53 protein-coding genes and 1 tRNA gene (1 of these 54 running past the window's edge) are annotated in these 57,671 nt (G+C 53.3%); 30 read left to right on the top strand and 24 right to left on the bottom strand.

Going from position 1 to position 57,671, the window contains the following annotated elements; genetic code table 11:
* From SPV1_RS11610 to SPV1_RS11590, 5 genes are all read right to left on the bottom strand, one after another.
* A protein-coding gene (locus SPV1_RS11610) for a YybH family protein (RefSeq protein WP_009851407.1) crosses the window boundary here: on the bottom strand, positions 1-30 show its start. Its footprint begins 375 nt before the window's first position; the window shows 30 of its 405 coding nt (coding positions 1-30); its start codon is at positions 28-30; its stop codon lies off the left edge, out of view.
* A 117-nt stretch (positions 31-147) separates the two neighbouring features.
* Positions 148-1,782, bottom strand: coding sequence for a sensor domain-containing diguanylate cyclase (locus SPV1_RS11605; RefSeq protein WP_009851406.1), 1,635 nt, complete (start codon positions 1,780-1,782; stop codon positions 148-150).
* Between the two features lie 84 nt (positions 1,783-1,866).
* On the bottom strand, positions 1,867-2,340 hold the full coding sequence (tadA, locus tag SPV1_RS11600) for a tRNA adenosine(34) deaminase TadA (protein WP_009851405.1): 474 nt from the start codon (positions 2,338-2,340) through the stop codon (positions 1,867-1,869).
* 6 nt (positions 2,341-2,346) lie between these two features.
* A complete protein-coding gene (locus SPV1_RS11595; RefSeq protein ID WP_036196762.1) occupies positions 2,347-3,162 on the bottom strand; it encodes an ABC transporter permease in 816 nt (271 codons plus the stop codon).
* Between the two features lie 38 nt (positions 3,163-3,200).
* Positions 3,201-4,184, bottom strand: a complete 984-nt coding sequence (locus SPV1_RS11590; RefSeq protein WP_009851403.1) for an ABC transporter permease — start codon at positions 4,182-4,184, stop codon at positions 3,201-3,203.
* 194 nt (positions 4,185-4,378) lie between these two features.
* On the opposite strand from SPV1_RS11590, the gene SPV1_RS11585 reads away from it, so the two are divergent.
* The 8 genes from SPV1_RS11585 (at position 4,379) to SPV1_RS11550 (ending at position 12,887) form a co-directional block, all read left to right on the top strand.
* The gene (locus tag SPV1_RS11585; RefSeq protein WP_231288425.1) at positions 4,379-4,672 is read left to right on the top strand and encodes a hypothetical protein; all 294 of its coding nucleotides are present in this window, start codon (positions 4,379-4,381) and stop codon (positions 4,670-4,672) included.
* Positions 4,653-5,165 (top strand): hypothetical protein, encoded by a 513-nt coding sequence (locus tag SPV1_RS11580; RefSeq protein ID WP_009851401.1) that lies wholly within the window; start codon positions 4,653-4,655, stop codon positions 5,163-5,165. The genes SPV1_RS11585 and SPV1_RS11580 overlap by 20 nt, the downstream gene beginning before the upstream one ends.
* Positions 5,166-5,207: 42 nt before the next feature.
* Complete coding sequence (locus tag SPV1_RS11575) at positions 5,208-5,732, top strand: hypothetical protein (RefSeq protein WP_009851400.1); 525 nt, start codon at positions 5,208-5,210, stop codon at positions 5,730-5,732.
* A 256-nt stretch (positions 5,733-5,988) separates the two neighbouring features.
* Positions 5,989-8,130 (top strand): type II/IV secretion system protein, encoded by a 2,142-nt coding sequence (locus tag SPV1_RS11570; protein WP_231288388.1) that lies wholly within the window; start codon positions 5,989-5,991, stop codon positions 8,128-8,130.
* Positions 8,131-8,168: 38 nt separating this feature from the next.
* Positions 8,169-8,582: a chemotaxis protein CheW gene (locus tag SPV1_RS11565; protein ID WP_009851398.1), complete on the top strand. Its 414-nt coding sequence runs from the start codon at positions 8,169-8,171 to the stop codon at positions 8,580-8,582.
* Between the two features lie 106 nt (positions 8,583-8,688).
* Positions 8,689-10,134: a methyl-accepting chemotaxis protein gene (locus tag SPV1_RS11560; RefSeq protein ID WP_009851397.1), complete on the top strand. Its 1,446-nt coding sequence runs from the start codon at positions 8,689-8,691 to the stop codon at positions 10,132-10,134.
* Positions 10,135-10,139: 5 nt separating this feature from the next.
* Complete coding sequence (locus tag SPV1_RS11555) at positions 10,140-12,785, top strand: hybrid sensor histidine kinase/response regulator (RefSeq protein WP_009851396.1); 2,646 nt, start codon at positions 10,140-10,142, stop codon at positions 12,783-12,785.
* A 27-nt stretch (positions 12,786-12,812) separates the two neighbouring features.
* Positions 12,813-12,887, top strand: a tRNA-Glu gene (locus SPV1_RS11550).
* A gap of 252 nt (positions 12,888-13,139) precedes the next feature.
* Here SPV1_RS11550 and SPV1_RS11545 read toward each other — a convergent pair.
* Entirely contained in the window at positions 13,140-14,735 is a 1,596-nt protein-coding gene (locus tag SPV1_RS11545; protein ID WP_009851395.1) for a sensor domain-containing diguanylate cyclase, read from the bottom strand.
* 327 nt (positions 14,736-15,062) lie between these two features.
* On the opposite strand from SPV1_RS11545, the gene SPV1_RS11540 reads away from it, so the two are divergent.
* The 5 genes from SPV1_RS11540 (at position 15,063) to SPV1_RS11520 (ending at position 20,655) form a co-directional block, all read left to right on the top strand.
* On the top strand, positions 15,063-15,992 hold the full coding sequence (locus SPV1_RS11540; protein WP_009851393.1) for a GGDEF domain-containing protein: 930 nt from the start codon (positions 15,063-15,065) through the stop codon (positions 15,990-15,992).
* Positions 15,993-16,040: 48 nt separating this feature from the next.
* The gene (locus tag SPV1_RS11535; protein ID WP_040881856.1) at positions 16,041-17,075 is read left to right on the top strand and encodes an NADP(H)-dependent aldo-keto reductase; all 1,035 of its coding nucleotides are present in this window, start codon (positions 16,041-16,043) and stop codon (positions 17,073-17,075) included.
* A gap of 126 nt (positions 17,076-17,201) precedes the next feature.
* Complete coding sequence (locus tag SPV1_RS11530; protein WP_009851391.1) at positions 17,202-17,963, top strand: AsmA family protein; 762 nt, start codon at positions 17,202-17,204, stop codon at positions 17,961-17,963.
* Positions 17,964-18,020: 57 nt separating this feature from the next.
* Complete coding sequence (locus tag SPV1_RS11525; protein WP_009851390.1) at positions 18,021-19,079, top strand: PA0069 family radical SAM protein; 1,059 nt, start codon at positions 18,021-18,023, stop codon at positions 19,077-19,079.
* Positions 19,080-19,179: 100 nt separating this feature from the next.
* Positions 19,180-20,655: a protein adenylyltransferase SelO gene (locus SPV1_RS11520; RefSeq protein ID WP_009851389.1), complete on the top strand. Its 1,476-nt coding sequence runs from the start codon at positions 19,180-19,182 to the stop codon at positions 20,653-20,655.
* 235 nt (positions 20,656-20,890) lie between these two features.
* Here SPV1_RS11520 and SPV1_RS11515 read toward each other — a convergent pair whose 3' ends face one another.
* The 7 genes from SPV1_RS11515 to SPV1_RS11480 form a co-directional block, all read right to left on the bottom strand.
* Positions 20,891-21,679, bottom strand: a complete 789-nt coding sequence (locus SPV1_RS11515) for an MBL fold metallo-hydrolase (protein ID WP_009851388.1) — start codon at positions 21,677-21,679, stop codon at positions 20,891-20,893.
* A gap of 33 nt (positions 21,680-21,712) precedes the next feature.
* Positions 21,713-23,266 carry a phytoene desaturase family protein gene (locus tag SPV1_RS11510; protein ID WP_009851387.1) on the bottom strand — a complete coding sequence of 518 codons (1,554 nt, stop codon included), beginning with the start codon at positions 23,264-23,266 and terminating at the stop codon, positions 21,713-21,715.
* A 729-nt stretch (positions 23,267-23,995) separates the two neighbouring features.
* A complete protein-coding gene (locus SPV1_RS14025; protein WP_009851385.1) occupies positions 23,996-24,451 on the bottom strand; it encodes a hypothetical protein in 456 nt (151 codons plus the stop codon).
* 226 nt (positions 24,452-24,677) lie between these two features.
* The gene (locus SPV1_RS14020) at positions 24,678-25,139 is read right to left on the bottom strand and encodes a gamma-glutamylcyclotransferase family protein (RefSeq protein WP_009851384.1); all 462 of its coding nucleotides are present in this window, start codon (positions 25,137-25,139) and stop codon (positions 24,678-24,680) included.
* A gap of 65 nt (positions 25,140-25,204) precedes the next feature.
* Positions 25,205-26,089, bottom strand: coding sequence for a transglutaminase family protein (locus tag SPV1_RS11490; protein ID WP_009851383.1), 885 nt, complete (start codon positions 26,087-26,089; stop codon positions 25,205-25,207).
* A gap of 39 nt (positions 26,090-26,128) precedes the next feature.
* Complete coding sequence (locus SPV1_RS11485) at positions 26,129-27,166, bottom strand: alpha-E domain-containing protein (protein ID WP_009851382.1); 1,038 nt, start codon at positions 27,164-27,166, stop codon at positions 26,129-26,131.
* Complete coding sequence (locus tag SPV1_RS11480) at positions 27,159-28,634, bottom strand: circularly permuted type 2 ATP-grasp protein (RefSeq protein ID WP_009851381.1); 1,476 nt, start codon at positions 28,632-28,634, stop codon at positions 27,159-27,161. Before SPV1_RS11480 ends, SPV1_RS11485 begins: the two co-directional genes overlap by 8 nt.
* A gap of 635 nt (positions 28,635-29,269) precedes the next feature.
* Between SPV1_RS11480 and SPV1_RS11475 the strand changes: the two genes are divergently transcribed.
* The 16 genes from SPV1_RS11475 to SPV1_RS11400 all read left to right on the top strand — a co-directional run bounded on the left by SPV1_RS11475 (position 29,270) and on the right by SPV1_RS11400 (position 49,157).
* Positions 29,270-29,848 (top strand): YfiR family protein, encoded by a 579-nt coding sequence (locus tag SPV1_RS11475; protein ID WP_152909297.1) that lies wholly within the window; start codon positions 29,270-29,272, stop codon positions 29,846-29,848.
* A complete protein-coding gene (locus SPV1_RS14015) occupies positions 29,841-32,552 on the top strand; it encodes a PAS domain S-box protein (protein ID WP_009851379.1) in 2,712 nt (903 codons plus the stop codon). Before SPV1_RS11475 ends, SPV1_RS14015 begins: the two co-directional genes overlap by 8 nt.
* A 141-nt stretch (positions 32,553-32,693) precedes the next feature.
* Positions 32,694-34,688 carry a TonB-dependent receptor plug domain-containing protein gene (locus tag SPV1_RS11465; RefSeq protein WP_231288387.1) on the top strand — a complete coding sequence of 665 codons (1,995 nt, stop codon included), beginning with the start codon at positions 32,694-32,696 and terminating at the stop codon, positions 34,686-34,688.
* Between the two features lie 168 nt (positions 34,689-34,856).
* Positions 34,857-35,438 (top strand): orotate phosphoribosyltransferase, encoded by a 582-nt coding sequence (gene pyrE / locus SPV1_RS11460; RefSeq protein ID WP_009851377.1) that lies wholly within the window; start codon positions 34,857-34,859, stop codon positions 35,436-35,438.
* An 81-nt stretch (positions 35,439-35,519) separates the two neighbouring features.
* Positions 35,520-37,178 (top strand): ribonuclease J, encoded by a 1,659-nt coding sequence (locus SPV1_RS11455; RefSeq protein ID WP_009851376.1) that lies wholly within the window; start codon positions 35,520-35,522, stop codon positions 37,176-37,178.
* The gene (locus SPV1_RS11450) at positions 37,179-39,383 is read left to right on the top strand and encodes an FtsK/SpoIIIE family DNA translocase (protein WP_009851375.1); all 2,205 of its coding nucleotides are present in this window, start codon (positions 37,179-37,181) and stop codon (positions 39,381-39,383) included.
* The gene (locus SPV1_RS11445) at positions 39,380-40,048 is read left to right on the top strand and encodes a LolA family protein (RefSeq protein ID WP_009851374.1); all 669 of its coding nucleotides are present in this window, start codon (positions 39,380-39,382) and stop codon (positions 40,046-40,048) included. Before SPV1_RS11450 ends, SPV1_RS11445 begins: the two co-directional genes overlap by 4 nt.
* A gap of 10 nt (positions 40,049-40,058) precedes the next feature.
* A complete protein-coding gene (locus SPV1_RS11440; RefSeq protein WP_009851373.1) occupies positions 40,059-41,168 on the top strand; it encodes an OmpP1/FadL family transporter in 1,110 nt (369 codons plus the stop codon).
* Between the two features lie 10 nt (positions 41,169-41,178).
* The gene (locus SPV1_RS11435; RefSeq protein WP_152909282.1) at positions 41,179-42,516 is read left to right on the top strand and encodes a replication-associated recombination protein A; all 1,338 of its coding nucleotides are present in this window, start codon (positions 41,179-41,181) and stop codon (positions 42,514-42,516) included.
* On the top strand, positions 42,513-42,890 hold the full coding sequence (gene crcB, locus SPV1_RS11430; RefSeq protein WP_009851371.1) for a fluoride efflux transporter CrcB: 378 nt from the start codon (positions 42,513-42,515) through the stop codon (positions 42,888-42,890). The genes SPV1_RS11435 and crcB overlap by 4 nt, the downstream gene beginning before the upstream one ends.
* A gap of 78 nt (positions 42,891-42,968) precedes the next feature.
* The gene (locus SPV1_RS11425; RefSeq protein WP_009851370.1) at positions 42,969-44,348 is read left to right on the top strand and encodes a hypothetical protein; all 1,380 of its coding nucleotides are present in this window, start codon (positions 42,969-42,971) and stop codon (positions 44,346-44,348) included.
* Positions 44,345-45,727, top strand: a complete 1,383-nt coding sequence (murD, locus tag SPV1_RS11420; protein WP_009851369.1) for a UDP-N-acetylmuramoyl-L-alanine--D-glutamate ligase — start codon at positions 44,345-44,347, stop codon at positions 45,725-45,727. The genes SPV1_RS11425 and murD overlap by 4 nt, the downstream gene beginning before the upstream one ends.
* A 42-nt stretch (positions 45,728-45,769) precedes the next feature.
* Positions 45,770-47,017 (top strand): hypothetical protein, encoded by a 1,248-nt coding sequence (locus SPV1_RS11415; protein WP_152909283.1) that lies wholly within the window; start codon positions 45,770-45,772, stop codon positions 47,015-47,017.
* A gap of 84 nt (positions 47,018-47,101) precedes the next feature.
* Entirely contained in the window at positions 47,102-47,926 is an 825-nt protein-coding gene (locus SPV1_RS11410) for a glutamate cyclase domain-containing protein (RefSeq protein ID WP_152909284.1), read from the top strand.
* Between the two features lie 19 nt (positions 47,927-47,945).
* Complete coding sequence (locus SPV1_RS11405; protein ID WP_009851366.1) at positions 47,946-48,845, top strand: methyltransferase domain-containing protein; 900 nt, start codon at positions 47,946-47,948, stop codon at positions 48,843-48,845.
* A 117-nt stretch (positions 48,846-48,962) separates the two neighbouring features.
* Positions 48,963-49,157, top strand: a complete 195-nt coding sequence (locus tag SPV1_RS11400; protein WP_009851365.1) for a hypothetical protein — start codon at positions 48,963-48,965, stop codon at positions 49,155-49,157.
* Positions 49,158-49,243: 86 nt separating this feature from the next.
* Here the strand turns inward: SPV1_RS11400 and SPV1_RS11395 are convergent, their stop codons facing one another.
* The 7 genes from SPV1_RS11395 to tgt all read right to left on the bottom strand — a co-directional run bounded on the left by SPV1_RS11395 (position 49,244) and on the right by tgt (position 54,483).
* Complete coding sequence (locus SPV1_RS11395; RefSeq protein WP_009851364.1) at positions 49,244-49,426, bottom strand: hypothetical protein; 183 nt, start codon at positions 49,424-49,426, stop codon at positions 49,244-49,246.
* 208 nt (positions 49,427-49,634) lie between these two features.
* Positions 49,635-50,009: a 6-carboxytetrahydropterin synthase QueD gene (gene queD / locus SPV1_RS11390; protein ID WP_009851363.1), complete on the bottom strand. Its 375-nt coding sequence runs from the start codon at positions 50,007-50,009 to the stop codon at positions 49,635-49,637.
* Positions 50,009-50,356: an Mth938-like domain-containing protein gene (locus tag SPV1_RS14210; RefSeq protein WP_081442002.1), complete on the bottom strand. Its 348-nt coding sequence runs from the start codon at positions 50,354-50,356 to the stop codon at positions 50,009-50,011. Before SPV1_RS14210 ends, queD begins: the two co-directional genes overlap by 1 nt.
* A gap of 50 nt (positions 50,357-50,406) precedes the next feature.
* Entirely contained in the window at positions 50,407-51,351 is a 945-nt protein-coding gene (secF, locus tag SPV1_RS11380) for a protein translocase subunit SecF (RefSeq protein ID WP_009851360.1), read from the bottom strand.
* 9 nt (positions 51,352-51,360) lie between these two features.
* Complete coding sequence (gene secD, locus SPV1_RS11375; RefSeq protein WP_009851359.1) at positions 51,361-52,947, bottom strand: protein translocase subunit SecD; 1,587 nt, start codon at positions 52,945-52,947, stop codon at positions 51,361-51,363.
* A gap of 29 nt (positions 52,948-52,976) precedes the next feature.
* Positions 52,977-53,324 carry a preprotein translocase subunit YajC gene (gene yajC, locus SPV1_RS11370; RefSeq protein ID WP_018294156.1) on the bottom strand — a complete coding sequence of 116 codons (348 nt, stop codon included), beginning with the start codon at positions 53,322-53,324 and terminating at the stop codon, positions 52,977-52,979.
* 34 nt (positions 53,325-53,358) lie between these two features.
* Positions 53,359-54,483 carry a tRNA guanosine(34) transglycosylase Tgt gene (tgt, locus tag SPV1_RS11365; protein WP_009851356.1) on the bottom strand — a complete coding sequence of 375 codons (1,125 nt, stop codon included), beginning with the start codon at positions 54,481-54,483 and terminating at the stop codon, positions 53,359-53,361.
* A 236-nt stretch (positions 54,484-54,719) separates the two neighbouring features.
* On the opposite strand from tgt, the gene SPV1_RS11360 reads away from it, so the two are divergent.
* On the top strand, positions 54,720-54,881 hold the full coding sequence (locus SPV1_RS11360) for a hypothetical protein (RefSeq protein WP_009851355.1): 162 nt from the start codon (positions 54,720-54,722) through the stop codon (positions 54,879-54,881).
* Between the two features lie 61 nt (positions 54,882-54,942).
* On the opposite strand, the gene SPV1_RS11355 is transcribed toward SPV1_RS11360, so the two are convergent.
* From SPV1_RS11355 to SPV1_RS11340, 4 genes are all read right to left on the bottom strand, one after another.
* A complete protein-coding gene (locus tag SPV1_RS11355) occupies positions 54,943-55,629 on the bottom strand; it encodes a M48 family metallopeptidase (protein WP_009851354.1) in 687 nt (228 codons plus the stop codon).
* The gene (locus SPV1_RS11350; protein ID WP_009851353.1) at positions 55,626-56,477 is read right to left on the bottom strand and encodes an Hsp33 family molecular chaperone HslO; all 852 of its coding nucleotides are present in this window, start codon (positions 56,475-56,477) and stop codon (positions 55,626-55,628) included. Before SPV1_RS11350 ends, SPV1_RS11355 begins: the two co-directional genes overlap by 4 nt.
* Positions 56,456-57,091: an HAD family hydrolase gene (locus SPV1_RS11345; RefSeq protein ID WP_009851352.1), complete on the bottom strand. Its 636-nt coding sequence runs from the start codon at positions 57,089-57,091 to the stop codon at positions 56,456-56,458. Before SPV1_RS11345 ends, SPV1_RS11350 begins: the two co-directional genes overlap by 22 nt.
* Positions 57,088-57,671: aminotransferase class IV (locus SPV1_RS11340; RefSeq protein WP_009851351.1), on the bottom strand; the 584-nt coding region annotated here is incomplete at its 5' end. The genes SPV1_RS11340 and SPV1_RS11345, both read right to left, overlap by 4 nt.

Raw genomic sequence — 57,671 nt, 5'->3', positions numbered from 1 at the left:
TGCTGCTGCAACATCTGCTTCTTTTGTCATAATAATCTCCCTTGTGATTTGTGGATATTCTATAGCTTTGAATGTGTATCGCCTGACATGGCCACTTATAAGAGGATGAATCGCCACCGACGTTTGAATGATCTGGCCCGAAGCCTTTCAGGAGCAGAAGCGATAATTGTTTTTTCCGTTCTCTTTGGCGGAATACATGGCGGTATCCGAGTTACTCAACAGTTCATCCTGAGAGAGGCCATGCTCCGGGTAAATTGCTATACCGATGCTGGCGCCGATGTTGCACGGTTGCCCATCGCTGAGCATGACAGGTTCACCCAGCGATTCGATCACTCTTGCGGCGATTGTTTCCACATCCTGTCCGTCTTTGATGGTGCCCAGCAGCAGCGCAAACTCGTCTCCGCCCAGTCTTGCAACGGTATCTGTTTGTCGGCCTACGCACTGTTGCAGGCGGTGCGCCACCTCTTGCAATACCTCATCTCCCGCCTGATGGCCAAGTTGGTCATTCACCTCCTTGAAACCATCCAGGTCAAGAAACATAACGGCAAGTTTCTTTTTTTCGCGGTGCGCATGGGCCATAGCCATGTCCAGACGGTCGTAAAGCAGGGGGCGGTTCGGCAGCCCTGTCAGCAGATCGAAGTGGGCCATATGCACCAGTTCTTTCTCAGCAGCCTTGCGTTTGGTAATCGCCCCGGATAGCAGCCAGATAGCTGTGCCAGCCAGCAGTGCGATCAACATATTGGAGAATAAAATCGCCTGGCGCAAATCATGCGTCATGCCAAGGATGGATGCGCGTGGTATGAATGTGACGATTTTCCAGAGGTACTGCTTTGCGTCGAGGTCCCTGACGCTGGCATTCCATGCACCGGGCGAACCGGCGCTTGATTTTAGACCCTCGGCAAGTGGAAAAACCGTTGTGAAGGTGAAGAGTCCTTTGGTATCGATAAACTGGCCGGACAGGGATTGCGCAATTTTACCCCATTCATTGGGGAACAGATGCGAAAATGTCCTCTCTTTTCTGCCGGGGAGCATGAAGCCCCACTCATCCTCATTGCGTATCCCCTTGAAGAAATAGCCATCGCTGTTGAGCAGCATGCCAAAGCCCGGGGCAAGTGGGTCATGCAAGCTCTTTTCCAACTGTGTAATGAGCTGATCCGCGAAATAATTCAACACGATAATGCCCCGTTTCTCGCCCTTGCTATTGAAGACGGGGATGCCGAAACGGATGGTCGGTTTGAATGGTCGTTCAATGGCTCCGTTCTCGATATTCAGATCAAGAGGGGAGACAAACACCTCGCCCTGTTTAAGGCGAATGGTATCCTTGAAGTAATAACGCCCGCTTTTGTCTTGCAACGCTGTTTTTGGCGCGATAGCCGGATGGCCGCCATTGAAATTGATCCGCACTCGCTCCATGCCAGTTGTATCCATAAAACGTACCTGATCATACATTTTCTTGTAGCGGCAGAAGGAGAGGAGCTCATCGGCCAGCGCGGCGTCGTCAGCTTCTCCGGAGTCATCGGCGATCAGCTCCATCTGTTGGTGGGCGGATAGCACCAGCAGGTCGGAAATAATCGACTGGAATTCATGTTGGAACGTCTTGGTTTGCAATTCGACATGGAAGGTTTCCTGATAACGCAATACATCAAGAGACTGACTCTCTTCAGAAAGGTAATAAGCCCATGAGATGCCCATGATGAATAGCATCAAAGGCAGATAAATCCCGACAAACCTGATGAAGGTTTGCATGGTCTCCGATTTTCCGTCAAACCACTGTTTGCTCAAAAAATCACCTTCTGCAATGAATCATGGTGCTATTCATAACATATTTAAGGAATACAAGCAACTTTCTGCCTGGCATGCGGAGACTCAGTTTGCGACGGTTCCCCTGTTTTGTCTGCGGCGGCGGAAGAAATTCTTTAGCAGGGCGCTGCATTCATCGGCCATGACGCCGGATGTGACTGTCGGCTGATGATTCAGCCGATGATCGGCAAGAATCTGATAGAGAGATGTGACCGCGCCTGTTTTGGGATCATCAGCCCCGTAAACCACGCGCCCGATGCGTGCGTGTACGATTGCACCGGCACACATCGTGCACGGCTCCAGTGTGACATAGAGGGTGGCATCATTCAGGCGGTAATTGCCAACTGCGGCACAGGCGGCACGCATGGCGCGCATCTCCGCATGGGCGGAAGGATCGTGCAGGGTGATCGGGGCATTATGGCCGGCAAACTCACGTCCGTCCGGCAATACCACCAGTGCGCCAACCGGTACCTCGCCGTTTGCGGCTGCCGTTTCAGCCAGTAGCAGCGCTTTCTGCATGTAGTGCCGATCATCCATCATGGTTACTCACCTGAGTTTGGGATCGAAGTAGTCGCGCAGGCCTTCGCCGAGCAGGTTATAGCCAAGCACCGTGATCAGGATGGCAAGGCCCGGGAACATGGAGAGCCACCAGGCGATTTGAATATTGTCTTTACCTTCGGTCAGGATGTTGCCCCAGGAGGGGTTCGGCGGTTGAACGCCCAGACCAAGGAATGAGAGGCCGGATTCCACCAGTACGGCGCCTGCAACACCGAGCACGGCCGATACGAGCACCGGCCCCATGGCGTTGGGCAGCAGATAGCGCCACATGATGCGCACAGCCGATACGCCGAGACCTTCTGCTGCGGCAATATACTCGCGCTGCCTGAGGCTGAGGAACTCAGCCCGTACCAGACGGGCCACTCCCATCCATGATGTCAGGCCGATGACGATCATGATATTCCAGATTGATGGCTCAAGAAATGCGATTACGGCCAGAATCAGGAAGAATGTGGGGAAGCAGAGTACCATATCGGTGGCGCGCATCAGCATGGCATCGGTGCGGCCGCCAGCATAGCCGGCGATGGCTCCGAGTATCAGGCCGATGACCAGTGAGATGCCAACGGCAACCAGACCGACGGCCAGCGATACGCGTGCGCCAAAGAGCATGCGGGAAAAGACATCCCTGCCCAGCGTGTCTGTGCCACACCAGTGTTGCCATGATGGCGGCATCAGAATGACACTGACATCGATGTTGGTCGGGTCATAGGGTGCAATCCACGGTGCCAGCAGAGCCAGCACAGCTACAACGGCCACAATGGTGCCGCCTGCAACGATGAGCGGATGGGCCAGCAATCGCTGCATGGCGTTGGGCAGGGTGGATGTTTTCAGGGCAGCGTTATTCATGCATCACGACCATGGCGTATGCGCGGATCAGCCCAGGCGTAGGCGATGTCGGCAATCAGGTTGCCCAGCAGGGTCAGCACGGCACCGATAACGGTAATACCCATCACCAGCGGATAATCGCGGGACATGACTGCTTCGAAAAAGAGCAGGCCCATGCCGGGCAGGGAGAAGAGCTGCTCGACAATCACCGAGCCGCCGATCAGGCCGGGGATGGAGAGGCCGAGCAGCGTGATGATAGGCAGAATGGCGTTTTTCAGTGCCAACCGGTAGCGGATCGTACCTTCCGGCACGCCCATGGCGCGTGCCGTAGTGATATAGTCGGCCCGAATCACATCCAGCATGCCGGTGCGCATAAATCGACTCATGCCGGCCAGTCCGCCGATAGCCGAAACGAAAACCGGCAGCAGCAGGTGCTCGCACAGATCCAGTTGTTGTTGCCAGAATCCCATCTGCTGCCAGCTGTAGTCATGCAGGCCGGAAACAGGCAGCCACTCCAGATTGACGCCGAGACCGATCATCAACAGCAGGCCGAGCCAGAAGGAGGGAATGGCAAAGCCGATAAAAACGAACACGGTCATACCCTTGTCGAACCAGGAGTCCCGCCGTACGGCGCTGGCTACGCCAATGGGGATGGCAATGAGAATAATGAACAGCATGGCCAGCATGTTGATTGATAGCGTCACAGGGATGCGCTCGCTTATCTTGTCCAGTACGGCACGTCCGTCGGCAGAGAACGATTGACCGAAGTCCAGCACTGCCAGTCGTTTAAGCCAGTGCCAGTATTGTTCATACAGCGGTTTATCCAGCCCGTAATAGGAACGCAGCCGTTCGATATCCTGTGCAGAGACCTTGGGATTGAACTCCTGACCGACCACGCTTGGCTCGCCCGGCGCCAGATGCATCATGCCGAAGGAGATAATGGTAATGCCGAACAGCAATGGAATCATTGCGGCCAGACGCTTGCTCAGATATGCAATCACGCGCTCACTCTATGAATCTGTTGCGCGAAGGGGAAGCCGGCGTGTGCGGGAGAGCACGGGCTTCATGTTGCGGTGGAAAAAAGGGGCTCTATGTTACCTGATTTACAGCGGTAATTTCTTGACAGTTCCTGGCGCAGCTGCTTCTATCGGGTGTTTTCGATTATGAGGGAGTTGGGGGGATTGTCTTGAAAAAAGTGGTGATAACAATGGCGCTGGCACTGTTGTTGGGGGTGTCGGTTCCGGTGGGTACGTCTTCGAATTATTCATTCGGGTTTCAGCATGCCTGCGCGGCAGATGCTGTGGATGGAATGAAACGTCTGAACCTGATCCTGAAAAAACTGCGTGATGCGATGGGCAGCATGAAAGATTTTGATGAACTTGAAAAAGCCGGTCTGGATAAAAAGGATGTTGACCGGATGCGCAGTGCCATGAAGGACAAAATCAATCAGATGATGGAAGACGCTATCTATGCGATTCGTTCGCTATAATGTTTTCACGCTTGCGTTGCTGCTGGTGGCAATGCCGTTTGTTTCGGGGGCGGCCGAGCTCAGACATGTGAATATAGCCGTCTTCCAGAAGGTTGATGCCGACTTTGAATTTGAAGCCATTGTGCTGGGGAAATTCAGCAGTTTTATCACGGCCATGCCAGGATCGCAGGTGTTGCTGCTTTCGCATACGCGAAACGCGGTGGACGGGGATGTGATCAATATCCAACAGGATGTGCTGCGCGACTCATCTGAAGGGCTTAATGATATCGGCATCAATTGTCATATGACATTTCGCGATCACAGCACGGATGATGATACGTCATTCGAACTGGGCGGTCTGTGCAAAATGCTGGATTCTCTCAATAGCAATGTTACTGCGATTATTCCGATGGCCAGCCTGCCTGATACCGAGCAGGGTATCGATGCCTGGGTGGAGTTGTATGAGGATGAAGCCAACGGTATCGCATTTTATGCCAATGTCAGTTCAGACTGAACGGACAACAGGATCATTAGAATGAGGGAAGGGGTTTTATCCATGCGATTTGTGCGTTTTTATGTGCTGCCGCTTATTTTTCTCGGTTTGCTATCGACGGCAGTGCCGCAGATATCGGGTGCGGGCGAGATCAGAAATATAAACTTTGCCATCTTCCAGAAGGTTGATGATAACTTTGAATTTGAAGCCATTGTGCTGGGAAAATTCAGCAGTTTTATCACGGCCATGCAAGGATCGCAGGTGTTGCTGCTTTCGCATACGCGTAACTCGGTGGACGGGGATGTGATCAATATCCAGCAGGATGTGCTGCGCGATTCCTCTGAAGGTCTGAATGATATCGGCATCAATTGCAGCCTGAGTTTTCGCGACCACAGTACGACCGATAATACAGATTTTGAACTGGGTGGTCTGTGCAAAATTCTGGACTCACTCAATGCCAATGTTACGGCGATTATTCCGATGTCCAGCCTGCCTGATACCGAGCAGGGTATCGATGCCTGGGTGGAGTTGTATGAGGATAAGGACAGCGGTATCGCATTTTATGCCAATGTCAGCTCCGGTGACTAAGAGCGCACCCCCTGTTTGACAGGCTTTGCGACAGGCAGCGCAAACTCCGGGCACAGGGAGCATTTCCCTGCAGGTGCGTGTTTGAGACTCGAACGGACAGGGCCTCAGGTTGTATGATCCTGATATCCTTTGTGTATAAACAGTTAAATGCTAATGTTAAGGCGCTGCAAATAATAAGCAGGAGCGGGTACAGGGTGTCATGCACTTAAAATATCAACGGCAACTGATTCAATCCGGCATACTGACAGAAGCTCAATTGAGTGAAGCTGAGCAGTTAGGGTTGGCAAAAAAGAAGAGTCTGCTCGCCGCGCTGATCGAGACGGAGGGCGTTGATGTTGACGCGCTGTTCAATGCACTCTCCAGACTCTATAAGACATCCTATATAGATATTTCAAAGACGGTCATCGATCCGCAGCTGATGGAGCTGTGTCCGGAGAAGCTCTGCTATCAGTATATGTTTGTTCCGGTTGGCCGGAATGAAACGGATATCGTGATTGCTACGGCGACGCCGCTGGACGTCTCTATGCTTGATGCGCTGGGTTTTAAACTTGGCCGGCGGATTGTGCCCAGGCTTGCCCGGCCCGACCAGATTCTGCACAAGATCAATGAGTCGTATCAGGATGGAGATTCTGCCTTTACTGCGGCAATGGATGACCTGGATGATGAGCATGCACTCACCCAGGAGATGGATTCGACACAGGAGACGGCTAATCTCGATGAGTTGAAACGGGGAGCGGAAGACTCTCCGATCATTAAGTTGGTCAACGGCGTGATTGTGCAGGCGATGAAAATCGGCTCGTCCGACATCCATATCGAACCGGGTGACAAGCAGAGTGTTGTGCGCTTGCGTGTGGACGGACGTCTGCGTCCGATGATTCGTTTCCCCTCCAAGGCCCATCCGCTGGTTGTCTCCAGAATCAAGATTATGTCGAAACTGGATATCTCCAATACACGCACACCTCAGGATGGCCGTGCCCGAGTCAAAATGCTGGGCAAGAGCTACGATATGCGTATCTCCACGCTGCCGGCCATGCATGGTGAAAAAGTAGTGATGCGTATTCTGGATCAGGGCGGTCTGGCACTGAATCTGGATGTGTTATGTTTTGAAGAGACGGCCTACAAACATATTCGCCAGTGTATTGAGCAACCGACCGGTGCCGTGCTGGTGACAGGACCAACCGGCAGCGGTAAAACGACAACACTCTACTCTTTTCTGCACCACATCCAGAATGAGGAGATGAACCTGATCACGATTGAAGATCCGGTTGAATTTCAGATAGCAGGCATCAATCAGGTACAGGTGAATCCGAAGGCAGGCATGACATTCGCGGCTGTATTGCGTTCGATTTTGCGTCAGGACCCGGATGTGGTGATGGTGGGTGAGATTCGTGATGAGGAGACGGCCGAAATTGCGCTGCATGCGGCGCAAACCGGCCATCTGGTGCTCTCCACGCTGCATACCAATGATGCGCCTTCAACGGTCACCCGACTGCTCGATATGGGGATCGAGCCAAGCATGCTTGCCTCATCGTTAAACCTGATTGTCGCCCAGCGACTGGTGCGCCGTCTCTGCCCTCAATGTCGCGTGGAATCGAAACCGACAGATGAGCTCATCGAGCGTTTGGGTATTCCGGAGGGTGTCAGGTTTTATGACAAGGCCGGTTGCAAGCACTGTATGAATATCGGCTATAAAGGGCGCATGGGCGTGCATGAAGTGCTCTATGTGAGTGATCGTATACGCAAGTTGATTGCGCGCGGGGCAACGGATCGGGAGTTGATGCAGGCCGCACGCGATGAGGATATGCTGACACTGTTTGAGGACGGGATGTCCAAGGCTCTGGCGGGTCAGACCAGTCTGCCGGAGGTTATGCGTGTTTGTACGGTACCCGAAGGTTTCGACCTGAACGACCACCTGGACGAGAATCATCAGTTTATCAGCTATGGGGAAGTGCAGCGGCGACGGGATAAGGAGCATGCCCGCTATACGATTGCCAGTGATCAACAGACGGTTCTGGTGGTTGATGATTCCAGCAGCGTACGTAATCTGGTCGAGTTTGTGCTCGATGCCGATGGTTATAAAGTATTGCAGGCCGAAGACGGCCAACAAGCCTGGGATATGCTTCAGCGGATGAAACCCAGTCTGGTACTTACCGATTGCGAGATGCCGAATATGACCGGTATGGAGCTGCTGAAACAGATGCGCGAACAGGACCGTTTTGATGATGTGCCGGTGATTCTGCTGACAGCCAGACGTAGTGAAGAGGATGAGGTTCAGGGGCTGAAAGCCGGCGCGGCCGATTATATCGGCAAGCCGGTAGAACCGCTGAAGTTGCAGGCGCGCGTGCGCAAAACACTGAGCCTCTACGAGCATATTTATCACAGGGGAGGGCGGGGATGAACAACGTATGTATGTCCCGTCAGCAGAGGCCGGCATAGATGCTTGATATGTTGCATGTGGTGATCGGTGGTGAGCCTGCCCTGATACGTTCATCCCAGATCAGGGAGGTGTTGCGTCCGCATGAGCTTACGCCGGTTCCAATGGGACCGGATCATTTGCTGGGCCTGGCCAATATTCATGGCCAGATTGTATGCATCATTGATGCCGGCCGCGTGACAATGTTGCCATCTGCTGAACAGCCCGGAACTACACATACGCGGTTTCTGTTATTGCGTGACCCTGCCATGCATGTAGGTATTCAGGTTGACAACGTGCTTGGTATCAGACGGATTCCTGAACATGAGCTGACGGGGGAGTGCCTTGTCCAGCAGATTACAGTCGACGATCTGCCGGTATCTGTGCTTGATTGCAGACAGCTTTTGCATGGTGAGAAAGCCGGATTGCCCGGGTAGGTGAATGAGTGGCGAATATTGCTATTGCAACAGATGAACAGGATGATTGATTCGTTGCCAATGTTGCAGCGCTATCGAGTATGAGAGTTTTATGAGGAGAGGGGATATGAACAGGCAGGTTGATCCGGGCACATCCAGGCAAAGATCCTTGCGCGGTCTGGCCAGGCGCAATTTTATGCTGTCATTGCTGCTGTTTCTGGTGCTGATCGGTATTGTGTTTGCGTCATCGTGGCGGGGCAGTCTGGGCATGCAACATCTGGAAAACGAATACAAGGATCAGTTCCGGATTGAACAGTTTAAAGCGTCCCTGTCCAATATCATGGTGCCGATGAATGATTTCACGCTGACGGCGGAAGAGAAGAATTTCACCAAACTCAGGCAGGCTGTGGCCGATTACCGGAAAAGCTATGACAGCGTGAAGGCGATTCCCGGCCTGAACGGGCAGGATCAAAAGGCGCTGAATCAGGTGGCGGGTCTGATGTCCGAAGTGATGAATATGGCCAATGATGTGGCTGACAATAAAATTCCGGCTGATCAGGCGGCTCAGGTCACGCTGCTGGCTCAGAACCTTGTGCTGGCCGCCCAGAAAAAGCTGTCGGTGATTGTCAGCGGGCTTGAAAGCCGGTTGAACGAGCGTTCGGTTCAATATCAACAGGATACCAGAATGCAGATGTATATCCTGCTGGCCTTTATTGTACTGATTGTATTGTTGCTGGAATTTCTTAATCGCGGGCTGCTCTCCCGTGCCGTGGTGGTGTCGAAGGCCTCCAGCAGCGTTGCCGAAAGCGTAGGTGATATCCTGGAAGTCAGCGAGTTACAGTCGGGCGCTACCGAGCAGCAGTCGCGTTTTATGGAGCGAGTGACAAAAGGCCTGGCGTTGATTGCCGATGCAGGCAAGAAGATGACAGTGAATATCAAGGCGCTGGAAAAGAACTGGAAGATTGCGGCCTCATTTGCCAGAGGGGGCGCGGCGGAAGCAGAGGCCCTTGCTGCCGGCATGGCTGGCGTTCGCGAGTCCATGATTGCTATTCCTCAGCGCGTAGCCGAGCTTGAAAGCAGGCTTGAGCAGGTGGCCGGCGGACTGGACAGGATTCAGGATATTGCCGATGAGAGCCAGTTGCTGGTGCTCAATGCGTCGATTGACGGCAGCGAAAACGTTCCGGGCAGCTTTACCGGTGAAGTGCAGCGTATGGCGGGACAGACACGCGAATATCTCGATAACATACGTGCAGATCTGCAGCTGGCTGTTGATGCGGCAAGTCGTGTTGCAGGCAGCAATGACGATGTGAAACAGCTGGAGAGTTATCTTGAGAGTTGCGGGCAAACGGTGGATGTGTTGAAGCGGCTGGAGAGTGTGTCGCTGAAAAATATCGAGGCTACATTGATCCTGTTACAGGGAGCCGAGCGGCAGAGTGATCGGAATGTGAAAATTCTGCAGGCGCTCCAGCACATTTCCGAGCTACTGCATATCTCCGGTGACAAAATGAAGGCGCATAAAGAGGCATCGGCTCGTTTGAGCGAAGCCTCTGAAAGCCTGCTGCACATGTCCTGAGCGATATGTCTGAGTTTGATGTGTCGGGTTTTCTTGCCTCATTTTTTGATGAGGCCAGAGAACGCCTGCTGTCAATCAATCGCAGGCTGGTATTGCTGGAGGCGGGGAGCCTTGACAGCGATGGCCTGAATCTGATGCGCCGGGATGCGCATACAATCAAGGGTTCAGCGCAAATGCTGGGTGTGCAGGATGTCAGTGAGCTGGGGCATCTGTTTGAAGATGCTATGGAATATACCATCAGGCACTCGCCTGAAGATGTCGATGCATTGACCCAGTTTCTTTATGATGTGCATGATGCGCTACAGGAGCGTATCGGCCATCATGATGCCAAACGCAGGCTGGATACGTCATTGCTGTATGAGCGCTTCCAACAGTTGTGTACTCCTGCTCCGGACGCCGCTATCAAATCCTCAGCGGAAAAATCGAACAACATGTCTGAGCAAGCCGATACGCAATCGGACAGGGCCAAACAGAAGCCAAAAACAAGGCAGGGCGGCAAAGGGGTGCGACGTAATGGCAAGGTGTCCAGAGATGTTCTGGCGACTATCAAGGACTCGTTGGAAAACTCGTTAGCCGCCGCTACAAAGCGTGAGCCTGCTCCGGATTTGCAGGCAGGGGTGGAGCATGCAAACACGCCTGCTGTGCCGGGAGAAAAAGTTGCTGCCTCATCTGCTGCGCCGGATAGCGCACCACGCAGTGGCAAAGCCCGCAAACGCAAGCGACAGGTGCCAAAAGCATTGCTCGTTGCGATCAAGGGCTCCATTGAGGAATCTCTGGAACGCGGTGAAAATGCGGCGACCGATCTCTCTGTCGGGGCTGGCAGCGAGAGTGCTCCGGTGGCATCTACACCGATTGACTTCAGGCCGCCGGACGAAGTTGTGCCTGCACAACAACCCGAGTCTCAACAGAACTCCGGTAATTTCCTGCGAGTGGACAGAGCCCGCCTGTTGCGACTGTCCAATCAGATTATTGAGCTTGGCTCGGATCGTTATCGTCCGGATGCATCCGAAGCCCGGCTGCGCAAGCTGGCTGACGATATAACGGCCATGAAAGAGCGTATACAGGCACTGACCGGATCAGATGGCGGCCATGGCATGAGGGTATTGGCTGCAGATCTGGAGCGGCAGGGCAGGCAGGCGCAGATTCTGGCCGGAGAATTGCACCATCAGCACAAGCGTTCGGCAGCCATGCTCGATGATTTGCGCGATCAGGTGTTTGGCTTGATGCTCAGGCCGCTGGCCAGCGTATTTTCGGTGTTTCCGCGTACGGTGCGCGATGTGGCCGGCCGTAGCGGCAAAAAAGTACAATTGCTGATTACCGGTGAGTCGATTGAGATGGATCAACTTGCGGCTGAATCACTGACGGAGCCGTTGGTTCATCTGGTCAATAATGCTATTGCCCATGGTATTGAAAACAGTGCCATGCGGCTTGCATCGGGCAAGCCAGAAGAGGGGCAGATTACCGTGACTGCACGCCGGACGGGTGGGCTTGTTTCCATCGATGTGATGGATGACGGTCTTGGTATGGATGTGGACGAACTGCGTACAAAAGCTATTGCCAAAGGGTTGATCAGTGACGCGGAAGCCGTCGATATGGATGACAGGGAGGTTCTGGAGCTTATTTTTCATCCGGGCTTTTCTACACGCAGTGTGGTCGATGATCTGGCAGGCAGAGGCATGGGCATGAGCGTGGTGCAGGATGTCATGCGTGAGCTCAGAGGGACGATTCATATACATACTGAAAAGGGCAGAGGAACCCGTTTTCGCCTGACACTGCCGGTGGCAATCGGTTTGCAGCCGGTTATTGTTTTCCGCATCGCCGATCAGCGCTTTGGTATGATCAGCAATCTGGTGAAAAAAGTGTTGCCCCTGCAGGAGCAGACGATCCGGCAGGGACACGGACCCTATGCGCGGGGCTATATCGACTATGAACAGCACAGGGTGCCGCTGATTGATCTGCGAACGGCACTGATGATGGGTGAGGAGAGTGCGCCGGATGCGAATTCGGGTATTCTGATTGTCGAACACCTTGAAGGTTATCTGGGGCTGGTTGTTGATGAGTTGTTCGATACGCAACAGTTGATGGTTCGGGAGATCGATCCCTATCTGCGATATTACCACCCTGTCGGGCTGATGGGCTGCGCAATTATTGATGACGGTTCAGTGCTGTTATTGATTGAACCGGACGGCCTGAAGCTGATGTGGCGGACGACTCCGGATGTTGATGTCGATAAATTGCGTGACGGTAAGTCGCTCTATACCGGACGACGTATTCTGCTGGTGGATGATTCCACTATCGCCCTGCAGGTGGAGAAATCGATGTTCGAAGCGCTCGGTTTTCAGGTCGATACCGCTATCGGTGCATCCGACATGCTCGAGAAGGTTGGTCTGCACGGCTATGATCTACTGGTCTCGGATGTCGAGATGCCGGAGATGGATGGTATCAGTCTGATTCGTCATTTACGCGAGCAGGCGGAGTTTGCGCACATTCCTATCCTCATTATCGCTACGCGCGAGGCTGATGAGGATCGACAGCTCGCACTGGATGCCGGTGCCAATGCCTATCTGGTCAAGCGACACATCAAAGGCAGGGAAAAAATCCTGCGTGAAACAGTGTCGCGTTTGATTAACGTTGACGAATCGCTCGGATAACAGTACAAATCGCACCCCCGCAAAGATGCTCCCATCGTCTAGCGGTTAGGACGCTGGCCTCTCACGCCGGAAACAGGGGTTCGATTCCCCTTGGGAGTACCAAAAGAGAATCCAACAGGATTCATGAAGGCTCAGAAACCCGGTGTTTCTGAGCCTTTTTTCTTGCTGTAACGAAACTGACATGTAAACCGTTCCAGACGAAGTCTTGTTTCAATGCACCGTCTCAGTTCGATGTGCTTACAATCGGGAGCCCAATGTGGACTAGATTGCCGCGAATAGCTGATAGGGTATTGGCTTTGTCTGTAACCTCCGGTCCTATACCGACAAATCTACCGGAAATGAGGGCAGGCGCAGTCATAGCTCCTGGTTGGTTTGAGCGCTCATTTCCGGTCGATATGCTTTTACACTATTTTTTCCCTCGGTTTTGGCATAATACATAGCGATGTCTGCCCGTTTGATGAGTTGCTCGGCATCATCGGCATGATCCGGATAGAGGGCTACTCCGTTGCTTGAGGATATATTGAGAGTCAGCCCCTCGATTTCGAAAGGTTGATTTAATTCATGCCGAACCTTCTCTGCGATCTTCAAGGCATTTTTTATGACTCCTACCGAGGGGAGCAGAACAACAAATTCATCGCCACCTATTCGGGCTGCGGAGTCGGATTCTCGCAGGCAACCAGTGATGCGATCTGCAACTGCCTTCAGCAGCAGGTCTCCGATGCCGTGTCCGAACTGGTCGTTGACGGGTTTGAATTTGTCCAGATCGACAAATATAAGCGCAAGGGAACATTTTTCACGTTTGGCATTGGCTATCGCCTGATGCAGGGTGTTGTGAAACAGTGATCGATTCGCCAGTCCGGTGAGTGTATCGTAAAAGGCTTGGTACTCGACCTTATCTTCCATAAGTTTACGTTCGGTAATATCGTAAAACCAGCCAAGCACGGCCGGCTTTTCCTGGTATTCGATTGGGAAATAAGAGGCCAACACCCATTTGGTCCATTGAGGTGACCCGGGCGAGCGAATCTCGACCTGTCGGTTCACGACCTGCCCACCGCCGGCGAGCATTTTCACGACTTCGGTATACTCTTCCGGGTGGGCGTAATAGCTGGATGGCTTGGCGCCAATAACCTTTCCAGCCGGCAATTCGATCAGGTTTTCGTAACAACTATTGGCAAAAACCACCCGGTTGCTGGCTGCATCCGCGATGCGAGTGGCAATGGGGCTGCTCTCCAGTATCTGAAGTAATCTGGATTCATTTTCGCTCGCCTTGATGCGCAGGTTAAAATTCTCCTCGAATCGGAGTTCGGATTGCCGTCCGCTGAATAGCAAAAACATTAAAAACAGCAGAATCATCGCGCTCAAGCCGAGAAAGATCACATCACCTTCGGCAGCCAGGAACACAGCGTGCGATACCAGGGGAGGCACTATGAAGCCCATCAGCGATTTACGGTCAATGGCCAGAGTCGAGGCTGCTCCTGCACATAGTCCGGCTAATGTGAATGAAATATAGATTGTATGTGCGATATCTCTGGCTGGTGAGAGCAAAATGCCGCCAAGCCCCCAAACGATACCGGTAATGACGATGCCGACCCGAAAGCGAAACAGCCAGCGATCAGTATCGGCAGGGTAAGTTGTGCTTGCTTGTCGTTTCCAGGCGATAAACAACCCTGTTCGGCCTATTAACACCGCGCCAAGGATAGCGAACCACCCAAATAGCAGGACAGGGTCGATTACTGATGACTGAATGCTGATCAGGATCGCAGCAAGCATCGCACTGATTGCAATGGATACAGGCAGGTGGGAATAGAGTAGTCTGACCTGTTCTGCCTGCAGGGAGTCGGACTGGTTACCGACTCCAGCTGTATGCAACCGGGCTGCAGACTCATCCGGGGTAGCGCCGTTTCCGGGCAGTCGTGCTACTTCGCCGTTGTCAGGTTGTTTTTTCCACAATATTGCATTCTCCCGAATCGTCCAGAAGAAAGTATAAACTCTTTGGCAAGAATTAGAAAATATTTGAACTTTCACTCATATGCGGTAAATCGGGATTTACGAGGCTTATCTGGAGGTGTTGTACAGCTACAGCGACGGCAAGCTGCAGCGTACCAAAATTACTGGTGCGGACGGCAAGCTGATGGTGGTGGAGAATAACTGATCGTTGCCAGTCTTCGTTTAGTCATATTATTGTGTATGGACGTTTTTTCCGATACATGGTTGTGTTAACGTCGCTGTTGTTGAAGATGCTGTTTTTAGCACAGACATTTGTAATCAGGGTCGCCTATGAGCAAGGATGCTGAACCAAACGATACGACACGTTATACGGCTGAAATTCAGGAGAAATACCTGCTTCAGGCCGTCATCAATGCCGTTCCGGCACCGATTTTTTTCAAGGATACCGAGGGGCGTTACCTCGGCTGCAACCGTGCGTTTGAGCAATATACCGGCAAAACGCGCGGTGAATTGATCGGCAAGGGGGTACATGAGCTGTTTGATCAGGAGCTGGCTCAGGTTTATTTTGAGGCTGATCGCGCCCTGTTCGAAAGCCGCGAGCACCAGGTGTACGAAGCTCAGGTTGAATATGCTGACGGTTCGGTACGCGATGTGATGTTTCACAAGGCTGTTTTTCAGGCGAGTCACGAAAATATTGAAGGCATCGTCGGGGCGATTCTGGATATAACCGACCGCAAAAAAGCCGAAAAAATGTATCAGGAGATGGCCCTGACCGATGCCCTGACGGGGCTGAATAATCGTCTGTCGATGATGAACCATCTGGAACATGCTTTTGACAGGACGCTGCGCTCAAAAAACGGGCTCGCCCTGTTGATGCTGGATCTGGATAACTTCAAGTATATTAATGACAACTACGGCCATCCTGCCGGGGACCTGTTTCTCAGAACAGTCGCCGATAGACTGAAACATGTGGTGCGCAAGGCAGACGTAGTCAGCCGCTTGGGTGGCGATGAATTCGCCATTATTCTTGAAGATATTACCGATATTACCCAGGTGACGCATGTGGCCGAAAAGGTTCTCAGCCAGTTTGCACAGCCGGTAGAAATTGACGGCCATATCCTTTCCATGGGCAGCAGTATTGGTATTGCCATGATACCCACGCATGCAAATAGTGTGGAGTCGCTGATGAAACACTCCGATATCGCACTTTATCAGGCCAAGGCGAAGGGAAAGGGTACCTACTGCGTTTATCTGCCCTGAAAGCGAGGGAGCACAGATGCAATGACGGACGGATTACGGAGAGAGTAAATGGAATACAGGCAGCTTGGAAACAGTGATCTACAGGTCTCGGCGCTAAGTCTGGGTACGATGACCTTCGGTGAGCAGAACAGCGAGGCTGAGGCGCATGCGCAGCTTGATCTGGCCGTTGATCGCGGGGTGAATCTGATCGATACAGCCGAGATGTACCCGGTGCCGCCGCGTGGTGAGACAGTGCATCGCACCGAGAGCTATATCGGCAGTTGGCTGAAGGGGCGAGAGCGCGACCAACTCATTATCGCCAGCAAGATCGCAGGACCGTCGCGCGGCTTTAAGTGGATTCGCAACGGACCGCGCATCAACGCCGAACATATCCATGCTGCCGTTGATGCCTCTCTTGCCCGGCTGCAAACCGATTATCTGGATCTCTACCAGATTCACTGGCCGGATCGCTATGTGCCGATGTTTGGCAGCAGCAGTTACGAGTTGTCAGAGGAGCATGAGTCCACGCCTATTAGCGAGCAGTTGCAGGCGCTTGGCGAACTGGTGGCAGCTGGGAAAGTGCGTTACATCGGCCTGAGCAATGAAACGCCCTGGGGCGTTGCTGAGTTTATCCGTTGTGCCGAAGCACTCGGCCTGCCTGAAGTGGTGTCGATCCAGAATGCCTATCACCTGATGAATCGCACCTATGAGTCCGGTCTGGCCGAGGTGTGTCGCCACTCGGAAGTAGGGCTGCTGGCTTACAGTCCGCTCGCCTTTGGCTGGCTCTCCGGTAAATATCATGCCGATGCAGAGGCCAGCGGCCGCATTACCCTGTTTCCGGGTTTTGGTCAGCGTTATAACAAACCGAATGTGCAACCGGCCACTGCCGAATATCTGCGCATCGCCGCCGATGCCGGGCTGAATCCTGTACATATGGCGCTGGCTTTCGCGCGCAGTCGCTGGTTTACCAGCAGTGTGATTCTCGGAGCTACCAGCCTTGCACAGCTGAATGAGAACCTGGACAGCGCCGATGTTGATCTGTCGGCCGACGTGCTGGAGCAGATCGAAACAGTACACCAGTATTACCCCAACCCGGCTCCGTAAGCGGGTATCGGCAGTGCCGTGATCTTTGCTGCACAACAGCCGCGGTAAAGGGCTGAAATTGCCTATAGCGCCGTACTCGCCTACAATCAGGCAAACAATCCGGTTTGCGCCGGCTGGAGGCAGGTTATGAAAAAAGTATTGATTGTTGTGGCAGCGTTGGTGGTGGTTGCCGTTGGAGCGCTGGTCTATGTGGGGGCGAATCTCGACAGCATCGTCAAGGAAGCTATCCAGACCTACGGCTCCGAGGCGACAAAAACCGCCGTACGTGTCGATAGTGTCAAGCTGGAGCTGAAGAACGGCAAGGCGCAAATCAGCGGTTTGACCGTGGCCAATCCGGCAGGCTTTACCGACCCGGATATCTTTGCTCTGGGCGTGATCAGTACGAAGGTCGATATCGCATCGATCAACAAGAATCCGATTATCATCGATGAGATCCATATCGGCGCACCGACCGTGGTCTATGAAATCAACAAGTCGGGCGTCTCCAATATCGATGTGCTGAAAAAGAACCTCGGCGTAGGCGGGAGTGACAAGTCGGCCGGCTCATCCGGCGGCAATCAGGTGAAGATGATTATCCGCAAGCTTGTTGTTGAAGGTACTTCGGCGAAAGTGCGCATTGCCGCCCTCGGCAAGGATCAGACCGTGGCGCTGCCGCGGATTGTTATGACCGATATCGGTAAGAAGAGCGGCGGAGCAACCGCAGCCGAAGTGGCAACACAGTTGTCGGGCAGAATGCTGAGCAATATCAAGGGCTCGGTGGCAAAAATCGGTGTGGATAAATATCTCGGAAAATCCGCCGATGCGATCAAGGCGCAGATGTCCGGTGTTGGCGGAGCAGGCGCCACCGACAAGCTCGGCGGCGCGCTCAAGGGGATGCTCGGCAACTGATATCCGTCACGCTCGTTGTATCTTCCCAAGTCGACGCGTATCGCTAACAATGCGGGCATGAAGAAGCCGGCGATGAGAGGGCGGGGGGCTACGGTCAATCCGGCGGGGCGTTTCGCGCTGCAGCAGAGCGAGGAGTTCGACGACGGCTGGTGGCAGGATGATGAGCCGTCGCCACAAACCCGGCTGCTCACCGATTCGGCGCGGACGATCATCAACTATAACAACTCGCCCGATGTCCCGTTTGATCGCTCGATTAACCCTTACCGCGGCTGTGAACACGGCTGTCCCTACTGCTTTGCGCGTCCTGCCCACAGTTTTCTCGATCTCTCGCCGGGACTCGATTTCGAGACGATGATATTCCACAAGCCGGAAGCGCCGGAGCTTCTGCGCTGCGAGCTGTCGAAGCCGGGATACCGCGCAGCCCCGGTGGCGCTCGGCATCAATACCGATGGCTGGCAGCCGCTGGAGAAGCGTTTGAAACTGACCCGCCGAATTCTGGCCGTACTGGCCGAATTCAATCATCCGGTCTCCATCGTCACCAAGTCGGCGCTGATTGTGCGCGATCTCGATCTGCTGGCCCCGATGGCGGAAAAAGGCCTGGTCTCGGTCGCGATCTCGCTGCCGACCATTGATCCGGAGTTGGCTCGCCGCATGGAGCCGCGTGCAGCCACACCGGCACGCCGTTTGCAGACGATGCGTTCTCTGGCCGATGCAGGTGTGCCGGTCGGTGTGCTGGTTGCCCCGGTCATCCCTCACCTGAATGATCATGAGCTGGAGGGAGCTCTGCAGACTGCTCGCGACCACGGCGCGCGCTGGGGAGCCCACGTGTTACTGCGACTGCCGCACGAGCTGAAGGAGATCTTCCCCGCCTGGCTTACGGAGAACTATCCAGATCGCGCTGCCGGCGTACTGCGTCAGTTGCGGGAGATGCGCGGCGGCGAGCTCTACGATGCGGGTTTCGGTACGCGTATGAGCGGCCAGGGTATCATGGCGCGCCTGCTTATTGATCGTGCCCGCAAGACCTGCGCCCGGCTGGGACTAAACAGTGAAGAGTGGCAGCTGCGCAGTGACCTGTTTCGTGTGCCCGGAAGGGCAGTGCAGCAGCAACTCTTTTGAGCGCCAATCGATTGCCTGTAAAGCCAGCAATTTGGCAGTGTGACTATTCCATAGAAACTGTCCGTCTTCCTTTGCCTGATGGGGGTGTATCGTCCCGCCTATGAGACCGATCCTGTTTGAGAATACTTATGCCGCGCTGCCGGAGCGTTTTTATCAGCGCATTCATCCGGAGCAAGCGCCAATACCTGAGCTGATCAGGGTTAATGAGGCGCTGGCCGAAGCATTCAATCTCGATATCGACTGGCTCAGATCGGCGGACGGGGTCGCTATGTTCTCCGGCTCCCGCCTGCCGGAAAGCTCGCAAGCCATCGCCATGGCCTATGCCGGTCATCAGTTCGGTGGCCTCTCTCCGCAGCTGGGTGACGGGCGTGCACATCTGCTCGGTGAGCTTGTCGACAGTCACGGCGTGCGCTTTGATGTTCATCTCAAGGGATCGGGGCGCACGGCCTTCTCCCGTCGCGGCGACGGTAAGGCAGCGCTTGGTCCGGTGTTGCGGGAATACATCGTCAGCGAGGCTTTTGCCGCTCTGGGGATTCCGGCTACGCGTACACTGGCTGCGGTGCTGACCGGTGAGCATGTTTTTCGCGACGGGTCTGTGCCCGGCGCCGTGCTTACCCGCATGGCTCAAAGTCATGTGCGTGTCGGTACATTCCAGTATTTTGCAATCCGAAATGATCGGGAAGGTGTAACGCTGCTGGCCGACTATGTGATCGAACGCCACTTTCCCGAACTGCGGCAGGCGGAAAATCCGTATCTTGCGCTGTTTGAAGCGGTGGCGCTCCGGCAGGCGGAACTGATTGCCCGTTGGATGGGGATTGGCTTTATCCACGGCGTGATGAACACCGATAATATGCAGGTGGTTGGCGAGACCATTGATTTCGGCCCCTGTGCCTTTATGGATCGTTTCCATCCCGACAAGGTGTTCAGCTCGATTGATGCGGCGGGTCGCTATGCCTGGAACAGGCAGTCGCGCATGGCCAAATGGAATCTGGCGCGTCTGGCCGAGGCGCTGCTACCGCTGATCGATGCGGATCAGACCAAAGCAATTGCTGCAGCCGAGGCTGTGCTTGCACAGTTTAGTGAAGCATTCCGGAATCACTATGTGAGCATTTATTCAGCCAAGCTGGGGTTGGCTGAAGCCGATGAGAATCAGGCCGACAATGAAGCCTTCATCAGGCAGACGCTCTCGGTACTGGCCGACAATGCAGTCGATTTCACACTCTTTTTCAGACACCTGACTCAGGTAGCAGAAGGAGAGGAAGAGGGTGCTCTGGTGGCGCTGTTTGCCGATGCCGGGGCGGGCAGCCGGTGGCTTGAGTTATGGCGACAACGTCTGGCCGACAGGCCCGACAGGGAAGCGGCTGTGAAACTGATGAAGCAGTCGAATCCGATCTATATCCCGAGAAATCACAGGGTGGAGCAGGTGATCGAGCAGGCCCAACAAGGCAACTTTGCACCCTTTCATGAGCTGGTCGATCTGTTATCTCACCCGTTTGATGAGCAGCCCGGTTTTGAGCACTATGAACTGCCACCCGAACCGCACGAGGAAGTTCAGGAAACCTTCTGCGGCACCTGAGGCGGCAACGGCGAAGTCCATGACAGTCTGTAACCGGCCCACAATCAGCCATTCGCCAAACTGAATTAGAAATTCCGCCCCATTTTTCCGACGGATGCTACGATGCTAGACCTGACCCCGTCATTATTTTCTCCTTATTTTAAATATAGTTCTAACGTTTCAATTAAGGGGCCGAGCGATTAGCGAGGTCCCAGCCCGCACATTATGCAGGCGAACTTGAATGGTTTGTTAGACATTATATTTCAATCACATCACCATACCGCATGATACTGCATTCAACACCCAGCTTCTCTACTTCACGCTTGAACAATTGATCATCTGCTGAAGCGATATTTTTAATCCAGAAAAATGCAACGTTATAATGGCAAGGAATTACCATTTTTGGTGCTATGAGTTTCACTGCCTCAAGCGCATCGGATACATCCATTGTCCACGCATTATCACCTGGTCCACCAATCGGAAGCATCAATATATCCGGTTTCAAACCTGCCCATTCAGTTTGTAAAATAGAATCTCCCAGATTCACAATCGTTTTTCCATCTAATGTGATTTTAAAGCCTACAGAACCGATGCCGACACGTTCTCCTGGCCCTGGTTGCTTCCTTATTCTGAACCATAGGATTGGTACACTGATGGGACCATGAACGGTTTTGACTGCTTCAATTTTAACATCGCCTAAAATGACAGCCTCTCCAATATCTAATGGATGTGCATCTTTAAATGGAATCCAGGACGTTAAACCTCTACCGCGAGGATCGACCAGCAGTGTTTCGCCATTTTCAACTTTAGCCAGTTCTTTCCCACATACAACGGGTGCATTGCTGGCTTCGGCTACCCGATCTGCTTGCCAGTAATGGTCTGGGTCACCATGGGTTATCAGAATATGCGTAATACTTTTCCATTCTGTTTCTGGAATGAGGCTGCTTAGATTAAAAATCCAGAGATTTTGACCCGGGTCAATGGCAATTTTGTTTTTACCACTTTCTATTAGAAACGAATTGTAAAGAAAGTGTCTTATTTTCATGGAAAACTCTTATGCTTTATTTGAGCTTCTGACTTATTTTAGGTTTTGAAAGACACGTGGGTCAATCGCCGCCGCACTAAACATACCACCGGCAAGCGCTCCGGCGATGCCTGGACTCATCACGTCCTGACCTGCCAGGAACAGACCGGATACAGGTGTACGAGCGTTGAGTGCATCCGATAACATTCGACGCGGCGTTGTTTCGACACCATAAAATCCACCTTGCTCGTGGCCGGTAAAAAATGCCGTTGCCAATGGCGTACCAAGTTCATGGTAGGCGATCATTGGCGCCAGATCCGGAAACTTGTCCTTGAAGAAGTCCAGCAACCTGGATTCGATACTCTGCTTGAACGCTGCCCACTCGTCGGGATGTTCAGCCCCACCGCCATTCGCAAATTCGGCGACCGACGACCAGTCAGCCAAAAGCATCACATCGGCGGTGTGCTTGTTCGTCGGACCCGGATCATGCGCGGGATTCTTAAGTGAAGAAAACGACACAAACGCCATCGAAAATGGTTCCGTGTCTCCCCCCGCCCAGGTGCTGTCATAGGTATCCCAGCTATTAAAATACCAGTGGTTCGCACGCGTTGCCCCGTGTTTAGCGATGTCACCCTCTAAGCCCAGATAAAGATCGAAGTGACAGATCGATGGTTTGAACGTGGCTATCTCCTGAGCCCAGGACTGTTGGCGAATATCCTCTGGCAGCAGGTGCCTCACGGTTTCACCAGCGCCGATCGCCGAGACGATAATGGGTGCATTAAATTCTTCACCGGATTGGGTGCGCACGCCCACGGCTTTACCATCTTCAAGCAATATCTCGCTAACCGGTGTTGCAGCGCGAGCACTGCCCCCCGCAGCTTCGATCACAGGAACCAGTCCTTTTGCAATGGCGCCGGCACCGCCGACGGGATAGGCGGCGCCTTCAAGATAATGCCCCATGACCATCCCATGAAAGGCGAAACTCGCTTCTTTCGGCTTGCCGCCATACGTACCCCACTGCGCCGACAACACGGCGGCCAGCTTCGGATTACTGATGAGTTCATCGATCACCTCACCGGTCGTGCGACTAGCCCAGCGCTGGATCTTCTTTTTATTCCACCAATGATGGGCGGAACGAAAAGGCTCAGGAATCGATCGCTCGGTACCTACCATATATGCAGCTTCCTGTGCTGACTGCAATGCTTCAAAGTAGGCATCGATTTCGGCTGCATTGTCGGGAAACCGGTCTTTGAGTTCCATCTTGTAGGCTTCAGCGGGGCGCCCTACGGGTATGTCGAAACCATCCGGGAAGTGCAGCGTGTCATAGATAGTACCGATTGAGTGAAACTTAATGGTGCCTCCACTGAGCCAGTCCAGGATCCGGCCGGCAAACTGGTCATGGCCGAATATGCCGCAATAATGGAGACCAACGTCCCAGCTAAAACCTTCGCGAGTAAAAGAATGAGTCAGTCCGCCAATGGCCTGCGCTTGCTCTAAAAGCAAGACTTTGTGACCCATACGGGAGAGTGCAGTGGCCGTCGTCATGCCACCCATGCCAGAGCCAATGACAATGACATCGAACTCATTAGTTGATGGTTTAGCTGTCATTCGAAGAGACCTCATTTTCGTCTACGTATGTATGTCGATAATACCCGTAACTGATATTAGTTTAGTTCAACCAGCTACTCTTGACCAAAAGCAGTTATTTATATTTAAACCATGAACTACATCTCGCAGATATTATTTTGCCGCGTAACTCACGGGCTCACTGGAGAGCGAACGGAGAAATCGAATCCGCTGAAGCCCATTGTCAGGCATGCTTACCTCGTATACCTGCAAACAGAAATATGGTTGCGATGATAATAATTACTGAACCTATACTTACCATCAGTAGAGGAGGATCGCCGGGTGTATTTGTAACCACATAGTAGACGACATAATTAGTCACAAATTGAAAAATTAAGCTTGATACTATTAATAGCCAGATAAGTCTACATTCGACGCGATGATAGAGATAAGTTACAAGGGTTACGTTGACGAGGCCAGCTACTAGTCCTCCGGCGCCTGCTAACCTGATTAAGGCGAGGAACAGAGTTTTGTAGTTTTCATCAAGACTATTCCAATTAACATTTAAGGCTTGCGCATGATATGGCATAAATTCGTTTGCAGTGACATATACAATGCCAAAAATTAAGTGGCTTATACCCACTATGGCGAACAAAATTAGAGCTAATTTCCAAATCATTGGCTTGGTTCGTTTAAATGCCTAACGCCAAGGCTCACAGGCGGCAAACTCTGAGCGTAGCGAAGAGTTTGACGTCCTTGTGGAGCCAATTGTTAGCCCTTGATATACCATACGATAAACCATGCGACAATGAACAAAATGGGGATAAAGATCCATGGCCCGAAATTGCGCGACAATTTCGATTTCAGAAGGGGCAAACCAATTACATCTGGCCCAGCATAGTCCGATGGTTTGTTTACTTCCCACCATTCATAAAGCCTTTTCATTGCTTGAGTAGCCGCATGAAGTGCAAGGAGCATAATCAGCGCCATTGAGATACCGACGCAGCACAGCAATACGACAAACGGCTCGACACCGACCTTGCCCCAAGAGAAGCCGAGTGCAGCAAACAATAGGCCTTGAACAGCAGTCAGCCAATTCACCCGGTGATTAATCACCTCGTTTTCCCGGTGAATCATGGTCCGGACCACATCCTCATATTGCGCCGGTGATAACCTCGTGTCGCTCTCCGAATCCAAGGCGCTACGCTCCCGGTTGGTGGCTAACATATTAATATACGCACGTATCTTTTTGCCAGGTGATTATAATGTCTTCCCTCTGATTCCTTGTTCTTCAACCTAGGTTAGGACAGTCCAGGTTGCAAGTTTGGGCAGGTGTTATCCATTTACAATGAAATATCGTGGTTATGTATACGCATATATAACATTGGATATTGATATACCCTTGTTATGTATATCTCAAACTGAATGACCGGTTCTGGCCGAAAGTCGCCCGTTAGGGCTGTTCAGGGGTTGCTCTGTCAGAGACGAGAAATCCGCTGTATTGAGCCAGAAAGTGATGGATGTCGGTGGAGGAGAAGCGGGCGGCATCCCATTCGCGGTCATCGGCTATATGGCGGTACTGATCTTTCAGCACATAGGTCTGGGCCGGGAATGCGGAGCCATCGGGGAGCCGCAGCGTTACGGCCTCGCGGGCATAATAGTCGCCCTCGAATGCATCCAGCACGGCAACATCCTCGCTCGTAACATTCCGGTAGAGCACGCCTTCAACGGTGTCGGATGAGCTTCCTCTGAAAATGACGGGGTAGGAGTCATCCTTGACGCAGCGGCGTACAAAACCTGTGAGTGTGGCCGGGCTGGCCGGATAGTGGCCGGAGACAAGCCTCGACCATACGGGCTCAAACATCAGCGAGCCGTAGGTGAAGAGATTCAATGCTGTCGGAGGTGCTTCCTGCATGTCGTGTGCCTTTTTGTGCGAGCGCTATGGTCAAAACAATGCCGGTAGTGGCCCGATAAGTACGACTATGGCACCAGATCAATATGCACGGCAACCTCGACGTTCTGATCGGCGGGGCCGCAGAAAATGCCGCGATTGGGTGGTACATCGAAATAGTCGCGGCCGATGGCCGTACGTACATATTGCCAGTCGACCAGTTTTTTGTTGGTCGGATCGACTCCCATCCAGCCATAGCCTTCATGCCATGCCTGCACCCAGGCATGTGTGGCAGCCGCACCGCGCAAGTGCGCGCCGGTCACTTCGCCGTAGGCAGGATCGAATATATAACCGCTGACATAGCGGGATGGAATGCCTGCCTGACGCAGTACGCCGATCATTGCATGCGCCATGTCCTGACAGACACCGCCGCCATGATCAAACAGCTCTTTCGGGCTGGAGTGCACATGCGTGATATCCGGATCATATCGGAAGGTATTGAAGAAGTAGCGCGCCATCTCATAGAGGCCGTGGCCGAATTCAATATCATCCATATCCATAGAAATCATGCGCGGAATGTTAATGCTGCTGTATTCGGCGAGTTCCGGTACGCCGGGTGACCACTGCAGAAACTCCTGCCAGCGTTGCTGGTAGGGGCGGGGATCCGGTGCTGATTCGGGACCGCAGCTAATGGCATTGGTCGTCTCCACGGTGGAGGTGGCAATGATCTCCATACGCTGGTGCGGTTCGAGCAGATTGAAATGCGCGACATTATTGCCGAAGTGGTCCCGGTGCATCCTGATTTGCGTATCCGGCATGACGCAGATATTGTGGTTCAATACCCGTTGCAGTCCTGTATCAACGGGTGACATGCGCAATTCATTATGGGAACAGGTGACAGGAGCGCTGTAGCTGAGTGTCGTTTTGTGCTGTACCGTCAGTGAAATGTGGTCGCCTTCACCTAAGATGGTCATATATGCTCCCTGGGGGTCGAATCAGACAGTTTCATGATTTTATCCTGCCTGCTGTTCAGTATACAGTTGTATCTGCTGCTGTTGGGGAATCTGAATGGTTAAACTGCCGGATTGCTGATCGGTCAGTGTCACGGTAATGGTATCGAAGAATGTCTTGTTGATCATCAATGCGAGTGTTTTACAGCGTTGGTTGACTGTAGAGAGATAGTCATTCAATCCCATGGCAATAATATCTTCGCTGGCTGCGCCGCCGCGCAGATCATCCAGAAAACGTTCAGTATGCTGATAGAGCCTGTATTGATCTTCATTATACATACCGATTTCGCGTAGTGCCAGCGATACCTCGCGTATGCCGAAGTGGAGCGAGCGGGGAAAGCCGGGATTCAGAAGCAGCAGATTTACCACTTTTGCCGGTTCAATTCTGGCCTGATAGAGCCGCCTGTAGGCTTCATAGCCGGAAACAGAGCGCAGCAGTGCCTGCCACTGATGAATGTCCAGCGGACTGCCGACAGCCTCTGGTGACGGCAGCAGCATATGATATTTAATTTGCAGAATGCGCGGAATCATGCGGGCCCGTTCCAGCCCGAAACCCAGACGCATAAACTGCCATGCATCGCCACGCACCATGGTATTGTAAATCATGCCATGGAATGCGTTGGCAAACATGTGCACTTTTTCACTGAAGTGCTGCCATCTGCGCAGCTCGCCCCCGGAGAACTCACGTTCCATTTCGTGAAAGAACAGGTTGATATGCAGCCAGATCTCTTCGGATATCAATTCGCGTACCGAGCGGGCGATTTCACGGGCATTGAGCAGGCAGGCGCGAACGCTGTAGGGGTTGTCACTGTCAGCCAGTAACAGGCGAACCACACTGGCCTCGCATATCTCACCGTAGTGCTCTTCAAAGTTGTCCATATTATCGGTGATTTCCAGGATAGGGGACCAGACATCCAGCTCGGAAAAGACTTCGTGCTCCACACTCATGCGACTGTTTACATCAAGGATACGGGCGATGTTTTCTGTGCGTTCGATCAGAAAGCCCAGTTGGTACAGGCTGTGTGCTGTGCGGCTAAGCATGTTGCCCCCCTGGCGCCGTATCGGCGCTATCCGGATAAAGTACCCAGGTATCCTTGCTGCCCCCGCCCTGAGACGAGTTGACCACGAGGCTGCCGCGTCTGAGCGCTACGCGGGTAAGTCCGCCGGAGAGTACCCTGACGGTGCCATCTGCACTGCAAACGGCAAACGGGCGCAGGTCGATATGACGCGCGCAAAATTTCTTGCTGTTATCCTGTTCCAGAAAACTGGGGTGAGTGGATAGCTGTTGAATGGGCTGGCCAATATAATGGGCTGGCTCCGCCTTTAGTTTGGCTTTGAATTCGGCCAGTTCCTGCTTGCTGGCATGGCTGCCTACCAGAATGCCGTAGCCGCCGGAAGCATCGGTCGGCTTGAGTACCAGTTTGTCGAGGTTGTCCAGCATATAGGCCAGATCCGCAGGGCGGGAGCCCAGATAGGTGGGGACAATCGGAAGGATCGGATCTTCGCCCAGATAGTAGCGTATGATATCGGGAGTGTAGGCGTAGAGCGACTTGTCATCGGCGACGCCATTACCCGGCGCATTGGCCAGCGTGACATTGCCGGCACGGTAGGCGTGCATCAGACCCGGTACGCCAAGCAGGGAGTCCGGACGAAATACAAGCGGGTCGATGAATTCGGTATCCAGGCGCAGGTAGAGCACATCAATGCGCTGAATGCCGCGAGTAGATTTCATATACAGAATATCGTTGTTCACCAGCAGATCTTGTCCTTGCACCAGTTGCGCCCCCATCTGGGAGGCCAGAAATGCATGCTCGAAATAGGCCGAGTTATAGACGCCGGGAGTGAGCAGGGCGATCACCGGCTTATTCTCGCCGGAGAATGAGGCAAGGGCCTCAAATAGCATCTGTGGATACTGGCTGACGGGCCGGACACGATAGCTGCCGAGCAATTCGGGCATAATGCGACTGCTGACCATACGATTTTCAACCACATAGGAGACGCCGGACGGGCAGCGCAGGTTGTCTTCCAGCACCATGAATTCGCCATCCTGATTGCGAATCAGGTCAACTCCGGCAATATGTATGTGTATGCCTCCGGCAGGGTCGAGTCCCGACATTTCGCGGCAGTACAGGTTTGAGCCCAGAATCTGGGAAGCCGGAATCAATCCGCTACGCAGAATGTTCTGATCGTGATAGATATCTTCGAGAAACAGGTTTAATGCGGTGATGCGCTGGATGATACCGGCCTCGATACGGGCCCACTCGGTTGCCGTGATCAGACGGGGCATCAGGTCGTAGGGGAATATTTTTTCCGTACCGCGCGCATCGGAGTAGACGGTGAACGTGACGCCCTGATTCAGCAGGGAAAGGTCGGCGCTTTGCTGCATGTGTTCGATGCCGGACACGCCCTTCTGTGAGAAATAGTTATAGGCCGCAACATATTCATCACGTACGGCTCCGGATTCGCCAAAAGCTTCATCAAACGGTGCGGCATCGCTTATATCGAACATGGCGCGTCTCCTCCCTGTGCGGATTTCTCCTCTTAGTTGCAGCGGGAGTTTCTGCTTATGGCAGGGTGGAACGCTGCATGCTTTGGATAAAGGTGGAGAAGCACATAATAATGTTAAATAGCAACGATCATGCCATGGGTGTTTGTGCCTTATCATACCTGTTTTCAACGTTTATATGGCCATCGTCAGACCTTATGTGGTGAATAAATAAGCATGACTGCCTGTTGTGTCGGCATGCTGTTTACGGGTGATTGGGTCACTCAGTTTTTCCGTAGCTATTGCTCAGGCAGCGGGGGTGATGCCGCCGGGATCCGGTGTTAACTGTGAATTGTTTTCAAAGTAGCGGCCATTGAGGTCTTGATGTGAACGCCAGCACTGTGACAGGCTCAATACTTTACGTTTGTGAATAGTCGTGCATAGTTTTATCAACTATAGTCTTGTGCGAAAACCATGATGGATGTCATTTGGAGAAGATATGATGTTGTATATGATCAGTTTGTCTGTCTCTGACATCATGGCCTGATGTATGGTATGCTGATGGGTTTAAACGACCTCGATGCCTTGTTTGGTTCGCTGGCCGCCCGTGTGTTATCTCCGGCTTCACCCATGTCTGCTCTCTCTGTGAGGGCTGGTCCTTGAATAATCATTTCAGACACTCTTTTGTTGCTTCACTTTATACGCTTTTGTGTGCGGTGTTGATTTTCGCCTGTGCCTCAACTCTCTTTGCCCAAGAGGATGTAAAGGCTGGCGTTAACGACCTGAAAGCTGTTTATATCTTTAACTTTATCCGTTTTACCGACTGGCCACTGCGGACCGGTCTGAAGCGTGGTTCCGACGTAAAGCTACTTGTGCTGGGTGATCGTGACATCCTTTCAACCATGCAGTCGATCGCGGAGAAAAAAGCCGCCAGAGAGATCGGACTTAGCGTTGAATCCTGTGCGACCGATAGCTGTATCAGCGCTGCATCCGCTCTGTTCATTGGATCAGGCGAGCGTGATGATTATCCGCGTCTGCTGGACCTGGTGGCAGGGCATCCCGTTCTCACTATTTCAGATATTCCGGGTTTCGCCGCGCATGGCGGCATGATCGAAATCAGATATGACAATAAAAAACTCACCTTTGTAGTCAATTTACAGGCCGTGAATCGTTCGGGCCTCTATATCAGTGCGCAACTGTTGCAACTCGGTGAGATCATAGGGAGAGATCATGAATAGAGAGTCTTCTATTTCTATCAAGCATCAGCTCCAGCTCTATTTTGTGCTTGCATTGGGGTTTATCGTGCTGCTTATGGGTGGGGTGTGGATCTCATACGATCAGGTGCTGCATGAGAGAGAAGCTGAACGCGTGTTGACTGTCGAGAGCGAGATTATAGGTGCGGCAGTCAAGCCGGCTTTGATGTTTAATGATCGGCAGCTGGCGGGAGAGCTGTTGCAAAGCATGCAATTTGACACGGATATATCGGTCGTAACACTGTTTACCGCTGACGGGAAGACTCTGTATAACTACCGTGCCAAAGGTGATCATGCAGATAGTACCGGGCCGGTCACTTTTCAGAACAGCAATAGCAGTGCCTATGGAGGTGGGAAGCTGTCTCTGTATCGGGTTGTTATGCATAAAGGTCGACCTGTGGGTGTTATTTATCTGAAATCCGTTCTTAACCACATGCAGGAGAACCGGTTTGCCGGCATAATGACAGTAGTTCTGACAATGCTCGGCTGTCTTGTTGTCGGACTGGTGCTGGCCTCCAGGTTGCAACACAAAATCGCTGAGCCCATCAGTGCGCTGGCAAAATTGATGCGACAGATGAGTGTTGATGGCGATTACAGCCTGCGCACGACGAACCCTGCATTTAACAGGGAAACAGAAGAGCTGCTGGTCGGATTTGATCAGATGGCGGCAGAAATCGAGCACAGCTTTAGCGAGGCTGAAGAGCATCATAAGCACCTGCAACAGAGTGAGGAGCGCTTTCGTACGATTGTTGAGCTGGCTCCTGTACCGGTGATCATTACGCGCCCGTCAGACGGGCACTTGCTGTTTTATAATCAGGCGGCGCTAAAGCTGTTTGGGGTGGTTACGGACGGCGTTTCCGGGCGGTTCAGTGCTCCTGACTTTTATCAACATCCGGAGCAACGCCAGCAATTGATGCAGACGCTGGAAACAGAGGGTGAGATTCATGGCTATGAACTGGAGGTGGTCGGCGTCAATGACAAACCCTTCTGGATTTCACTGTCGATGAATGTGATGAGATTTGAAGGTGCTCCGGCCCTGTTCAGTGCCTTTGTCGACATTACAGAACAAAAAAATGTGGAGCAGGTGCTGGAGAAAAACAACCAGCTCCTGGAGCAACGGGTAGCCAAACGTACAGCGGCATTGCAGGCGACCAAAGATGAGTTGCAGTCGACGCTGGATAATATGATCGATACCTACTACCGCATTCGTGCTGATGGCGTTGTAGAGCGGGCCTCGGCATCGGTCTTCTCCCTGCTGGGTTATCAGCCATCTGAAATTGCCGGCCTCTCTCTTCAGGCATTATCCGTAGATGGACAGCAGTTTACGCAACTGGCCGATGCGTTGCGGCAGCACGACGGGGCAATCATCAACCAGAAGGTTCAGCTCAAACACAAATCCGGCCATGCCATATGGGCCTCGATCTCTGCCCGCGTGATGAAAGATGAACAGGGTAAAGTGACGGGTGTAGAGGGAGTGTTGCGCGATATCAGCCAGCTGGTTCAGGCCGATTTGCAGAAACAGGAGATGGAAAACAAGATGACCCATGTGCAACGGCTGGAGTCGCTGGGCATACTCGCTGGCGGTATAGCACATGACTTCAATAATATCCTGGCGGCCATTATGGGGAATGCGGAATTGGCGCAATTCAATGCGCTTGATGGCCTGCCCGTGCAGCAGGAGTTGAAGAACATTATTGGCGGATCTGCCCGGGCGGCGGATTTATGCAAACAGATGCTGGCGTATTCCGGTCAGGGTATGTTTGTAAAAAGCGAAGTGAATATAACAACGCTGGTTGAAAAGGAACTCCAGCTTATTGATATATCGATATCAAAAAACATCTCATTGAAGCTGGAGTTGTCGAACGTATTGCCATCTGTATGTGCGGATAAAACCCAGATGCAACAGATTATTATGAATCTGGTGACCAATGCAGCGGAAAGCATCGGTGAAGAGAAGCAGGGCGATATCACGATCATGACCACGGTGATTGAGGCTGACAGTAAGGCGTTAGCGTGCCCCTATATCGATGCCATACGTGAACCGGGTGAGTATGTCCTGTTGGAGGTGACCGACAACGGCTGCGGCATGGATAAAGCCACGATGGGAAAAATATTCGATCCGTTTTTCACCACCAAGTTTACCGGACGCGGTCTGGGTATGAGCGCCGTGCTCGGTATTGTGCGTGCGCATGGCGGCACGATTCAGATCGATAGTAAACCGGGGAGTGGTACCTGTTTTAAAATCCTGTTGCCGGTCAGTGTCAGCGATGATGCTGATCAGGTGACAGCAGATGATAAAACCGTGAGGCCGCATAACCTGTCCCGTACCATACTGGTTGTTGATGATGAAATGATGGTCAGAAAAGTGGTTGAGCGCCTGTTGGGGCGACTGGGGTGTAAGGTGATGTTGGCGGCAGACGGCAAGGAGGCTGTAGACGTGTTCCGCAGGCATCGGCAGGAGATTGATGTGGTGTTGCTGGATATGACGATGCCGGTGATGGGTGGGAAAGAGGCGCTGAAACAGTTGCGTGATCTGGACGTATCGCTGCCGGTATTTATCTGCAGCGGTTACCGTCATGAAAGCGTTGCAGACATGTTTGATGAGGTTCAGCCAAGCGGATTTCTGCAAAAACCGTTTTCACTGAATGTATTGAGTGAGATGTTGATGGATTTGGCAAACAGGGGTTGAACTGTTTTTCGGCAGAACGGCCAGGTTTTGGCCTGAGAATTGCTGGTTTATCTCGGGTTGACGCCAACACAAGGAGAGGGGATGCTGTCAGGTTACGATGTATTTCGACGGTCTTGCATGTTTGCATGCCTGCTGCCAATAATGGTGGCGACTGGTGCTACGGCGGTCGCGGCTGCGAATCGCTATTCGGCAGATGATCTGCTCTCGATGAAGATTGAGGATCTCGTTAACGTCAAAGTGACAACGCTGTCCAAACACGAAGAGAAATATATGTCGACGGCTGGCGCCGTATTTGTCATCAGCAGTGACGATATTCGTCGCTCGGGTGCCAGAAGTATTCCGGATGCTTTGAGGCTGGCGCCGGGGCTGCAGGTGTCGCAGTCGAATATGAACCAGTTTCAGATCGGCATACGAGGGCAGACGGATTTTTTCACCGATCTGCTGTTGGTGATGGTGGATGGCCGGCCGATTTACACCACGACCTTTTCCGGTGTCTGGTGGGTGGCGCAGAATTATCCGCTGCAGGATATCGAGCGCATTGAAATCGTGCGCGGCCCCGGCGGCGCTGTATGGGGATCCAATGCCGTCAACGGTGTGATCAATATTATCACCAAAAATTCCGGCGCAACGCAGGGGCTGCGTATCACCGGCGGTGGCGGTACGACCGACAAGGGTTTCGGTAATATCAGTTTCGGCTCGCATGCAGGCAACCTGGATTACAGGGTGTATGCCATGAATGAGTTGCGTGGTGGCGGACTACCTACGCATGGGGGGCTCTCGCATCTGACTGTCTACCCGGCTGGTCAAAATACACCTGATTTCAGGCGTGTGAATCAACAGGGATTCCGCATGGACTGGGATGCGGGTGCAACGACCCGGATTACCCTGCACGGTGATGCCTATCAGGTAAAAACCGGGGTGGCTAACTACTGGATGCCGATTGTTACCCTTCCGGTCCAGCCTGCCCGGGAATACAGAGGTTTGAACGGTTTCAACGGCAAGAATATGGTCTTTCGCCTGGAGAAAGAGCTTGTACCGGACATCCTGTTCAAGGGACAGCTGTTTTACGATCAGTATAAATTGCATACGCAGATTATGCGTGAGCAGAAAGAGACCTTTGACGGCGATTTTCAGGTCGATTTTAATAATGTGCTGAGTCAGAATATTTCTTTGGGTACGAATATCCGCCGCTTGCGGACGCGCATGCACAATACACCGCAATTTCAGCTACCCAGTCGTACCACCAAACTGGCCTCTTTTTTCATCAATGATGAACTGCGTCTGTTTGACGGTCTGTTTCGTATTATCGGTGGCATGAAGATGGAGCGTAACTCCTACACCGGTTGGGTCTACCAGCCGAGTGCCCGAGCCATTGTATCCGATGATAACTGGGCCCTGTGGGTATCCGCATCGCAGGCGGCGCGTACCCCCAACGACATGGAAAACGGACTGCGGTGGAATCTGAAAAGTTCCGCAGGCAAGCTGGTGCGACAGATTGGTTCAGGCGTTGCCAGAACAGAAAAGGTGCTCTCCTATGAGGTGGGGGCCCGCCTGCGTCCGGTGGAGGAGAGCCTGATCGAACTTACCGCTTTCAAGATCCGCTATAAAGGTGTGCTGGATACATGGCAGAATCGCAGTGCAACCAACCCCTATATTATTAACGGTATCATTCCGGAGTACCTGACCAATGTCCTCAATGGAGAAGGCGATGGCTTTGAAGCTAATTTTCGCTACAATCCATGGCAGTGGCTAACGCTGAAAGGCTCCTATACCTACCTGCATCAGGTTTACACGGATTACCCGGTCAAGGATGGTGAAACTATCTGGACAGTGCGCTCGAACAAGGGGCAGGATCCGGCCAATCGTTTTCATCTGGGTGTTGGCGTGAATCCGGTTAAGGGGATCGAGTTCGATGCGAATCTCTATTTTACCGGCCCCTTTCGTGAGGGCGACATTCACGGATATCACCGCCTGGACATGAGACTGGCCTGGAAGCCGGTTGAATACCTGGAGGTCAGTCTGGTCGGGCAGGATATGCTGCAGGCTTCATACCAGAGCAATACGGATAGTATTGTCGGCTACGCTGCCAGAATACCGCAACGCTATTATGCCCAGGTGACGTATACCTATCATTAAACAGGCGGTATCCGCCCCGTCTTCGCCCTGTTATCAGTATAGAAATTAATAGCGTACAGACCTGATTCAAGGTGTAAGGTTCTGCCGCAAGGATGAAGCTGTTACACTGCCGCAAAATATTGTGGCAGTCAGGCTATCGCCCGAACTGACCAGAGATGAGGGGTGTGAATGAACGAACAGGATATGTTGGCCATGTATGAAAAAGCCGGAGCTTTGCTCAATGGCCATTTTATTCTCTCCAGTGGTCGCCACTCTGCGCGATATTTGCAATCGGCCCTGGTGCTGATGGATTTGAATAATGCTACGGAACTGGCGCGTGAGCTGGTCAAAAAGGTGGATGCATCCACGGTTGATATGGTGGTGTCGCCGGCCATCGGCGGCCTGGTAATCGGCCAGGAAGTGGCGCGTCAGTTGAACAAGCCTTTTCTGTTTACCGAACGCAAGGAGGGGGAGATGCAGCTGCGACGCGGTTTTTCCATCCCTGAAGGCAGCAGATTGCTGGTGGTTGAAGATGTGATTACCACGGGTGGCTCCGTTCGTGAGTGTATGGTCGTGGTGCGTGAGCATGGTGGTGTGCCTGTGAAGGTATTGGCTGTGGTGGATCGTGCGCCGGGAGTCGAAGGGCGATTTGATGTACCGTATGCGACAGCCCTGACGCTGGATGTGGAAACCTATGCGGCCGATGCCTGCCCGCTGTGTGTTGATGGCGGAGTGCCGGCTATTAAACCGGGTAGTCGCGGCGCAGCATAAACAGATTGATGGGTGAGCTGTGACAAGGCACACGGCAACCCGCGTAACAGATGAAATGATTAGCCTTTACAAGGAGATTACATGACTGATCCGGTGCTTCGCTGTTTTCCATTTGGTGGCGTAGGAGAATTTGGCAAAAATATGATGGTTTACGCCGTCGATGATGATGCAGTGATTGTTGATTGCGGTATGGGCTTTCCGGAGCCGGGTCAGCATGGTGTGGATATCGTGGTGCCGGATATCGCAGCGCTTGATGAGCTGGGGCTGAAGATTCATGCGTTGATACTGACACATGGCCATGAAGATCATATCGGTGGCGTGCCGATTCTGCTGCCGCGATTGAAGCTGCCGGTGTATGGCACCGAAGTGACGCTGGCGCTGGTAAGGTCCAAACTGTCTGAAACAAACTATAAGGGTGATCTGCGGGCACTGCCCGAAGATGGCACGACCATTCCCATCGGACCGTTTCAGGTGGAAGGTGTTCCGGTGACCCATTCGATCATGGATGCAGTATCCGTGGCTATTCATACCGTTCTGGGTGTGGTGATTCATACCGGTGATTTTAAATTTGATCCGGCACCGATTGACGGACGTGCAACAGCACTGCACCGCTTTGCCCAACTGGGCGATCAGGGTGTTGTGTTGCTTGCTTCTGACTCCACCAATGCCACGCGCGCAGGCAGTGGCCCTTCCGAGCGTATTGTCGGTCCGGCAATCAGGCAGGCTGTTTCCCAGTGCAAGGGCAAGGTGGTAGTCACGACGTTTGCTTCGAATATGTTCCGCATCCAGCAGATTGTGGATGCAGCCATTGCCTGCGGGCGGCGCGTATCGGTTGCCGGACGCAGTCTGGAACGCAATATGAGCATCGCGCAGGATCTGAAGCGTTTGAATATTCCGGCCGGTACGTTTGTTGATATCAAACAGTCGCAGCATGTGCCGGATCATGAGTTGCTGATTATCGCTACCGGTTCGCAGGGCGAGTCGCGTGCGGCGGTCGGGCGCATTGCGCATGGTCGCTTTACCGGCGTGCAGCTGGGACAGGGTGATCTGGTAATCTTCTCCTCCAGTAATATCCCCGGAAATGAGCGGGTCATTGCCGGCTTGTATAATCATATTTACCGGCGCGGCGCGCGCATTTTGCATGCAGGCCAGGCGTCGGTGCATGTTTCCGGTCATGCCCAGGCCCATGAGTTGAAAATGATGATTCAGCTGACCCGGCCGAAGTATTTTTATCCTGTACACGGTGAGTTCCGTAACCTGATGGAGCATCGCGATCTGGCAGTGGCGACAGGTGTTGCGTTTGAGCGCACGATCATTGCCGAGAACGGTCACTCTGTAGAGCTCGATAGCGCAGGTATTCGTCCGGGACCGGGTTTTCATGCCGGCGCGATCTTTGTCGATGGTGACAGTCGCGATGAAATTGACGGCTTTGTACTGCGTGATCGACGCTTTCTGGCTGAGGATGGCATGATTTCGGCGACGGTTATATTCAGCCAGCATGAGGGTACGCTGCTCTCTCCACCTGAGTTGGAAGCGCGCGGTGTGCTGCATGAAGACGTGAGCGAAGATGTGCTGACCGATGCGTCACATGATCTGGCCGGTTTTCTGGGTGGACTCGATCACGAACTGCTGGCTGATCTGGATGCAACCAAGGAAGAGGTGCGTCTGTTTCTGCGTCGCTGGTGCAAGCGCCGGCTTGGGCGCAGGCCGATGGTTCTGCCCATGGTGGTTGCAATTTAAATGAATGTTCGCTTGCTCGCGCGTGAATCGCTGGCCCTGCTGATGGCCGGTATGGTACTGATGATGGCGCTGGCGATGGTCAGCTTTTCTCCCGCTGATCCCTCCCTGAACCATGAAACGCAGGCGGCTGCCACCAATCTGGCAGGCATCGCCGGCGCCTATGTGGCCGACTTTATCTATCAGTTGTTCGGTTATGCGGCCTGGGTATGGGTTGTGCTGCTGGCGGTGTTGCTTGTGCGCATTGCCTGGGATAAGCGTCCGTGGCTGGTTGGCTGGACGTCATTGGTATGGTTGCCGTTTGTGCTGGCTATGGCGGCGCTGCTCGATGCCCATCTGCCTGTCGGCGGTGCGTTCGATCCGCTTGCTTTGCCGGCCGGTGCAGGGGGGGCGTTGGGGGCCATGCTCGATCAGGCCATTTATCTGGCTTTGAAAGATGTCGGACGCGACGTGCTGCTGGCAACGCTGCTGCTCAGTTCGGGTGTTACCGCTACGCACTGGTCACTGTTGGCGATGCTGGAAACACTCTACGGATGGTTGTGTGCAGCCGTCGGCTGGCTGGTGGCTCGTGCAAAAGTGGCGCTGCATCGTGCTTCGGACAAAAAAGAGCGCATTGAGGCTCGGGTGGAGCGCAAAAAAGTGCGCAATACACGACCGGTTCATATTGCCGAATCTAAAGCGGAAGTGGCGGAGCAGGCGAAGGTCAAGGTCTCCCGTCGGGCAAAAACCGAGCAGCAGACTGAACTGGCTTTCAAGGAGCCTGCCGATTCCGGATTCAAACTGCCCAGTCTGAGCCTGTTTGATCGTGGTCAGAGTACGCATCATGAACAGGATCCGCAGACACTGCAGGCGGTTGCCCGTATGCTGGAGAAAAAACTGCTGGATTACCGGGTGGAGGGCCAGGTTGTTGCCGTACAGCCGGGGCCGGTGGTCACCCAGTTTGAGTTGGAACCGTCGCCGGGAACCAAGGTTAACCGTATTGTGGCGCTGCAGGATGATCTGGCCCGTTCGATGTCGGCAATCAGTGTGCGCGTGGCCGGCAATATTCCCGGCAAGAGCGTGATCGGCATTGAGATACCGAATGAGGTTCGGGAGATTGTTGTGCTGCATCAGGTACTCGCCAGCCCCGAATTTGCCAACAAGCGTTTGCAGCTGCCGATGGCGATGGGTGTGGATATCTCCGGCCATCCGGTGGTGGCTGATCTGGCCAAGATGCCGCATCTGTTGGTGGCTGGTACGACCGGCTCCGGTAAGTCGGTAGCGGTCAATGCGATGATCTGCTCGATGCTGATGACCTGCACGCCACAGGATCTGCGCATGATTCTGGTGGATCCGAAAATGCTGGAGCTGTCGGTTTACGATGATATTCCGCATCTGCTGGTGCCGGTGGTGACCAATCCGCACAAGGCCGCCAAGGCGCTGGCCTGGGCGGTGTACGAGATGGAGCGTCGTTATCAGCTGATGAGCGATGCCAAGGTGCGCAATATCGACGGTTACAACAAGGCGGCCGAGAAGCTCGAGGAAACGGAACGGCTGCCGATGATTGTGATTGTAATTGATGAGCTGGCGGATCTGATGATGGTGGCCGGTAAAGAGGTGGAACAGGCGATTTGCCGCATTGCGCAGAAGGCGCGTGCCGCCGGCCTGCACCTGATTCTGGCCACCCAGCGCCCGAGTGTGGATGTGATTACCGGCCTGATTAAAGCCAACTTGCCCAGTCGCCTCTCCTTTCAGGTCTCATCCAAGATCGACTCACGCACGATTCTCGACCAGATGGGCGCTGAACAGCTACTTGGCCATGGTGACAGTCTGTTTCTCAGCGGCGGTCGAGATCTGCGTCGTGTGCACGGTGCCTTTGTCTCCGATTCGGAAGTGTTGGAGTTGGTCGAGCACCTGAAAGGGCAGGGCGAGCCGGATTACCGCGAAGAGGTATTCGAGATTGCCAGTGTGGCGGATGCCACTGCCGGACCCGGTGGCCCGGGTGATGATGAGCATGATGATAAATATGATGAAGCGGCCGCGCTGGTGATTGAGAAGGGCTCCTGCTCGGTGTCGATGGTGCAAAGATACTTGCGTATCGGCTATAACCGGGCCAGCCGTCTGGTTGAGCAGATGGAGCGCGATGGTCTGGTGACACCGCCCGGCTCCGGCGGACTGCGCAAGGTGCTGGCCCGATCCGGTGCTGATGGTGGCGGAGTAATCGAATGAGAAAACTGATTGCCGCACTGGTTTGCAGTGCGCTATGGTTGATCACAACGGCATCGGCCGCGACAGTGAAACAGGAGTGGCAGCTGGATGGGCGGGATAAAGGCGCCCAGTTTGCAAATAATATCGAGCGGCTGGGGTCACAGCGTGGTTTCTCCTGCCGTTTTGATCAGATCATGGAGTTTTCCGATGGTGGTAATCAACACTATTCGGGTGAGCTGGCCGTTTTAAAGCCCGGTCACTTTCGCTGGCAGTACCGTAAACCTTATGATCAGCTCTATGTCGGCGACGGCCGGGTGATCTGGCACTATGAGCCGGATCTGATGCAGGCCGAGCGACTGACGGATCTGGAGGCGATCAATCCGGTGGTGATGAAGTTGCTGGATGGTCGTATACCGTTGAGTGATATCAAGGTGGTGGAGCGCAGTTACGACAATAAACTGAACATCCACCGTTTCAAGGTGCAGGTTACCGATGCGCCGCAGGTCTGGCTGGGTTTCTCGCGCCACGGTGATCTGGTCTATATTGAGCGACAGGATTTGCTGGGTAATCGTAATATGATGCACCTCTCCGACTGCTCTTACGTTGCACCGGCCGAGAAACTATTTAGCTTCACGCCGCCTGAAGGTGTGGACGTGCTTGACCTGCGCTCAGCCCCCCGTAAATAAGGAAGTTCTCATGAAACGTATTTGTATATGTATTGCCGCATTCTCGTATGCCGTATCGGCCCATGCCGGCGGTTTCGAGCAGGTGAATCAGTCTGCCGCAGCAGCAGGTGTCTCCAATGCCTTTGCGGCTACCGCCAGCGATGCTTCGGCGCTGGCCTATAACCCGGCCGGTATTGCCTGGCAGTCCGGTGTGTCTGTCAGTGCAGGCATTGATCTGAATTATCGCAACTCCTCGGTAAAAATACCGGGTGGTGTTGCTTCCAATACGGGAACTGAGCCGACATTCGGGCAGGTGTATGCCGCCTGGGTACCGCGTGACGGGCGGCTGTCGGCCGGCATCGGCTTCTCACCGATGTATGCAGCCAACAACAACTGGAGTGATGCATTCGGTACGGCCTCCGGTGTGGGTAAACTGACGGTGGATCACACGACCGCCGACCTGGTCTATGCGATTAATAGCGATCTGGCTGTCGGTATGGGCGGTGACTGGTATGTTACCCGGGCCACGTTGTCGCAGGGGACAAATAACTTTAAGGCTACTGACATTGCCAGCTTTGGCGGCCATGCCTCTCTGCTGTGGAAACCGCTACCGGCATGGTCGATCGGAGCAGTGTACCGCTCCGGTGCCAGTGTGAGCATGAGCAAGTCAACCAGCAGCCTGGCATTCAAGTTGCCGGATCAGGCGACCTTGGCGCTTGCCCATGATTTTAACGATGTCTGGCGTCTGGAGACGGATGTGAAGTGGACGCGCTGGTCGGTGCTGAAAAGCATGAACGTGGTTACGGCCGGTGTGGTCAGTCAGCCGAACAGCCTGAATCTGCGCGACACGCTGACGGTTATGGCCGGCCTGACCTGGACGTGGCGCGAGAATACCCAGATCCGTCTGGGTTATGCCTATGATCAGGGTGCAAACCGGAGTCGCAATTATAATCCGCTGATTGCCGATCAGGATGGCCACAGGGTCAGTCTGGGCGGCGGCGGTGATATGTTCGGCATGCACATGGATCTGGCCTATCAATATACGTTTTACAGTAGTAAAACCGCCACCGGTGCCTATGCCGGTAACTACCGCGATCGTAAGCAGAGTATCGTCTTCACTGTTTCCAACCAATTCGATTAAGGTGCAGCCGGTGAGCAAACAGGCGTCGTTGCTCGATAACATTGCCTCTGATGTGAGCATCCCGCTGGCTTACCGGATTCGACCTGCTGTATTGCAGGATGTGGCCGGTCAGCCTGACCTCACCGCAGCCGACTCCTGGTTCTCCACCATGGTGAGCGAAGGGCGCTGCTGCTCCTGCATATTCTGGGGGCCGCCGGGGGTCGGAAAAACGACATTGGCTACCGTCATGGCCGATGCGGCCGGCATCCCCTTTGTTCAGCTCTCGGCCGTATCCGCCGGCAAGGCGGAAGTACAGGATGTGGTAAAACGTGCCCGCTCAGCCGGTCAGACATGGCTGTTGTTTCTTGATGAGATTCACCGCTTTAACAAGGCACAGCAGGATGTGCTGCTGCCCTGTATTGAGGACGGCACACTGGTGCTTGTTGGTGCAACGACTGAAAACCCGTCGTTCTCGCTCAATAATGCGCTGCTCTCCCGTTGCCGTGTCATTGTACTGCAAGCCTTACAGGCCAGCGACGTGGCCGTGATCCTGAAACGCGCATGCCGTTATCTGGGAGATCAGGCCAAAGCGTTTAGCCTTGATGATGATGCGCTTGTCTGGTTGGCGGAAAATAGTGATGGCGATGCCCGCTATGCGCTCAATGCGCTGGAGTCGCTCTTTCAGGCCGATGCGGAACGATGCTGGTCACTGCAGGCCGTTCAACAACAGAGCCTGCGGCGCGCAGCCCGCTATGATCGCGATGGCGATGCACATTACGATCTGATTTCAGCTCTGCACAAGTGTATTCGCGACTCCGATCCGGATGCAGCGGTGTACTGGCTGGCGCGTATGCTGGAGGCGGGTGAGCAGCCATTGTATATCGCTCGTCGTCTGATTCGCATGGCTACAGAGGATATCGGCCTGGCTGATCCGAAGGCGTTGAACATCGCGCTGGATGCGCATCGCATGTTTGAAATTCTCGGCTCGCCGGAGGGGGAACAGGGCTTGTTTGAGGCGGCGATTTATCTGGCTCTTTCCGCCAAGAGTAATGCCGCCTATATGGCGGAAAAAGAGGCCAGGAAACTGGCGGGCCTGACGCGAGCGGCGGAAGTGCCGATGCATCTGCGCAATGCGCCGACCAGGCTGATGCAGCAGCTGGGCCATGGTGCCGGTTACCGGTATGCCCACGATGAGGAGAACGGGGTGGTGGATCAACGCCATTTTCCCACTGAGCTGGGCAGGCCGACTCTTTACCGGCCGGTTGCGCGCGGATTCGAGCGCACACTGCGTGAGCGCATTGACTGGCTCAAAGCAGCGCGTCATGGCAAGCTCAAGCCTGACGATGAAGAGGGGGGAGAGTCTGTATGATGCAGCAACTCGCAGCCGTAGCGATTGGCGGTGCAGCCGGTGCCGTGGCCCGCTGGCTGATGGCATCGGCCATACAGAGAGTGGCCGGCGGTGCTTTTCCATGGGGTACATTCGCTGTTAATGCGCTGGGCTCGTTTCTGCTGGGTTTTCTGTTCGTCTGGTTAATTGAACGATCTACCGCCGGTGAGTTGCTGCGACTGGCGATTACTGTCGGGTTTCTCGGTGCTTTTACTACCTTTTCCACCTATTCACTGGAATCCGTACGTCTGCTGCAGGAGGGTGCCTTTCAGATGGCATTCGGTAATATCGCTGGCCAGCTGCTGGTGTGCCTGCCGCTTGCCTGGCTGGGTGTACAGCTTGCCAGATCACTGTGAGTGTTCTGATCATCTTCTCATCAGTGGATATTTGATGACCCACCCGCCTTATCCGTTCAAATCGGGAGATAGCCTCAGATGAATAAGCAGGGTATGAAGAGATTGATACAGTTGCGTAAGCAGCATGCACGAATCAGCTACCTCAGCCATGACTATGAACTGGTTGATGGTGCTTGCCATATTGTCTGGCACTTCGAACTGGATCCGGGCATTGCCTTTGATCATAGATTGAGTCTGTACAATGCCGCCATCAGGAGGGAGGGGCTGCAGGGTGAGCAGTTGGAGCTGCTGATATTTAATCTTGGCATGGTTGAGTTGATCAGTTATTTCAAACTGGCTTGCCCTGAGCGAATTGAGATTCACCCATATCGACTGAATTCTGATCAGGTACAATTCTGGTACAAACTGTATTTAAACGGACTGGGTGAATACATGTTCGTAAATGGCATTGATGTTGATGTAATTCGTGCATGCCGTTTCTCCTGTTCACCATCGGCAGTCCAGATGCAGCCGGTGGATTTTATCAGTGATCCACACAGGGCGTTGATACCTGTTGGTGGTGGTAAGGATTCTGCAGTGACGCTGAACCTGACTCAGCTTGTACCCGGCCTGCACCGCTATATTTTAATGGTGAACCCCATAGCAGCGGCAGAGCGATGTGCACGTATCAGTGGCGTTAGCGAAACGGACTTTGTACGGGTGGCACGACGTTTGGATGCCCGTTTGCTGGAGATGAATAAACAAGGATATCTCAACGGGCATGTGCCGTTTTCCGCTTCTATTGCCTTCATTGGCCTATTAAGCGCTGCGCTGCTAGGCATTCGTAGTATTGTACTCTCCAATGAGGCGAGCGCGAATCAGGGTAATATTTTGTATCATCAGATGGATGTGAATCATCAGTACTCGAAAAGCTTCGAGTTTGAAGCAGATTTCCGTGATTATGTGGCAAACCATATTTCGGGTACTGCATTTGATTATTTTAGCTTGCTGCGTTCGATGGGCGAAATGAAAATCACGCGACTGTTTGCCGACATGCCTGAATACCATGCTGCATTTGTCAGCTGTAACCGGGCGGGCAGAGATGATGCTTGGTGTGGGACTTGTCCCAAATGCCTGTTTGTTGCTGTGATGTTGTCCGTTTACCTGTCAGCAGAACAGGTGGAGCGCATTATTGGGTGCGATATCATGGCAGATACTGAACTCTCAGAGCTGCTCGCATTGCTGGCAGGCTTTGGTGAACACAAGCCGCTGGAGTGTGTTGGTACTTATGAGGAGATAAGAAGTGCCTTGCTGAGCATTCGGGATCGGGATGGCGTGGACATGCCTGCGCTGGTTGCTAGCTTCTTTGCCGAGTATGGCCAGTCAATGCAATGGCTGGATACGGCTGAGCTGTCGCGCTCCCTGGATAGAGCTGCGGATGATTTTGTGCCGCCATTGTTTCAGACTGCTATAGAATGAGTGTACGGCTTTACCTTGAGGGTTTGACGCGCGGAAAGCGTGTATTGGTATTGGGTTTTGGCCGAGAAGGGCGGAGCACACTGAAGGCGCTGCTGCGTGATGGCCAGTCTGGGTGTATTGCTGTTGCAGATGCGAACCCGATAGCTGATGGCGTGCCCGACAGTGTTAACCTGTTTGTAGGGTCGACTTACCTAGATCGGGTAGCGGATTATGATGTGGTATTTGCAGCGCCAGGTGTGCCGTTGGCAGCTATCAGCAGTCGTTTCATCGCAACACAACGGATAACCAGTCAGGCTGATGTATTGATGTGTGCTTGTGCGGAGAAGACGATCGCGGTAACCGGTACCAAAGGCAAGAGTACCACATCCACGATCATTCACCGTATGTTGCAGGCTGCTGGCAAATCGTCGGTACTGGTTGGGAATATCGGGAAGCCGGCATTTGATGAGCTGGAGGCACTGGAGCAGGCGGATGTGATCGTTTGCGAACTCTCCAGTCACCAGCTGACTACCGTGACACGTAGCCCGAATGTGGCGGTGTTGCTGAATCTTTTTCCGGAGCACCTCGACTATTACAGTAGTTTGGATGCCTATTATCAGGCCAAAACTGCTGTCTTCCGCTATCAAGGGCCAGATGATTATCTGGTACTCAATGCTGACAGCCCCGAATGCCGCGAAATGACGACGACAGCACTGGCTAAAAAGTTGCAGTTTTCACATGATGATTGTCAGCTTGATGCTTGGTTTGATGAATCAAGTATCCATATACAGACGGATGGGGGAGATATCGAGGTGCCCCATGCATGTTGTGAGCTTTTAGGTGCGTTTAATATGTATAATGTCATGGCCGCAATACTGGCGACTTCCCGGATGGCTGTTGTGAACAGGGCGGTGATTGAGCAGGCCCTGAAGGGGTTTACCGGTTTGCCTGACCGTATGGAGTATGTCTCCGTTGTGCAGGGGGTAACCTTTATCAACGATTCGATTTCGACGACGCCGGATACGACTTGTGCGGCTCTGAGTGCATTTGAGGCGTCGGTAGGTACACTGATTCTGGGCGGGCAGGCCAGACCTGTTGCGACCGAACGTTACGAGCGCCTGGCTGCGATGATCCGCTTGTATGGTGTGCAGCATCTTATATTTTTGCCGCAGAACGGCCCGGCCATGCGGGATATCCTGCAGCGATACTTCAATAACACGGGGTTTACCGTCTGTATGCATGAGGTCAACGATATGGTTGCTGCTGTAGAGACGGCGCTGCAATATACAGCCGAGAATTACATATGCCTGCTAAGCCCGGCTGCCCCCAGCTTCGGCGTATATAAGGATTATACAGCGCGAGGTGAGCACTTCAGGGAGTGTATCAAGAGTCTGGCATGATACAGCTTAAATAAAGCCAGTTGCACTGGAAGGGACGGGGTCATGAGTAGAGATTATAACGAAGAATACGTAGCCTTGAGTAATAAGGCTTCGGCTAATGATTTCCGGGGAGTGATTCGCGACGCCGGCGAGTTGATTGAGTCTGCCCTGAAGGATCTCTATGAAGCCTACTTTCCAAAAATGTCTCCGGCCAGGCAGAAGGTCCTGATTCATTACATGGAAGAGAAGTATGCCGGTTTGTCTTACCGGAAACTGGGGTTCGGGCAGCTGTATGGCATGTTTACAGCGCAAAAGATATGGAATGATATCAGTGAACAGGGCGGTGTGATAGAAAACAGGTTCAAGTTACTGGCGCTGGATAAGCTGAGTCATCTGGTGAGTTTGAGAAATGATGCTGTCCACAATCATTATAAAGCGGAGAAAACTGAAGCAGATTTTGCACTGAACTATACAGCAAGCTTTTTGCACGCATTTACCTTGTTTGAGTTTTCCAGAGAGCAAAAAAGCAAAGGGCTGCAGAGTAGCCTGGATACATTGCTGGCTACCGAAGTGTTGTTGGGTGAAGTACAACTGTATGATTCTCTCAATCAGGTCCTTCAGGATGAAGATATAGACTCTGTTGACGTTACTTATTTTTCGGATGTGATACCTGGTCTTCAAACTCAAGCAGCACCGATCCAGCAGTACTGGTCTTCGATAGCTAGTGCCGTGAATAATGGTACGATTACTCTGCGCCGGGTTGTCAGCCTGCCAGGAGGTAGTGGCAGGTCGCGGACGCAAAAAGCGTTATGGGTCCTGCTGTCCCAGTTTCCCAGATACTATGATAAAATTAACGAAGGACAGGTCAGCATCAGCATCATTGAGGTTTCGAACCTGCAGATACCTGACAAACCAGTAGAAACGAGTCTGAATGGCATCCCACTGATTAATCTGATTTTGCTCTACAGCAAGAAAGATCCTTCTGTCGGGCACGCATGGCTTTTTGGCTCGCATGATAAACAGGGAGGTAATCAGGTGTACTTGCACGTGGCAGGGAAGGGAGGGTTTTCTGCGCTCAGGAGTATGTATGATAACCTGTTTGCATCAGGGACCCATCTGACAGCGCGCGTGGCAAAGGACATGATGGAATATTTGACGCGTAAAGTAAATCTGGCTTCAGAGGAATTCAGGCATACAGTGGAGTCCAAACGGACTGATTTTGGGCTATCCGAGTCAGATGCGCAACTTGCAATAGAGTTCTGGTCCGGATTTTCGGATCAGGAACATGACGATCTTGACGACTATTTTTAAATCATCCGTATTCCCTGGCTGGTGTTGGCAACAGGTTGGGGGAAGACGTAAGTACCAGTTGATAGAAATATTTCCGGAGGCATTGTGAATACGAAAGAGAAAGTGTTGCAGCATGGAAGCAGGGGAATGGATATTCTCAAGGATTATGTGGATGAGGATATTTACGTTCGTTGTGCTAACAGGCTGGTGGACGATGAAAGAAAAGTTGCCCTGATTACAACCGGCTTTTTTGTTGCCAACTCAGCTGAAACAGACGGACCTCCGGGGGCATTTTTTCTTTATCATGCGCTCAAAAAGATAGGTTACGAAGTTGCGCTGCTTGTCGATCCTATTGTGTTTCCACTGATGTGTAACGCTGTCGGCTACGAAAGCCTGATTAATATGCCCCTGGGGGAGGATGTGGACTCCAAGGCATTTGCCCGCTCTATTCGGGATAGCCTGAACCCTTCCGTGATTATTGCGATTGAGCGTTGTGGTCGTGCGGCCGATGGCAAGTATAAAAACATGCGGGGAAAAGATATTGGTGCACACACGGCAAAAGTCGACGAGGTGTTCGAGCTGTTGGCAAGTGAATCGTATAGCGTAGGGATTGGTGATGGCGGTAATGAAATCGGCATGGGTAACCTGGTGGAAGTGATTCATGAGGGCCTGGATATTGATCCCTGTATCGTGCCGGTAGATGAGTTGTTGATCGCCACCGTATCAAACTGGGGGGCTTATGGCCTGATCAGGGAGCTGGAAATAGCATCATCCCGGTCTGGTTTGCTACCGACACCTGAGCAGCAGCAGGCATTTGTGGCAAAGATTGTCGGGATGGGGGCAGTCAATGGTATGTCGGGACTGCCTGAGTGCGTGGTAGACGGGTTTGATGCGGAAGTGGAACAATCCATTGTTGCCAGTCTGATATAGTATTGAGTAGTATAATCATATGAGTTCCATTATGTCTCCTCGTTATGCGGAGTGGTCTGATTCGCAACTTGATATCGGGCGGGAGCTTATTGATACAGCCGAGCGTCTGTTTGCTGCGCATGCACCATCGCGTACGGTGCGATTGATTGATGTTGCCTGTGGGCCGGGGACCCTGACCAAGCAGCTTGTTGACCGATTGCAAAGCCATGGCATACATATAGAAGTGTCTGCGCTTGACCACGATCCTGCCATGCTGGCGAGCACTGCAAGAAAACTGCCCGGCTGTAGAACGTATCAACAGAGTTTCCATGTGCCGTTGTGTGGCGGGCAGCAGTTCGACCTGATCTTTTCCAATGAAGGGCTGCACTGGATCCCGAGTGTGCTGGATGAGCATGCAGAGCTTTTGGCAGATACCCCTAGGCTGTTAAGGGAGCAGTTCGGTAATCGCTTTGTCACGATTGGTAATCAGTTGTTGACTGCATCATTGTCGAATTTGCATCAAATGACGGCAGCCAACGGCTATGCTGTTTTGCAATTCGGGCGCAAGGGACAGCTGGATAAGCTGTGGCAACTCGTAGACGATACGCTGCATGCATACGGTGTATCCGGAGTGGCTTGCGAATTGTTGTTTCCACTCTATTACCCTGATGAAACAGATCTCTTTAATTGTATTCACAGTGCAGGCTTCAGTGTCGTGGAGGCACACCTGTTTCAGCAGAGCCTCAGCGAGAAAACAGCTACGGGGATCACCGGGTTTTTACGGGGATTTTCTGAGCATGGCCTGCAGAAGATTCTTCCCTCAGGTCAACTGGATAGATTCTACCAGAGCATTGAAGATACTCTATCCCGAATGAACAACCTACGAAACTTCAGGCAGGGGCAGTGGAACCGATCGATTCTGGTACTACATAAGCCATGACTCGTTCTGTCATGGTGATGCACTAGTGTGTTTAAATGTTACACTGAGTATGGATAACTTGCCGATACTTTCAATGCAGTTACCATGCGTGCAAACTAAATCAGGTGGAATAACTCAATGAGCTCAAAAAAAGTAACCAAAAAACAGCTGCTGGAAATGGCTTCTGATCTGAATATCAAAGGTGCGGCCAAGTTGAACAAGGCTGCTCTGATTCATACAATCCAGATTGCGGAAGGCAACTCTCCATGCTTTCAGACCATCACCAATTGCGCAGTTACCCCATGCATGTATCGCGCTGAGTGTCAGGTTTAAAAGCATCTGCATGCTATAACATAAAAAGGGCCCTGTTCGGGCCCTTTTTTGTGTCCTGCCCGGAAATAGCGGGCGGAGTCAAAAGATCAGTCGTCGTGATGATGTTCACGATCGCCGCTCTCGCTACGATAACTTCTGTCGTCGCCGCGATCACTATGCTGATGGCTGCGCTGGTATCCGTAGTCGAACGGGTCGTAAAATTCAACGCAGCCGCTCATTGTCATGCCCATCACCAGAACCGCCAGGGCGGTATATAATTTTTTGTACATGCTGCCTCCGTTAGAAGTCGAATCGTTTCAATGCCGCCGGAATGGTCTCCGACCGTAAGGGCCATGGAAACACAGCTTCCTTAAATCATTATGACAAAACGGGCGGGGGGCTAAATGATCGGGATCACAGATTGTGGTTGGCGACCCGTCGGATACCATTTTTTATCTGTAAGTTGTAATAAGCAGGCCCCTCTTCAGGTGAGGGGGTTCAGGGCCAGTAGGTCACCATTGCGGTACAGGTTTCGCAGATTTCGATACGGGAGACGCGTACGCGTTCATTATCCAGACGGCTGCTCATCTTCTTGTACAGCTCGGCAGCGACATTTTCGCTGGACGGGTTGATGCGATCAAAGGGTGGCACATCGTTGAGATTATAATGATCCCAAGGCTCCAGAGCCTCCTTCAACTCGCTTTTCAATACCTTGTAGTCAATGCCCAGACCCAGTTCATCGAGTTCCGTGCATTCGACATACAGTTTTACATGCCAGTTGTGTCCATGCAGTCGGGCGCAGTCGCCGGGATAGTCGCGCAGGCTGTGTGCGGCGGAGAAATGGGTTTCGATACTTAGTTCAAAGCGCGCCATTAGCGACTCCCGGGCAACAGCATGGCTGCCGATACATTGCGTCCTTCAGCCAACAGGATGTTATAAGTGCGGGCGGCTGAGCGTGAATCCATGCACTCAAAACCGATATGACGCTCGCTTAAACGCTGCAGAGCATCCGGCTCCGGGAATGCGGTGGTGCGACCGGTGCCGATAATCAGTATCTCGGGTTCTTTGTCCATAAAGATATCCAGACTATCGACAGTTATATCGCGGAGCCGTTCGGGCCCCCACGGCGCTGTCAGGTGACCGGCATGGATACAGAGACTGCTGTTGTACGGCTGTTGGTTGACTCTGATGCAGTCATTGTCATAGCCGGTGAATAACAGCGCTTCACGCTCGAGTTCAGGGCTGATATCGCCCTTGAAAAAGGCGGAACTCAGGGTCTTGCCTCCATCTCGCGAGTCTCATCAGCGTTGCCTTTAAAATAGCCTGCCAGTGACAGCATGATCGGGCTGGCAATGAAGATTGATGAGTAAGTACCGACGCCAATGCCTGCAATCAGTGCGAAAGCGAAATCATGAATGACTTCACCGCCGAACAGGAACAGGGAAAAGACCACCAATAATGTGGTAAACGATGTCATCAGGGTACGTCCCAGAGTCTGGTTAATCGCGTTATTGGCAATCAGCCCTTCATCCTCCGGATTCTTGCGCTTGCGATTGGCGGCAAAGTTTTCACGGATACGGTCAAACACCACAATCGTATCATTCAATGAGTAACCGATGACGGTCAGCAGAGCTGCAATGACCGGCAACGTGAACTCCTTGCCGGTAATGGCGAACAGGCCGAGTACAATAGTGATATCGTGCAGCAGTGCGGCATCAGCGCCGAGCGCAAAACGGAATTCAAAGCGGAAGGTGACGTAGATCAGAATCGCCAGCATGGAGATCAGAACAGCCATGATACCGGCATGTGTGAGCTCGTCACCCACCTGCGGCCCGACAAACTCTACCCGTCGCATCTCCACTGCGTCAGCCGTGAATTTTGCGTTTAAACTATCGAGGATGGCGGTGCTGATGGTAGACGACTTCTCGCCCTCCCTGTTCTGTACGCGGATCAGGATCTCTTCGGGAGATCCGAACTCCTGAATGACGGCATTGCCATAGCCTTTGGGTGATATGGCCGAGCGTATGTCAGCGATCTTTGCAGGTTTGTCGAATTTGACTTCAACCAGCGTACCACCGGTAAAGTCGATGCCGAAATTCAGTCCCTTAATGGCCAGCATTCCCAGAGAAATGATGATCATCAGCGCCGAGATGGCCATTGCAAGCTTGCGCTTGCCGATGAAGTTAATGTTGATATCCGGACGGATCAGTTGCATGTCAGTGCCTCAAATGCTCAGTTTTTCGATACGAGCGCGCTTTTCAGTGCTTACGGCAATGATGGCGCGGGTGACGGTAATGGCGGTGAACATTGAGGCCAGAATACCGACGGAGAGTGTTACCGCGAAGCCCTTGACCGGGCCGGAACCGAACTGGAACAGCACGATGGCGGCAATCAGGGTGGTGATGTTGGCATCAATAATGGTGGAGAATGCCTTGTCGTAACCGCCGTCAATCGCGGCCAGCGGCGTTTTACCCAGATTCAGCTCTTCCCGGATACGTTCGAAGATCAGTACATTGGCATCCACCGCCATACCGATCGTCAGCACGATACCGGCCATGCCCGGCAGGGTTAGTGTGCTGCCGATCATGCTCATCGCGCCAATAATCAGCAGCATATTGAAGATCAGTGCGACATTGGCGACCATGCCGAACATGCGATAATAGATGCCCATGAAGACCAGTACGAAAAGAGTACCGATGATAATGGATTTCATGCCCTGGTCGATTGAGTCCTGACCGAGGCTCGGACCGATGGAGCGCTCTTCCACCACCTGCACCGGAGCGGGCAGGGCGCCTGCTCTGAGGATGATCGCCAGATCATGCGCCTCAGCGGGTGTGAAGCTGCCGGTAATCTGGGCAGAGCCGCCGGAAATGCGTTCGCGGATCACCGGTGCGGAGTTGACGACACCTTCAAGGATGATGGCGAAACGCTCGCCGACATGGGCCGCAGTCAATTTATCGAAACGATGCGAACCCTTGCTGTTGAATTTCAGTGTGACGGCATATTCGTTGAAGCGGGAATCAATGGAGACGCGGGCATCGGCAATTTCACTGCCGGAGAGCTCGGTGTGTTTCTTCAGCAGGTAGGGCTGACGGTTAAGCTGACCGTTGGCGCCCCTCTTTGCAGGGCCGTACATGATGATATCGCCGGGGGGGATGCTGCCGGCCATGGCTTTTTCCAGATCGCCCTTCTCATCCACGAGCTTGAACTGCAATTCTGCTGTGCGTCCGATCAACTGCTTGGCACGGGCTGAGTCCTCGTAGCCTGGTATCTGTACCAGGATGCGGTGGTCGCCCTGTTTGACAATCACCGGCTCGGTTGTGCCCAGTGCATCAATTCGGCCGCGGATCACTTCAATGGCCTGATCTACGGCAAATTTGCGCGTCTCATCGGCGACTGAATCTTTAAGCGTCAACACGAAGGTGTTATCAGCTGCGGCAGGAGAGAGGTTATAATTGCTGAAAGTATCCTTGAGCAAGGTTTCGGCCGCAGCCAGATCACTGGCTTCCTTGATCGTAATTTTCAGCGTATTGCCTTCACTGGCCAGCTTGCGATAACGTATCTTTTCCTTGCGCAGCACCTGCCTTGCGGTATCGACATCCTCTTCCACACTGTGTGTGACAGCTTTGTTGACATCCACATCGAGTACCAGATGGACGCCGCCCTTCAGATCGAGTCCGAGACTCATCGGATGGCTCAGGGCAGAGGGCCACCACGATGGAGTGCTCATGATATTGGGCAATGAGCCCATCAGCGATACGACCAGGACGGTCAGAATTAACCAGATTTTCCAGCGCGGGAAGCTATGCATGAATCAGATCCTTTTGTGTACTGCGATTATTAGTCGGACAGGCCTGTGATGGTATCGCGTTTTATTTTGACGCGGACGTTTTCGGCGATTTCCACTTTCAGGAAGTCATCTTTTACATCGACGACTGTGCCATAGAAGCCACCGCCGGTAATGACTTTGTCACCTTTTTTCAGCGCTTCGATAATCGTGCGGTGTTCCTTGACCTTTTTCTGCTGCGGGCGAACCAGCAGGAAATAGAAGATGACCATAATCAGCGCCAGAGGGAGCAGTGAGGCAATGCCGCCGCCGGGGCCGCCGACGCCTTCGGCCATGGCCGGAGTAATCAAGGCAGATGCTGCAGCCATGGCTGCGATTGAGTGGTTGATGATAGATTTCATGATGGATGAGCTCCTGAATAATTAGAGGCCGGGATTATGCCTTGCCACGGTAGCGTTGTAAAAACTGATGACGGAATGCGGGCCAGTTTTCCTCTGCAATTGCATCTCTGGCGCGCTGCATCAGCGTACAATAGTAGTGAAGATTGTGCAGGGTGTTCAATCGCGAGGAGAGTATCTCCTTGGCCATGTACAGATGTCTTAGATAGGCGCGGGAAAAATTGCGGCAGGTGTAGCAGTCGCAATCGTGCATGATCGGGCGCGGATCCTCTGCATGACACAGGTTTTTGATGTTCAGTTTGCCGTCATCGGTGAACAGGGTGCCGTTACGCGCATTGCGTGTCGGCATCACGCAGTCGAACATATCAATGCCGCGGTCAATGCCTTCGATCAGATCATCGGGTGTACCCACACCCATCACATAGTGCGGTTTATCGACCGGCAGATGCGGCGCTAGTGCATCAAGCATGGCCATCATCTCTTCCTTCGGCTCACCGACCGATAGTCCGCCGATGGCAATGCCTTCGAAATCGATGGCAGAGAGCGCCTGCAGGCTCTTAATTCTTAATTCCGGATACATACCGCCCTGAACAATACCGAACAGGGCCTGTGTCTCGTTGACAGGCAGATGCTCGCGGCATTCGCCCGCCCAGCGCATCGACATCTGCATCGACTCTTCCGCCTCAGCATACGTAGCCGGGTAGGGGGTGCACTCGTCGAAAGCCATGACGATATCACTGCCGAGCTTGCGCTGAATCTCCATGCTCTCTTTCGGGCCGAGAAAGACCTCTGCACCGTCGATATGGGAGCGGAAGCGAACGCCGTGCTCCTCGATTTTGCGCAACTCACCCAGCGACCAGACCTGAAAGCCGCCGGAATCAGTCAGGATCGGTCGCTCCCAGCCCATGAACCGGTGCAGACCGCCCATTTTCTCCACCAGATCCGCCCCCGGGCGCAGCATCAGGTGATAGGTGTTGCCGAGAATGATGTCGGCTTTGATATCATCGGTCAGATCAGCGGGCGTCATGCTCTTCACTGTCGCCTGCGTACCAACCGGCATAAATACCGGCGTTTCAACCACGCCGTGCGCGAGTTGCATACGTCCGCGACGGGCATAGCCGTTGGCATCGGTTGCCAGTATTTCAAAGCTCAAAGCACTCATGGCGGCGCAGCCTGCCGATATGTGTCAGTTGCAGCAAGTTACAACTGGATTTCATCCGTATGTGCTGCCGGGGCCGATTTCATTGAGGGGTGAATGTTGCTAGAGGGGCGGTGAACTTCCGGCGTGTTAATCAGGCTTTACTGTGGCAAACAGACACTATAAATGTCTGATTTTGATCAACTGTTGTCGACACATGGTATGATGACAGCGAACCAAAGCCATCAGGGAGGCCGGTCATGGTAAACGTAAACCATCAATACAGACTTTTTATCGATGCCGGTATCGTCCGGCATGTAAACGGCAAACACCAAAAGTTGGTACGGGTTGCTTGCTGGTTACGTCATCTGGGCCATACGCTCTATGTTGAAGATGAACAGGGCATGCAGATTCAGGTGTAAGCCGTTATAAGAAGCAGGCCTTACGGTCCGATTCGAGGCAGACGGCGAACCTTGTTCTCCTCTACAAATCCAGCGACAGACCGTTAAGTTTGAACCATTTTTTTGCCTCACGGTAGTCGGGCAGGATGGATGCCACCAGCTGCCAGAAAGCGGGGGAGTGGTTGTGGTGCTGCAGGTGGCACATTTCGTGTACAACCACATAATCAGCGATATGCGGCGGGGCCATGATGATGCGCCAGTTGAAATAGATGCGCCCGTCGATATGACAGGAGCCCCAGCGGCTGCGGTAGTTTTTGATACCGGTCAGCGTCGGGGTGAGGCCGGTAAGTTGAGCATAATGTTCAACCCGTTGCTGCAGGTACCGTGCAGCATATTGCCGGTACCAGGCGGTAATTTGTTTGCGCAATGCTTCCCTGTGATCCGGCAGCGGCGAGCGGCATACAAGCTGGTAGCCGTTCAGTATCACCTGCCGTCTGGTTGACGGTTCAACAGATAGTGCATAATTGCAGCCCAGTAGCGTGAATCGCTCACCCTGCCGGAATGTTTTCGGTTGATGTTGTCGGCGTGAATGGGTGTTGAAGTGGAGCTTTTTTTCAATCCACGGCTGCTTGCTGGCCACCCATGCGTCGATATGGCTGTCGGAAAGGTGGCTTGGCGCCCGCACGTCGATCCGGTTATCCGGATGAATGACAATGCTGGCCGTTCTGCGCCGCGCACTGCGCACGATATTATAACTGATTCCGCTCACTGCAGGCGACTGGCATCCACACTGTGCGGCAGGCTGTAGTGGCTGCCACAATACTGGCAGGTCACCGTGATCTGGCCGCTGGCATCGAGCATGTCATCCAGCTGCTCGTTCGGCATGGCCTGAATGGCATTGGCCATCTGTTCGGGGTTGCAGATGCAGTGATAGCCGTAGCTGTCGATGCCTGCCTGCTTGCAACGCAATGTATCAAAATAGTGAAGCAGTCGCTCAGGCGCCTCGTTCTCCAGCGCCGCATCCGGAATTTTGGCCATCGTTTCGACCGCTTTAAACCAGCTCTCCTCATCGCAACCGGGCATGGCCTCAATCATGATGGCCAGATCGCCGTGCAGAATAATATCGGCGCGAATCTGTACCGATTGGGTCAGATAGCGGATCAGGTGATCGGCCAGGAACGGCGATTCATGTTCAACGGTGGAGATATAGGGATGTCCGAAGCCCAGATCGCGCACGGTGGAGATGCGCAGTTTATTGCCCAGGCGCGAGCCTATGGTCGTCGCATCGATTGTGTCGCCGGATTCATGACGGTTGATATAGCCGCGCACAGCACCCTGTCGGGACTCGGTGAGTACCCGCTGCCATGGCGAAGCATCCGATGTGCTGTCGAGCTGCAGTACCTGCCGCATGCCACCCTTACTGATGGAGAGCAGCAGGATGGCAGCCAGCAGTGACTGGCCGAAGAGCAGTGCATCGGCGGCATCCAGCCTGTGAATGCGCGCGCCTTCAGCGATGATGCCGGTACCGCGAATGATGACGCCGCGTGTATGGGCCTCCGGCAGCAGAAATCGGATCAGACTGTCATCAGGGACGCTTATCGGTTGTTTTTCAGCCATGCATGTACTCCAGTCAGGGAATCAAAACAGAAATCGGCACCGGCTTCGGTCAGCTCGGTTGCGCTAAAGCCGTCACACAGGCCAAGGGCGCGGCTGCCGGCACGGGTAGCTGCCTGCATGTCTGCCACGCCGTCGCCGACCATGACGCACTCCGTTGCTGTGATGCCCAGTCTTTCACAGGCAAGCCATAATGGCGCCGGATCGGGTTTCTCGGGACGGCCTTCGATCTTGCCGATAACGGCCTGCACCAGATCAGACCAGCCGAGAATATCCAGCTGCGCCTCGGCGCGCGACTGCGATTTGCTGGTGACGATGGCACAGGGGAGGGCGTTATCCTGTAACCAGAGCAGCAGTGTTTCAGCACCCTGCAGTGGCGTAATGCGCTGCAGATAATCCTCATCATGAATCTCCAGGAAACGGGCGCCGGCCGCCTCCCGGTGTTCTCCGAACAGAGCTTTCATGCCGCAGTCACCGCGGCCGGTGTGCCGTTTGACCTCCTGCGCGGTCATCTGTGGCAGGCCGAACTCGCTGAAGGTCTGGTTCAGTGCGCGGATAATCGGAGGGAACGCATCGACGAGGGTGCCATCCATATCCAGTAACACGCCGTTGATCATGATGCTATCTCCTGCCTTGTTTGTCTTAGCGCATTAAACTCATCCAGCATCGCTTGTCGCAGCATCATGCTGACAGGGCCCGGTTTGCCGTCACAAACCGCGTGCCCGTTAATATGGCAGACCGGCATGACAGCATCCGTGGTACTGCACATCATACATTCGCTGAGTCCGTTCTCATCCAGCCGCCAGGCGCGCTCTTCCACGGGAATGTCATGCTCGGCTGCCAGACGCAGGATCATACTGCGAGCAATGCCGCCAAGCACCTGATGATCCAGCGGATGGGTTACCAGCGTGCCGTTGATGAGAGCCAGCGCATTGCTGCTGCACCCCTCCAGTATCGATTCCCGCTCATCCTGCCAGAAGCATTCATCGGCTCCGAGCTGGGCTGCCTCCTGCTTGCCCATGACGTTGGCCAGCAGGGCGATCGATTTGATGTCACAGCGCTTCCAACGGATGTCAGGCCGTGTAATCGCAGTTGCACCGTGGGTCACCTGTTGTACTGACGGTTCGGGCAGTTCACGCACGGTAATCACCATTGTGGGTTTGGGTATGGTGTCGATCCCGGTGAGCGCGCGGCGCC

Origin of the sequence: Mariprofundus ferrooxydans PV-1, assembly GCF_000153765.1 — a bacterium.
In the GTDB taxonomy this organism is placed as follows: Bacteria; Pseudomonadota; Zetaproteobacteria; order Mariprofundales; family Mariprofundaceae; genus Mariprofundus; species Mariprofundus ferrooxydans.
Note: the sequence above shows the minus strand (reverse complement) of the source record. Positions and strands in the feature narration are given on the sequence as shown.

What these genes read in the sequence shown, in the direction of transcription:
- queD (WP_009851363.1), bottom strand. Translation starts at nt 50,009, where the DNA reads ATGGCGCGCTTTGAACTAAGTATCGAAACCCATTTCTCCGCCGCACAC.
- SPV1_RS11405 (WP_009851366.1), top strand. Translation starts at nt 47,946, where the DNA reads ATGAGTTCCATTATGTCTCCTCGTTATGCGGAGTGGTCTGATTCGCAA.
- SPV1_RS11480 (WP_009851381.1), bottom strand. Translation starts at nt 28,634, where the DNA reads ATGTTCGATATAAGCGATGCCGCACCGTTTGATGAAGCTTTTGGCGAA.
- SPV1_RS14020 (WP_009851384.1), bottom strand. Translation starts at nt 25,139, where the DNA reads ATGCAGGAAGCACCTCCGACAGCATTGAATCTCTTCACCTACGGCTCG.
- secF (WP_009851360.1), bottom strand. Translation starts at nt 51,351, where the DNA reads ATGCAACTGATCCGTCCGGATATCAACATTAACTTCATCGGCAAGCGC.
- tgt (WP_009851356.1), bottom strand. Translation starts at nt 54,483, where the DNA reads ATGAGTGCTTTGAGCTTTGAAATACTGGCAACCGATGCCAACGGCTAT.
- SPV1_RS11490 (WP_009851383.1), bottom strand. Translation starts at nt 26,089, where the DNA reads ATGACCATCTTAGGTGAAGGCGACCACATTTCACTGACGGTACAGCAC.
- SPV1_RS11415 (WP_152909283.1), top strand. Translation starts at nt 45,770, where the DNA reads ATGAGTAGAGATTATAACGAAGAATACGTAGCCTTGAGTAATAAGGCT.
- SPV1_RS11535 (WP_040881856.1), top strand. Translation starts at nt 16,041, where the DNA reads ATGGAATACAGGCAGCTTGGAAACAGTGATCTACAGGTCTCGGCGCTA.
- crcB (WP_009851371.1), top strand. Translation starts at nt 42,513, where the DNA reads ATGATGCAGCAACTCGCAGCCGTAGCGATTGGCGGTGCAGCCGGTGCC.
- tadA (WP_009851405.1), bottom strand. Translation starts at nt 2,340, where the DNA reads ATGATGGATGATCGGCACTACATGCAGAAAGCGCTGCTACTGGCTGAA.
- SPV1_RS11595 (WP_036196762.1), bottom strand. Translation starts at nt 3,162, where the DNA reads ATGCAGCGATTGCTGGCCCATCCGCTCATCGTTGCAGGCGGCACCATT.
- SPV1_RS11530 (WP_009851391.1), top strand. Translation starts at nt 17,202, where the DNA reads ATGAAAAAAGTATTGATTGTTGTGGCAGCGTTGGTGGTGGTTGCCGTT.
- yajC (WP_018294156.1), bottom strand. Translation starts at nt 53,324, where the DNA reads ATGAAATCTATCATCAACCACTCAATCGCAGCCATGGCTGCAGCATCT.
- SPV1_RS14015 (WP_009851379.1), top strand. Translation starts at nt 29,841, where the DNA reads ATGAATAGAGAGTCTTCTATTTCTATCAAGCATCAGCTCCAGCTCTAT.
- SPV1_RS11515 (WP_009851388.1), bottom strand. Translation starts at nt 21,679, where the DNA reads ATGAAAATAAGACACTTTCTTTACAATTCGTTTCTAATAGAAAGTGGT.
- SPV1_RS11395 (WP_009851364.1), bottom strand. Translation starts at nt 49,426, where the DNA reads ATGTACAAAAAATTATATACCGCCCTGGCGGTTCTGGTGATGGGCATG.
- SPV1_RS11350 (WP_009851353.1), bottom strand. Translation starts at nt 56,477, where the DNA reads ATGGCTGAAAAACAACCGATAAGCGTCCCTGATGACAGTCTGATCCGA.
- SPV1_RS11455 (WP_009851376.1), top strand. Translation starts at nt 35,520, where the DNA reads ATGACTGATCCGGTGCTTCGCTGTTTTCCATTTGGTGGCGTAGGAGAA.
- SPV1_RS11525 (WP_009851390.1), top strand. Translation starts at nt 18,021, where the DNA reads ATGAAGAAGCCGGCGATGAGAGGGCGGGGGGCTACGGTCAATCCGGCG.
- SPV1_RS11560 (WP_009851397.1), top strand. Translation starts at nt 8,689, where the DNA reads ATGAACAGGCAGGTTGATCCGGGCACATCCAGGCAAAGATCCTTGCGC.
- SPV1_RS11465 (WP_231288387.1), top strand. Translation starts at nt 32,694, where the DNA reads ATGGTGGCGACTGGTGCTACGGCGGTCGCGGCTGCGAATCGCTATTCG.
- SPV1_RS11540 (WP_009851393.1), top strand. Translation starts at nt 15,063, where the DNA reads ATGAGCAAGGATGCTGAACCAAACGATACGACACGTTATACGGCTGAA.
- SPV1_RS11445 (WP_009851374.1), top strand. Translation starts at nt 39,380, where the DNA reads ATGAGAAAACTGATTGCCGCACTGGTTTGCAGTGCGCTATGGTTGATC.
- SPV1_RS11485 (WP_009851382.1), bottom strand. Translation starts at nt 27,166, where the DNA reads ATGCTTAGCCGCACAGCACACAGCCTGTACCAACTGGGCTTTCTGATC.
- murD (WP_009851369.1), top strand. Translation starts at nt 44,345, where the DNA reads ATGAGTGTACGGCTTTACCTTGAGGGTTTGACGCGCGGAAAGCGTGTA.
- SPV1_RS11520 (WP_009851389.1), top strand. Translation starts at nt 19,180, where the DNA reads ATGAGACCGATCCTGTTTGAGAATACTTATGCCGCGCTGCCGGAGCGT.
- SPV1_RS11580 (WP_009851401.1), top strand. Translation starts at nt 4,653, where the DNA reads ATGCGATTCGTTCGCTATAATGTTTTCACGCTTGCGTTGCTGCTGGTG.
- SPV1_RS11555 (WP_009851396.1), top strand. Translation starts at nt 10,140, where the DNA reads ATGTCTGAGTTTGATGTGTCGGGTTTTCTTGCCTCATTTTTTGATGAG.
- SPV1_RS11440 (WP_009851373.1), top strand. Translation starts at nt 40,059, where the DNA reads ATGAAACGTATTTGTATATGTATTGCCGCATTCTCGTATGCCGTATCG.
- SPV1_RS11510 (WP_009851387.1), bottom strand. Translation starts at nt 23,266, where the DNA reads ATGACAGCTAAACCATCAACTAATGAGTTCGATGTCATTGTCATTGGC.
- SPV1_RS11360 (WP_009851355.1), top strand. Translation starts at nt 54,720, where the DNA reads ATGGTAAACGTAAACCATCAATACAGACTTTTTATCGATGCCGGTATC.
- secD (WP_009851359.1), bottom strand. Translation starts at nt 52,947, where the DNA reads ATGCATAGCTTCCCGCGCTGGAAAATCTGGTTAATTCTGACCGTCCTG.
- SPV1_RS11345 (WP_009851352.1), bottom strand. Translation starts at nt 57,091, where the DNA reads ATGATCAACGGCGTGTTACTGGATATGGATGGCACCCTCGTCGATGCG.
- pyrE (WP_009851377.1), top strand. Translation starts at nt 34,857, where the DNA reads ATGAACGAACAGGATATGTTGGCCATGTATGAAAAAGCCGGAGCTTTG.
- SPV1_RS11565 (WP_009851398.1), top strand. Translation starts at nt 8,169, where the DNA reads ATGCTTGATATGTTGCATGTGGTGATCGGTGGTGAGCCTGCCCTGATA.
- SPV1_RS11400 (WP_009851365.1), top strand. Translation starts at nt 48,963, where the DNA reads ATGAGCTCAAAAAAAGTAACCAAAAAACAGCTGCTGGAAATGGCTTCT.
- SPV1_RS11575 (WP_009851400.1), top strand. Translation starts at nt 5,208, where the DNA reads ATGCGATTTGTGCGTTTTTATGTGCTGCCGCTTATTTTTCTCGGTTTG.
- SPV1_RS11425 (WP_009851370.1), top strand. Translation starts at nt 42,969, where the DNA reads ATGAATAAGCAGGGTATGAAGAGATTGATACAGTTGCGTAAGCAGCAT.
- SPV1_RS14025 (WP_009851385.1), bottom strand. Translation starts at nt 24,451, where the DNA reads ATGTTAGCCACCAACCGGGAGCGTAGCGCCTTGGATTCGGAGAGCGAC.
- SPV1_RS11450 (WP_009851375.1), top strand. Translation starts at nt 37,179, where the DNA reads ATGAATGTTCGCTTGCTCGCGCGTGAATCGCTGGCCCTGCTGATGGCC.